Raw genomic sequence first — 57,671 nt, forward strand, 5'->3', positions numbered from 1 at the left:
GAACGTACTGATTCAATATAAAGAAGAAGCACAGTTTGATGGTATTACAATTGTAAATTATTACTCAGGGTATTCCACTAACGGGAAACGTTAGTGGAATGACGTTGGGATTTCACATAAATTAGGGTGGTAACTGAAATGGGGTAGGGTAACCAAATGCAAAGTAAATCTTTTGAGTGGGCAGATTTTATGACTAAAGTGCTTCAAACTGCGGGAAACGAAATAATCAAATTGCGTAATGTTTTCGCACATTGCAAAATGACGCGCTCATTCTGCGTTTTCTTGGTGGACGCTGTCCGCATCAAACATTGCTCTATAAGGAGTTGGAGCGACTGAGCAAGTCCAGACCTACCCTGACTCTCGACCTGAAGAAGCTCAACATGGAAGTGATCGCCCCGTGTCTGCCTGCGGAACTGATTGCAGATTTGGACTCTACGGTCGAAACCGTCTACGGCAACCAAGAAGGAGCAGCCATTAATTGACGAAATCGATGAGATACACGGCGGAAAAACATGGCCCTACAGCAAAGTGATCGAAGATGGCTATTATGGCTATTCTTGCTTAACCGTCTTGAAGAATGGCGAAATCGGCTTCCTTTACGAGCGTGTATATGACTATTCGGATTGGAACAAACCTTTACGCTGGACTGGTTGAAATCATAGACATTTACTGCAAAACTGCAGCTTTTCCCCATGGGGAAAGACTGCAGTTTTTTTATTTTCTCCATTCCAGAACCCGATTCGCCAAATGAAAACTAGGCGAGGGGATGTGTTCATGCTACGATTTCGCTGAAGTCGGCAATACAGTTCATGCCGAAAGAGGACGGTGGCATCCGCGCGTCGTATACCATAAACAGCAACCGGCGAACGGAGGTCAAACCATGGGCAGATGGCTGTCACAAAACCACATACGGCTTTACGTATGGGTGGGCATCATTTTTACGATTATTATCATTCCGTATTCCTTGTTCTTGTCCAATCAGTTTTCGAAGTTTGCTTATTCTCAAATGGATTTGTTCCATCGGGACAAAATCATCCATACGGCGAGCCAGACCGAGTTGATTTTGAATAAGCTGAAGACTTACGGACTCAACATGTATGAGGATCCCAACATTCAAGGCTGGCTTCAAATGGACCGGACAGATCCGCTCGCAGATATGGAAGCGCTTAACACGCTGACCAGCTTTATGTCAACGGAATCGTTCATCGAGCGGGCGTATCTTATCAATCTGCAAACGCGGCAAGTGTTCGACTCGCAGAAGGGTATCGCGGCATTCGATACGTTCGAAGATCAAGCCATGCTGAAGCGGGTACAGGAGCAGCAGTCGTTGTTTCTGCAGTTTTTTCCCCATGAGGTGCAAGGTGTTGCTCATTTGTCGCTCGTTGTTCCGTCAACGCCCGCAAAGATATATACGCACGGCTACTTGGTTCTCTTGTTGAACAATCAGGAGCTGCAGGGCCATCTGCTGGCCAATAACAAGGAACTGGGCACGGATATCATGGTCCTTGACGAGAACGGGCGCAACGTGCTGACCGGCCTGGAGAGTGAAGTTGATGCTGCTTCCGGGCTGTTCATTCATTCGGCGTCTCTATCGTCTCAGAAATGGAAGGTGTACTCGCTAAGCGAATTGAAGAGCTTTAAGAACCAGGCGGAAGCGTTCCAGCGGCGCATGGTGATGTACTCGATCCTGCTTCTCATTCTGCTGCTGGCCGCAGCGCTGTGGAATTCACGCCGGACGATTATGCCGTTTCGCAGTCTTGCCGAGCAGCTTCAGCGGAAGTTCAACGGGGCAGGCGAGAATGCCAAGGCGCCGATCCGCGATGAATACAGCATTTTAAAATACGGCATTGAGAAGCTTTCCAGCCAGGTCGACGAAATGAACATTTCCCTGCGGGATCATCATCATCTGATCAAAACAGAGTACATGCGTCAATGGGTTCTGCAGGGAAGAATGAACCGGACGATACGGGATGAGATTTCTGATATGACCAGCCTCATCCATAGAGAGCGGCTTCGCCTTGTCGTTATGAAGATCGAGTCGTATCACCATTTTGTCGAGCGTTATGATATTGATTCCCGCCGTCTCCTTAAATACGCTTTGTGCAACATTGCGGAAGAAGTCATCCGACTTGAAGGCGGGGCTGTGGAAGCGATCGATTTGGCTAGTGACAATATCGTGCTATTGATCGGTCTCGACCGTACCGAAGACGAAATGAAGACACTGCTTGAAGCGATAAAGCTGCATATCCGTCAATATATCCGATTGAACGTTTCAATCGCCATGAGCGAACCGAAGCACACGGACGACGACCTGCGATCGGTATACGACTATGTTAACGATCTCACGCTGTTAAAGTTCGTCAGCGGCAGCGACCGGATCTATACCGAGAACGATTACGAACGGTATGTCCAGATGATACAGCCGGCTGCTGAGCTGAAGAGCATCGACAAGCTGCTGGCGTTGGTCAAGGCCGGCAACAGTGAGCAAGTCGTTCAACGCTTGGAGGAGTTGTTCTCGCAGCTGGCCGCCATGAAATTTTCAGAATGCAAAGTGCAGCTTACGGTACTCTTGTTCGCCGTCGTGAAGGAGTTCGATAAATTATCGGCGCTGCAAGGGCTAGACGGCATCGACAAGCTGCTCGCGGGGTTTCCGACGCTTCAGGATTTGCGCAGGTGGCTGGAGCGTGAGCTGCTCGATATTATCAACCAGCTGAACAACCGGCAGGGATTGGACCGGAAAGAAAAGCTGGCCGAAGAGATGGTCGCTTATATCGATTACCATATCCATGACCCGATGCTGTCGGCGGAGGACGTAGCGAAGCACGTATCGCTGTCTGCCAAGTATGTAAGACAAATATTTATGGAAATGAAAAGCCAGCCGCTCTCGGCTTATATTCTGGAGCTGCGGATCAATAAGGTGAAGGAGCTGCTCGTCACATCGACGATGTCTGTAACGGATATCGGGGAACGGTCTGGGTTTTTGACAAAAAGCTATTTCTTTACAGCTTTTAAGAAAGCGACCGGCCTTACACCTAATCAGTATCGGCAGCAGCATTTATGAGAGGGGGACCCAAGGAGTGAAGCATACAGTTCTTAGACGCATACGAATTCTCACAATTCTTCTTTCTGTTCTGCTGCTCGCCGGCTGCTTGCCAATTTCGGGTCGACAGGATGGATCAAGCCGGACCGAGCCGCCCCCTCCCGTCACGTTAAAAATAATGGTGCCAGGCGAGCGCTCCTCTGACTTTGATCTCGTTATCAGGGAGGCGGAGCGCAGACTGGCAGATTCGGGGATAAGCATCAAGCTTCAAATGGAATTTGTACCCTGGAACGACTTTGGCACTCGCTCTCAGGTTGCGCTTTCATCGGGCGAAGAAATTGATCTCATCTTTGACGCTCCGTGGCTGCACTTAAATGAAATGATTGCGAGCGGATACTACGAGCCGTTAGATGTTCTACTGAAGCAATACGGTCCAACGATTATAGCCAAGCGTCCGCATCAAATGTGGGACGCGAACCGGTTCAGGGGCCATGTGATGGCGATCCCGCTTGGCGTCAGCCATGTGATGAGTCATTCGTATTTTGTCCGTAAAGATATCCGCGAGAAGCATGGCGTACCGCCAATTAAAAATTACGAGGAAATGATCCGTTTCGCCTACATCGTGAAGGAGAAGGAGCCTGACCTTGTTCCTCTCATCGCGGGAGGAACGAGAAGCCAACAGTTATATAGTCAGGCGGCGTTCCGGCACTATCACGATTCGGCCAGCTATCTGCAGCCGACGCAGGCGCTGGACAGCAGTCTTATGCTTTATTACCAGCACAACAACGGTAAAGTGCACAATGTGTTCAAGGAGCTGGACTCGCCAGTCCGCAAGTGGGTGGAGGAAGCCCGTATTTTATATACCGATGGCATCATACACAAGGATGTGCTGGGCATTAAGGATTTTCAAGAACCGGGAATGGCCGGCCAGGTTGCCATATTTCCTACCGGCTCCTTCTACGTCGGTGAACTGGCGCAAGAAACGTTGAAGGAACATGCTCCGGAGGGCGAATGGGAGATTGTGACCTTCTTCGACGATGTGCCGGGGGCGAATATTTCAGACTTCTCGCAATGGAATTTTATCGCTGTTCCGGTTGCAAGCAAGCATAAGGAAGAGGCGATCCGGTTTCTGAATTGGGCGAACGAGAAGCCGAACTATGATTTACTCGCTTATGGCATCCAAGGCACGCACTGGGAACCTGTCGGAGACGACAAATTCAAGCAGCGCAATACTCGATATAATCAATCGGCTTTCGTTTGGATCTGGAACCCGGAGGACGAACGTATTTTGGAAAGCGACGCCCGGACGGAAAGGCTGTGGCGATTTATAAGGGATGCGGATAATTTCGTCCCTGATATTCTCACGGGATTCGAATTTGACAGTACGCCGGTTCAGGCTGAGCTTGACCGCTTTAACCGGATCGAGGCGAAGTATTATACGCCCCTGTTCAACGGAGTTCTTGATCCCGACTACGCCTGGTCGCAATTCGAAGCGGAAGCGGGGCAAGCTCTTGAAGCGATCGAGGAGGAGCTGCAAAGGCAGGTCGACGCATTTTTGTCCAGATAGATTGCCGTCGGCTGAGGGGCCGTGTTGGATGAGTTGGAAACCTGCCGTTAAGGAGGTTTTCCATTAGCTAATTCATACAGTTTTTCAAACAACGCCCTGGCGAAATTTTGGTTTCGTAGGATGAGGGTGAGGGAAACGCACGGCTTAATAATGGATTAATTATACATAAAATGTAAAAAATTTAATTTATGTTGAAAGGGGTGATGCTGAGCTTTGATCCATTGCACGAAGTGCAACAGCGTTAACATTCTCAATTAACAGAGCCAATAAGAAAGGAGCAGCCATCTTTTATGAAAATAAACGCAAAACGCTCGATCTGTCTTATTCTTGCAAGCGTGATGACCGCCTTCTTGGCGATCCCTGCCGCATCTGCAGCTTATTTGCCGAAGAACGATCCGAGGTCGAACTACTTATCGAACATTGCACTGATCTATACGGGCTACTACAACCCGGCCAACTATGACGGAGAAAACATTGGGGATTATGACAAAGACAAATTTTTGCCTTATGTCGGGTACTTGGACGAACAAGGCAGAGCGCAAGATGACTTCTTTGATACGTTCTTAATGTTATCCTTGCAATCCCCGCACGGAGGCAGCTTGCACCGCTGGTACGATTGGGTGCCAAACTCGGTTCCGGGCAGGCTTGTGGATTGGCAGTATGCGATGGAGCGCCCGTTCGTCAAGAACCTTCAATTGGATGCACTGGACCAAGCGGTCAAGCAAGTCGGGAGCGATCTGGAAAATCGCGATAAGCAGGTCAATGTGTACTTGACGATACCGTTTCCCGATCCGCAGAGCCGGGATTTCGGCGACTTTAACGGAGACGGAGTTTCCGACGACTTGATCAGCCTCGAAGCGCGCAACGAGCTTGTTCAATGGTATATCGACACGATGGTCGAGCGATTCAAATCGAAGGGTTACAAGCATTTGAAATTGGCAGGCTTCTACTGGCTGCAGGAGGATCTGGACACAACCGTTCAAGGAGAAGCGGAAAATGTGAAAGCGACGTCAGACTATCTGAATTCAAAGGGGATGCGTCTAGGCTGGATTCCATGGTCGGGGGCAGGAGAGAAGGGCAACGGCAATAAGCACGGGTACGATTTCACGCTTGTGCAGCCCAACCACTATTTCCAAGCGGAAACCACGATAAAACGGATAGAGGAAACAGCGGCGCTTTCAAGAAACAACGGTCAAGGCGTTGAAATTGAATTCGACCAGCGAGCAATCGAAAACCCTTACTACAGACAAGTCTTTTACAACTATTTAATCGGCGGGGTGAAATACGGGTATATGGCGGATTCCCTTCTTGCTTACTACCAAGACGTCTATGCGATCTATGATTTCTATCATCACCGGAGCCCGATCGGACGCCAGCTATATGATGACATCTATCGCTTCGCGAAAGGCACATTCGTTCCTCCGATCGGAGACATTGAAGCGCGAGTGATTGATAGGGATGGAAACCCGATTCCGGACGCTCAAGTAACGAACGGAGACGGCTTCTCTGCATGGACCGATTCGAATGGCCGGTTTGCGACGAACGACCAGTTTGCGATTCAATATACGTTCACCGTAGCGAAAGAGGGCTACCAAAGCCGGACGGTTCGATTCGATGCGGTCCAAAGTGCGACGATCCGCAAAGATATCGTGCTCGCGCCGAGCGGAGGGCCTATCGCGGAGCAGCAAGTGATTGCCGATTTTGAAGGCGAATTCAACGTAGGAGGCAATAGCGTTGTCAACCGGTCGTTCAACACCGAAGCGGAATTTGTCCGTTCAGGCGAACAATCGTTAAAGGCTGTATTCCCAAACGGCTGGGGGCCTGTCCGGGCTTTCATCGATTCCGGCTCGGAAGCATTGGCCGGTTCGGACCGTCAATTCATCAATTACACAAACACCGATTGGAGCGCCTACGACTCGATTGGAATGGACGTGTACAACGCGACGAACACCGAGCAGCTGCTCGAGCTCGAATTTATGTACGACCAATACAGCTGGGCGTCCTCAAGGGTGAAGAAGGCGAAGCTGGCGCCGGGTCAGTGGAACCGTGTGGAGATACCGTTCGCGGAGCTGCGCGACGCGGGCGTCAATCTGCAGAATATCATTCGTCTCTCTCTGAAGATGAACGAGTTTCCGACTGAAGGAGCAACGTTATTCTTCGACAACATCAACCTGCTGAAGTACGAGAGCTTGGATAAGCCAACGGATACTTATATCGCGCTGCCTTCATCTGTGCCAACGATGGACATTGGAGCCAGATGGACGCCATCCGTAATGGATCGCGCGTCATTAGATGAGCAAGGTAAGCATACAGTCGTTGCCGATGCTTCGTTCGAATCCTCCAACCCGGCTGTACTGGAGGTAACGCCGGACGGGGTTTTGAAAGCGCTCGCTCCGGGAAAGGCGACGCTTCGAGCCTTCGCGAACGGCATCGAAGCGGAATCGAAGGTGATCGAGGTATCGGGTCAAACGTTCCATGAGCTGAAGGGTGGCCGTTCGAAGCTTGCGCCGGGAGAATCGGCAACGATATCGCTGCGCAGCTTCTTCGACAACGGCTATCTGATTCCACGGGAAAATGCTTCCTACAGCTGGTCCGTGAAGGGCGATGCGGTCCTATTGAACGATAAGCTTCAACAAGACGGAACCGCAGTCGAAAATGAAAAGCTGCTTGTGGGCGTAAAAAATGGAAGCGCCAGGATATCGGTCACAGTTACGTACAACGGCAAGTCGGAGACGATCGAGCGACTCGTCATCGTAAGACCGAAGGGCTTAGTAGCTCCACAAAACTAGAAAAAGGGGTGAATTCCAATGCAACAATCAAATATAAAAAAACGCTTTAAACTGGGTCGCGCTTTACTACTGCTGCTGCTTGTCTCAGCAATAGGAATCAGCGCATGCTCGGGCGACAAGCAAGAGGGTCAAACGATAGAAATTCAATTATGGAATCCGTTTACCGGCGACGGCGCTGCCGTTGTAGACGGCATTATTGAGAAGTTCAACGCGAGCCAGTCGGAAATTACGGTCAAATCACTGAGCAATCAAGATCCGCAGAAGCAGTTGACCGCTATATCCGGCGGCAACGCTCCCGACCTTGTCATCACGTATTGGAACAATATCGGTCCTTGGTCTGAAGCGGGCGCGGTCCTGAACTTGGAGGACTTCGTCAAATCATCGGGCTTCGACACTGCTCAAATCATTCCGGCCGCTCTTGACAGGATGAAGGTTGACGGCTCAATCCACGGCTTCCCGATCTCGATGAGCATGGCTAACAAGCTGTTTTACAACAAAAAAGCGTTCGCCGATGCAGGCATTGCGGCTCCCCCGGAAACGCTGGAGCAAATGTTCGAATATGCCAAGCAGTTAACCAAAAAGGACGCTGACGGAAATATTACCCAAATTGGCTTCATACCTGACTATCCATGGATCGATAACGTCTTCTGGCCGATCATCTTCGGCGGCTCGTGGGATGACGGCAACGGCAAGCTGACGGCAAACCAGAAGGCAAATGTGGATGCGATCGCGTATCAGGCGGCCTATTACAAGGAATTCGGCAACAATGGCATCAGTAAATTCAAATCGGGGATGGGACAAATGAACACGCCGCAGGATCCGATCATTACCGGCGATCTGGCCATGATCATCGGCTGGGAGAACTGGTACAACGACAAACGTGGCGAAGACGGCGAGATCGGTGTCGCTCCGTTCCCGTATCCGCAGGACCGTCCGGAATTAATAAACTCCGGCATGGTCAGCCCTGTAGCGATGTTCATCCCCGCAAAGGCGGAGCATCAGGAGGAGGCTTGGAAAGTAATGCAATATTTGCTTTCTGAAGAGGTTCAAATCGAGTATGCAATCCAAAACAAGACCATACCAGTGCGGCTAAGCGCACTTGACAATCCGAAGCTGAAGGAGAATGAAGCGACGATACCGCTGAGAGAATTTTTCGAAAGCGCAAAGAGCCCGAACTTGAACGGCTTCCCGAACAGCATTTACATCAATGAGTATTTGCAGGTATTGAACGAAGAGACAGAAAAGGCGCTTAAAGGACAAATATCCGCTCAGGAAGCGATGGACACCGTCGTTGAAAAGATGCAGCCGAAAGCGGACGAAGCGAAGAAGTAATAGGAACAACCAGAAACGCCTGGGTCAAATCCTACCGTTTCTGGCTTAATTGCATCGATTGGAGGTTACCTGAATGTCTGCAAGCAATTCAATCGGCATCAAGAAGCGTGAGCGCAAGCGGCTGCTCATCGGTTTATGCTTTATTAGTCCATGGCTGATCGGACTTTTGCTTTTTCAATTGTTTCCGATCTTAACCTCTTTCTACTACAGCTTGACGGATTATAATTTGTTTTCTTCACCGGAATGGGTCGGCTTAAGTAATTATGCAGAAATGTTCAGGGATGAGAAGGTATGGCTCTCCTTGTACAATACGCTGTTTATGGCTGTATTCGGCTTGTTTCCTCATCTCGCATTCGCCTTGGCGATCGCGCTCCTCCTGAACCGAAATGTGAAAGGCCAGTCCATCTACCGGACGATCTATTTTCTGCCAACACTGGTGCCTGTCGTGGCGGCGACGTTGTTGTGGATGTGGCTGTTAAACGCGCAGTACGGTTTGATTAACGAGCTGCTGGGCCGAATTGGACTGCCGCAGCCGGTATGGCTGCTCGACCCGCTTTGGACGAAGCCGGCTCTGATCATGATGGGATTCTGGGGAACAGGGACGACAACGATTATGTATTTGGCTGCCTTGCAGGAGGTTCCGAAGCTATATTACGAAGCAGCGGATATCGACGGGGCTAACGCTTGGCATAAATTCCGTCATATTACGCTTCCGGCTATTTCCCCGATGACGCTGTTCCATGTCATTATGGGGCTGATTGGCGCGCTTCAATTGTTTACGCAAGGCTATGTGTTTACTGAGGGGAACAAGCAATCAATGGGAGGGCCTGAAAATTCGCTTCTGTTCTACGCGATCTACTTGTACCAGACGGCTTTCTCGTTCTTAAAAATGGGGTATGCGTCGGCGATGGCTTGGCTCTTATTCCTCATTGTGTTCCTGTTGACGATTATTGTGTTCAAAACGTCGGCAAAATGGGTGTACTACGGAGGTGAGCGTTAATGAATGGGAACATGAACACTCAGCCTGCCCATAGGCAGTCGAAGCTTGTTGCTCATATTTTCCTCATCCTCGTTGGCATCCTGTTTCTTATGCCTTTCGTGTGGCTTGTTATCACTTCGCTGAAGACAGACGCTGAAATATTCATCGTTCCTGTCAGGTGGTGGCCGAATGAGCTGCAATGGAATAACTATATTGAAGCGGTTCAGGCGATTCCGTTCTTCCAATACACGTTCAACACAGTATGGATCGCAGCCTTGTGCGTGGCAGGCGTCGTCCTGTTCGCTCCTCTCGTCGCCTATGGCTTTGCGCGAATCGATTTCAAAGGCAGGAACGTTCTGTTTCTTATTATGATGAGCACATTAATGCTTCCCTTCCAAGTAACGATGATTCCGATCTATGTCATGTTCAACAAAATCGATCTTGTTGATTCGTACTGGCCGATCGTGCTTTCTTCGTGGTTTGGTACAGGGATGGCGTATTATATTTTTCTTATGAGGCAATTTTTTATGGGAATTCCGCACGAGCTGACCGAATCTGCCAAAATAGACGGCGCTTCGGAATTTCGGATTTATGCGGCGATTATGCTGCCATTGTCGAAGCCGGCTGTATTGACCGTTGGCCTGTTCACGTTTCTTGGCGCATGGGGAGACTTTCAAGGGCCTTTAATTTACTTGAACGATCCTGATCATTGGACGCTCTCTATCGGTCTAAAGCAATACATTCGCGAAAACTCTGTCGCTTGGGGCCAATTGATGGCAGCTTCTACTTTATTTACGCTGCCGATCGTCATCTTGTACTTCTTCGTACAGAAGAAATTTATTGAAGGGATAACTATTACAGGCATGAAATAATGAATCGTATAGGAAGTCCCGCAGAAGGAGTCGAGCTATGCCTAACAAAAAAATAGCGGTCGTCGCCGCGGAGAACAGCGATTTATCGGAGCTGATGCTGGCTTGCTGCCCAGCGGCTGTATGGCTGAAACCTGCTGAGATGGTTGACGCAAATCTGGATCATTTTGAGGCGATTGCCCTTCTCGGAGGCGCCTCGGAGAAGCCGCTCATGCTGTCTCCGGAGGAGAGGCTGATCGTCGAGAAGGAAATTCAGAGAGGCAAGCAGGTGTTTGCGGAATATGTCGCAAGCATCGGCGACGTATACGCTTCGCCGCCGGAGAGCACAAGATATGAGAGATTGGTGTTCTGTTCGAATGAAATTAAGATTGATGGATTGATGCTTGGAGACGTCTTAGACGATCAGTGCGGGATGAGGATCAAGCCGCATGATATCACTTGCTCGCATCGGCGGCCGATTCTCACGTTCGCTTCCGTCCATACGCATGCTTCCGTCGAGGTTTCCGATGAAATGATGAGCCGGATTTCCGACCGGGCGCTCTGGTTTGAAGACCCGGATAACCTGCTGGTCTGCTCGTTCCGGCTAAGCCCGTTCATCAGAGCCCGGTTTGCGCCGAAACGGAAAATTTTGAATACGGTCGCCTATATATTGGGTTGGCTGTTTCAAGAGAAGGTTGATCTTGAGGATGTGAAATTCAGTTACAATTTCATTGAGGCGGGGAGCGGTCTCGAGCCTCTAGAACAACGGATCACTCATAGTGCAGACCGGGCTTTGGCATGGTTTGAGAGATCAGGTGTTCTGCAGAGCGAAGGAAGAAGCGGCGTATGGGAAGGAATGGGCACAGAAATTATGCCGAATGGGACTCAGCGAATAAGTGCCATTCGCCGCGCCGATTGCATCGGAGAAGTTGCCCTGCCGTATTTTCTCAACTATTTGCGCACCTCGGATGAACGTGATTTGCTCATTTCCGAGCGATTGCACGACTACGTTTTCGATTATTTTCTGAATAAGGAGCCTGGCGATTGCTACGGCATGCTGCGCTGGACGGAAGAAGCCTGGGGCGTGTGCTATCAGGACGATGTCGCGCGCGCGCTCATTCCGCACATGCTGAAATGTCTGTATACGGGCTCGCAGTACCGATTGGACGAAACGGCAGCTGCCTTAAGGTTTCTTTTGAAAACCACAGGCACTGACGGTACAAGAGTATTCCGCACCGACAACAAAACGCTGAACAAGGAGCGGATTCGAGCGCTGCAGAACGAACCGGGTGGACTGCCTTCTGCGCATTACAACGGCTATTATTGGGCGGCTCTATTTCTGGCGTACAAGCTGACCGGGGAACGCTCTTTCCTTGAAACAGGTATCCGGGGGATGGAGACGATCATGAGCGTATACCCGGATACGGTGCGGGAGCAAAGCCAGACGCAAGAATACTGCCGGCTGATTTTGCCGCTCGCCTGGATGTATTGGGTTACAGGGGATTCGAAGCATCAGCGGTGGCTTTACCAGGTTGCAAACGATTTGCAATCCTTCAAGCACAGCTCGGGCGCTTATCTCGAGTGGGACGCAGGATATAAAGCAGCGATGCGCAGCGGAATGGGGCAGGGCGAAAGCACACTGCTTGCCCGAAACGGCGATCCGGTGGCGGATCTGCTTTACTCGAACAATTGGCTGCCGATCGGCTTTATGCAGGCGTATTTCGTAACGAAGGACGACCGGTTTTTGAAATGGTGGGAGGAGCACGCCGCTTTTCTCGCTTCCGCCCAGCTCGCAAGCGACAACCCATCGATTGACGGAGCATGGGCACGAGCGTTCGATGTGAATCTGCACGAAGTTTTCGGTTCTCCGGCGGATGCCGGCTGGGGTCCTTGGGCCATTGAATCGGGCTGGACCGTGGCGGAGATTACATCCGGATTGTTAATGGGGCTGTTGAAGGAGCGGTTGCGGCAGGCCTACGAGTGATGACTTTCCTGTAAGAAATATGGGACTATTGGTAGGGATTGGACAAATAGAATAGGGTTAATGTGTGAGACCATAGTGACTACACGCTTAGATAGCGGGTTCATTACGGTCTCTTTTTGTCAATTTTGGGGTAGTGCCAACATTTTGACGGATTTATACGCTTAGCATTAGCGGACATACATCAGCACAATAAAGATGTCGGGGGACAAGATTATGTCCCAAAGAAAGTCGCTAATTTAGCAGCTTTTTTGTTTTATCGGTACAAGTTCTTGTCCCGAGTCGAGGACAAGAACTTGTACCGATTGCCGAAAAGGACAAGAACATGAGCCGATTAACGATTAGATAAGTATCTAACTATATTTCCCTGCAGTTTCCATTAAGCTAACGGGCAGTATAGCGCGGTAGCAGTTTAAGTAGCTGATGGATGTATTTGTTAATATAACGGACAAAGGTTCATGAAGGTTTTACCACCAATCCAATGAATACTTATATAAAAATGAAATTGGAGGGGATTGAATGCTAAGTCCTTTAAATGGTACTTTTCCTACTGATAAAAAATTGCAGGTGTACACAGCATACCAATAACCGAAGATGGTTCAATTATTATGGTTTGGGATAAGAATGAGAAGGCGCTCACAACAGTCGGTGGGAGGATCGAAGTTAATGAGGATATTGATACTGCTTTAAACCGTGAGACAATTAAAGAAGCAGGTCTTATTTTAGAGTCTAAAAGAGTACCGATTGCTGCTTGGTATTGGGAGAGTACGGATACATACACCGTTTTTGTTATGGCAAGTGTAAAGGATTATGGAATCATGCCCGAAGGGTTTGAAACAACTGGAAGAGTGACCATGAATTTTGAAACAGCGCGCCAAATCATATCGAAAATAGAAGGTGAGGGGTTACGTCTTGAAATATTAGAGATTGCTGAATCGGTGTTTGAACAACAATTCAAAAGTTAATTCGCTACGCTAACGGGAAAAGTTAGTTGAATAAAGACGAGAAGGCAGCCTTACAGGAATTAAGCATGAGAATTGGGTAGATAAAACTGTACCCGAAGCTCATGTCATTGTTAATAAACTAACTGAGGCAGGTATCCCTTTACATGTAATAATGTATGAAGATCGCTCAAGGAACACGTTAGAGAATGTGTTATTCGCTAAAGAAGTATTTGATTTCAATGGTATAGATTCTCTTTTATTTGTTTGCAAATCTCGTGGCGCAGGCAGGCAATATCGTACATTGGCGAAGTATTTGCCTCAAAAAATTAATTGTTTTTCATATGGCTTTGATTCCAATTATAATGGTCAAACGATAAACAGAGAAAACTGGATGCAAAGTTCAATAGGTCGTTGGAGAGTATTGGGAGAGTATTTGAGAATCTGTTTTTACGGAGATCGTGGAGACTTACTTCGCTAAGATAAGAAAGTGGAGGGACTTTCGTATCCCATGGAGACTTAACCTCGGGAACGCTAATATAAATGACCAACCGCCTTGTCTTTGGCAGCCGATTCAACTAACGGAAATGTTAGCTTAAAAAAGACAAGGAGGCAGCCGGCTAGATCGACTGCTTTTCTGTTCATCTAACGGGCAGGATAGTGAAAGTCGAATTCTATGCGGCTTTTTCGTGGGGAAAATCTTAATTGCGAATGACGTAAGCATCACTTTCGGCAGAACAACCGCGGCAGGCAAAGTCGAAGCTCGTTCGATGATCGATTTCCTCCAAAAATGGAATAATACGAATAAATACACCCTTTCGCTTGCCGGTATACCGGCAAGCGAAAGGGTGTATTTTCTTTATCGCTGCAATGTCATCCCTTCTCCGAACCGAGCATGACGCCTTTGGCGAAATACTTCTGGGCGAACGGATAGATCAGCAGCACGGGAATCATGGAGATGAAGATGGTGGCGTTCTTTATCGCGTCCGGCGTCAACGCCTTTGTTCCTTCGACTTGCGATTCCTCCGCGTATTGCAGGATCAGCATATCCCTAAGTACGACTTGCAAAGGATATTTGTCTACATCGTTGAGATAGATCATAGGGAGGAAATAGCTGTTCCAGTGTCCCATGAAATAGAACAGTCCGATCGACGCAAGCGCGGGCTTCGAAAGCGGGATGATGATGCTCCATAGGATGCGGAACTCCGACGCTCCGTCCAATATAGCCGATTCCCGCAGCGATTCGGACATATTTTCGTAAAAGCTCTTCAGAATAAGCAGCTCCATCGTCCAGATGGCGTTTGGAAGGACGATGGCCCAGATGCTGTCCAGAAGCCCCAGCTTATCGACGACGAGATAGGTCGGGATCATGCCGCCGTTCAGGAACATCGTCAGGACGATGCCGATGACAAAGAACTTGCGCCAAAACAAACCGGGGCGGGACAGCGGGTATGCCGCAACGGCGGTCATTACGAGATTAATGAGCGTGCCGAGCGCCGTGTACATGATCGTGTTCAAATAGGCCGAAGGAATGCGATCCTCCGAGAAGATGTAGCGATATGAATCGAAATTAAAGCCTACCGGCCAAAGAAACACTTTGCCTTGCGCGATAGCCGAAGATTCGCTGAACGAGATGGCGATGATATAAATGACCGGGTACAGCGTGGCGGCCGCTACGGCGGTTAAGACGAGCGTGTTGAAGATCGTGAACAGACTCCATCTTTTTTCTCCTACCATAGGCTTTTACCTCCCATTCTTCTGCTAATCAGATTTGCAGCCGCGAGCATGATCAAAGCGATTAAGGCTTCAAATATGCCCACGGCGGCTGCGTAGCTGTAGTCGCGCTCAATCAGACCTTTTCGATAGACATACGTCGAGAATACGTCCGCAACCTCGTACGTCATCGGATTATACAGAAGCAGCACTTTTTCGTAGCCGATTCGGAACATGGCGCCCGCCTTCAATATAAATAGGACGAGAATCGTCGGCATGATCGACGGAAACGTAATGTAACGCATCAGATGCCAGCGTTTCGCGCCGTCCACCTTGGCGGCTTCGTATAGTGAAGGGTTAATGCCGGCGATCGCGGCCAGATAAATGATCGCTTCATACCCCATCGAAGCCCAAATATCCGAAGCGACGTAGATGGTCCGGAACCATTCGGGCGCGATCATGAAGTAAATTTTTTCGAACCCGATCCATTGCAGGAACTGATTCAGCAGACCGCGTCCTGGTGACAGGAAGTCAATCACCATGCTGCAGACGATGACAACGGACAGGAACGCGGGCAAATAGCTGAACGTTTGCACCGACTTTTTGAAACGCTTACTGCGCACCTCGTTCAATAAGATGGCGAACAGGATCGGGAACGGAAATCCCCACAATAAGCTGTACAGCCCGAGGAGCAGGGTATTTTTGAACAAGAGCCAGAAATCGTTGCTGCTGAAAAAGGTGCGGAAATGCTCAAAGCCTACCCATTCGCTGCCCAGAATGCCTTCAAAAACGCTATAGTCTTTGAACGCGATAATGAGTCCGTAGATGGGACCGTAACGGAACAAAATGAAAAACACGATACAAGGGAGCAGCATAAGCAAAAACTGCCGATCTCTCTTCATGTTCTGAAGCTGGGAGAGGAACCAGGACGGTTTAGCTCTGGACGGCTGGGTTTCGCTTGCGCTCATCTTCGGATTCATCGACATACCTCCTTGAACAAATATGACTGTACACCCGAATAAGGGAGGGGGTACGGTCATCTTCGCAGTGTCTAGCTCTCCTTACTCGGCGTCATAACGCGCTTGCGCCGCATTGTGGGCACCGACAAAATCGTCCTCGCCGAGTTTCTTTGCTTGCTGAAGCCACGCATCCCATTCCGCCTGACCGTGAGAAGCGGTTAAGACGTATTTCGCGCTGAATTCCTCGCCCGCCTTTTGCAGCGTTTGCGTGAGCTCTGCGATTGTGGAGGTTTCTTCATCGGTAAATTTCAAGACCGGATCAAGCGGAAGCTTCTTGTCCTTCATCATATCCTGCGCTTCCTGTTCTTTCTCGGTGAAGTTGTAGTAGACGCTGCGGGTGTCGGTGCGGACATAGAAGCCTTGCGTCCATAAGCCGTATTTATCCTCCAGTGCTTTGATATCGACCAGCTCGACATCCTTCAGCTCCGGATAAACAGGTCTGCCGTTCTCGTCAAACTCGTAGTTGACATCTTCCTGGCCCACCGTCATCAGCTCCGCGCCGGACGGGCTTGTCAAGTAATCCAACAGTTTCATGGAGACTTCCGTGTTTTTGTTTTTTGTCACTGCATGGCCGTACGTCGTAATTGTCGGCAGGCTGAGCGTTTTGCCGGATGGGCCAATCGGGTTGCCGTACCGGAGATTATAGTCCGGAATGGCGTCCTTCGCTTGTGTCGCGAACATATCGAGACGGCCGATCCAGTCGTAGGTGACAAATGAATTGTTGCTGGTCATCTTGGCTGTCCAGTTGGCGGACGTATCGGTCATGAACTCCGGATCAAGCAGTCCTTCATTGTAAAGCTTCTTCATGAAATCAAGCATTTCCTTAAATTCAGGCTGAGTGAATGAGAACTCCCATTGTTTCGTTTCCTCGTCGTAATTATTCGGGTAACCGCTGAGCCCCCAACTGTAACCCCAATCCCGGAAGATGGTCGCCAGAGTCTTGGAAGAGTACGGGACGGAGCCCGGATACAATTCCTTAAGCTTCTTCAGCGCCTGATAAAATTCGTCCTGATTGGTCCAGAGCGGAATATTATGTTTGTCGAAAATGTCTTTGCGATACAGGAAGCCGTGGTTCACTTCGCGGTTAATGCCGTAAGTCGGCCATGTGTAAAGATTTCCTTTTTCGTCGGAGTAAGATTTCATCACCCAATTGTTGTCCGGGTTGTCTACGTAAAGTGCTTTGAAGTTGGGCAGCTGGTCGATGTAATCGTTGATTGCGGCGAAGGCGCCTTTGCCGCCGAGGTCGTTGAGCTCCGCGAGCGTAGGCCCGTGAATAATATCCGGTAAATCGCCGGAAGCCAGAATGAAGTTCAGCTTTTCTTTGAACGTGGCGGTGGAGTAAAACTCGAGGTTGACCTTAACACCGGTTCTCCTTTCCAGCTCTTGGACGGCCCACTTCTCGTTCAGCTTGGTAGAATCGCTGACGACAAGCATCTTAATCGTGGCCGGTTTATCGACGAGCGGGAGGACAAGACCTCCAGTATCGCCGTAATCGGCGACAGTCGCTTGCCCGCCGCCGGAATCGGTCGGCGCAGTCGGCCCGTCAGGGCTAGCGGAAGGCGGGTTATTCCCGTTGCCGTTCCCGCTGCATGCTGCAAGAAGCGAGATTAGAAGCGTCAAAACCAGTACTGCAGAAAACATCTTTTTTGACATAAGTGCTCCTCCTTTTTTAATCTGGCGGTCTTCATTGAAGCCAATTGCATGAGAGACGTCTTGCTTATATATGTTGTAATGCACTCTCAACAAGAAAGGATGAAAACTAAATGTGAATTAGATATAATGCAGTAGGTAGATAATTTTAGTGTTGACAGCGTTTTCAATTGTTTATTAGAATGTATTTGTCAATTAGATAATATGCATATCGTAATGGTCTGTCAAGAACTAAATGGAGGTGGATTATGAAGCGCGTGATTGCATTTATGCTCATGGTGGCGATGGTGTTCGTGCTGGTGAAGCCCGCAGCTGCTGACTCGGGGGCGGGCGAGGACGAGTTCGACCGGTTAAGGGCGAAGTGGCGCAATTATCTTACCGGCGGGGATATGTATGGTCTTCCCGTTCAAGATCCTGCTTTGCAGGCTCGTATCGACTCGATCTCGGCAGGCGGGCAATCCGCTTGGGACAGCATGAACAAGCAGCAAGGCAGAACGTACTTATGGGAAGATGCAGTAGAAGCCAAATTCCCCAGCTCGTCTTATATTTACGAGAATTATAAGCGGCTGTACCGCATGGCGCTGGCCTACAGCACGAAAGGTTCGACATTGCACGGAGATGCTGCATTGCTCAGCGATCTGATTCAAGGCTTGGACTGGGTATCCGAGAATCAGTATAACGAGCAATTGGATTGGAAGGTCAACTACCATCATTGGGAAATTAACATACCGACCGTCCTGAGCAATATTACGACGCTGCTGTACGAGCAGCTGGGATCGGAAAGGGTGGACCATTATATGGATGCCGTCCATCGGTTCGCGAATGACCCGACGACGTACGCGCTGTCTGTCGTTCCTTCATATGGAGCGAATCGGCTGTCGGAATCGCTGCCGATCGCGCTGCGCGGCATACTGGTGAAGGACGGCAGCAGGCTGGCGCTTGTCCGGGACCGGCTGAGCGATTATGAAGCGCTAATCTACCCCTATGTTCAGGAAGGGAACGGCTGGTACAGGGACGGCTCCTTCATTTCCCATGACAGGCACGCGTATAACGGGACGTACGGACTGGAGCAGTACAGTATTTTAATTACATTAATGTATTTATTGGACGGCTCGTCCTGGGAGCTGACCGACCCGCGCGTGGAGAATGTATACCAATGGACGGATGACGGCTATCTTCCTCTTGTCTACAACGGGCGGTTGATGGATATGGTTAACGGGAGATCAACAGCGAGGCAAGGGGCGAGCGATCATGTACAAGGCAACAAGCTGATCGATTCCTTGCTGATCCTGAGCGAGTTCGCAGAACCCGAACGGGCTTCCGTGTACAAACAGGCGATCAAAGCGTGGATGCTGGGCAAGGAGGTGCCCGATTATCGCGATAACGCCTCGATCCCGATGCTGCTTCGCGTGAACGAGATTGTACAGGACGCGTCCATTCCGGCGGCGGTCCGGCCGGTCTACATGCAGTATGCCGGCATGGACCGGGCTGTTCAGCAGCGCCCGGGCTACGCATTCGGCCTAAGCATGTTCTCGAACCGGATTTACGATTTTGAAACGGTGAACGGAGAGAACAAGAAGGGCTGGTATACGTCGTCGGGGATGACCTACCTCTACGACGATGACGATCTGCAATTTAACAACAATTATTGGGCGACGGTGAATATGAAGCGGCTTCCGGGGATTACCGTAGACGCCGAATATGATCGTCCGGAGATGGACAGCAACAAGCTCAGCTCGAAAAGCTGGGTCGGCGGCGTGGAAATAGCGGGCGAATACGGCGCTTCGGGCATGGAGCTGGAAGGATACCGGACGACGCTGAGCGCCAAAAAGTCATGGTTTGCCTTCGATAACGAGATTGTGGCGCTCGGGTCGGATATTGACAGCGCAGATGATCGGACGATCGAGACCGTTATCGAGAATCGGAAACTGAAGGGGAGTGGTGGAGAGGCGCTGACAGTCAACGGACAACTTCAGCCATCGACGCTAGGCTGGAGCGCGGCGTTGGACGATGTCCGGCATATTCATCTTGAAGGTCCGGCGGGAGGCTCGGGCACCGGGTACGTATTCCCGAACGAAGGAACGAAGGTTCACGCGCTACGGGAGGAGAGGAGCGGTACTTGGGGAGATGTGTCCAACCAGGCGACGGACCGGGCCGTCTATAAGAACCGATTTTTGAATCTATGGTTCGATCACGGCAAAAATCCGACTGGCGGCTCTTACGCTTATACGCTGCTTCCGAACCGCACGGCCGGCGAAGTGGCGGATTATTCGACACAGCCGGATGTGACGATTCTGGAGCAGAACGATTACGTCCATGCGGTGAAGGAGAATCGATTGCAGCTGACGTCGGCATTGTTCTGGGAAGACGTGAAGCGCACGGTCGATCAGTTGATTACCGTTGATAAGAAGTCGGCGGTAGCCGTGCGGGAAACGGGGGACGAATTGGAGGTAGCCGTATCCGACCCAACGCAGGAGAACAGGGGCGTCATCGAGGTGGAAATTCATCGCTCCGCTGCCGATGTAGTGGCTTCCGACCCTTCCATTAAAGTGCTGAGCCTGTCGCCGACGATCAAGCTGGCCGTTCAGACGGGTGGCAGCTTGGGACGGACACAATCGATAACGTTCTCGAAGACAGGCGTAGAAACGCCGCCTAGGCTTGCGTTATCACCGGTTGCGGACGCATCCGTCCATAATGGGGACGATGCGGCGGAGCCGTTCGGATCGGCCTCAACTATGTCGGCCAAGGACGACGGTAACGAAAGGAAAAATCGGAAAGCGTACATGAAGTTCGACCTGGCTTCGGTGGAGACGGTGAACAGGGCCGTGTTACGCGCAAAGACCTATAACCCAGAAGGCACGTCCGCGGTGCTGAACGTGCTTGGCGCAGGAGATGGCTGGAATGAACAGGATATGACATGGCTGAACGCGCCCGCTGAAGAGACCGGACCGCTGGATTCGGTGATGGTGAACGGCATGGAGCGGTATTACGAATGGGATGTGACGGATTACGTGCGCAGCCAATTGGCGGGCGACCGAACGGCGACCCTTGTCGTAACGGGCGCGGATTATGAGGGGGTAAATTTGGCGCTTCACAGTAAGGAGCATTCCTATGGCGCTCCACAGCTTGTCATTGAGGGAGGCTTTGCGTCCGGAGGGCCCGTTCCGCCCGAGGAGCCAGGTTACGGCGAAGCGATGACGGCGGTGCTTGACCAGCCGTTCGACCTGGCGGCCCCCGGGGAGCAGCCTCCGGGGTGGACGTTCGAGCCGACGAGCGGCTCGGCAATCGTCCTGGAGCAGCCGGGTGCGATGAACGATCGGGAGCTTCGGCTGTCCGGAGGCTCAGCCGGATTAACGGCCAGCATTCCGTTTGAAGCGCAGGACGGCTTGCTTTATGCGCAGTTCCGGATTCGATCGGAAGAAGCATCTGTGCCGATGCATATCGACTTGCTGCCTGCTGCCGGGGATTCGCAGGCGATACGCATATCGATGAACGGCAAGGGACGGATGACGGCCAGCGACGGTTCCTCCTTCGCCAATCTGCAGTCTTACGCTGCGAATACCTGGTATAAGGTGAAGCTGGTCATCGATACGCAAGCCGGCAGCTACGACGTGTACATTGACGAGGCGAGGAAAGCCGCAAGACTGGAAATGCCGAAGCAGGCAGCGGTTCACGCGATCCGGTTTGAAGCCGGGGCGGGAGGGCAATTTGTCATCGATGAGGTAGCAGCGGGACTTGCGAATCGGATGGAGCCGGCTCCGTCGCCGCAGGACAAACAAAACAGTGATGTTTCGGACACAGTGCTGCCGCCTTACACGGTGAGTGATCATTTTAACGTCCCGAATGCGGAATCGCTGGTTGGCTGGTCGCTTAGCGAGGCCGGCGGTACAATTGAGCTGTCCGATATGCCGAGCGAGGCCAATAGAAGCTTGACCATTCGCAATACGGGTGCCGGCTCGACTTCGGCCACCAGGCTGTTCGATGCTCCTGACGGCTACACGGCCGTCGAGTTCTGGCTGAAGCCCGAGCAGAGCAATCAGACGTTTGGCGCACCGTATATCCGCGATGCGGGCAATCGGGATATCGCGATTATTCTGTTCAATAACAGCGGCAATATTACGGCGTTTAACGGAGCGACATCGACGGTGGTAACCCCCTATCAGGCAGGAAAATGGTACCATATGCGGGTTGAGCTTGACCCCAATGCCAAAACCTACGATTTATACATTAACGGCCACTTGGCCGCAGACAACTTCGGATACCGCAATACGAGCAGCGGCCGCGTCAGCCGGCTTCTCTTCTTCAGCAACGCTTTGGCTGGAGCCATGCATATTGATAATGTTCGCGTCATCTCGGAGGACGACGAGTTTGAAGCTCCGCCGCCGGGATCAAGCCCTTCCATCGCGCTCGATGCGCCCGAAGAAGCGGGACCGGGCGAGGCCGTGCAGGTGAAGCTCGATCTCCTCACAATGGGATACCAGATCCAGCCGGAACGGTTGGTGCTGGGTTATGACGAGAATGCATTGGACTTCGAAGGGCTGGCGGCAGGCGATCCGGCCGTGGCCTACGATGTGTTCAACAGTGGAACGGGCGAGCTTGTCATCACCTGGACGAATGGAGCGCATGCAGAGGCCAGCGAGAGTCTCCCGGCATTGAACCTCCGGGTAAAGGAAGCACCCGGCTCTACGGAAACGACGATCCGGCTGTTCTCTTCCGAGCTGTATCTGCTGCCGGACGGCGTATCGGTCCGGACGCAGCCAGATGAAGCAAAGCTGACCCTTGCAGCGGAAACGGCGTTCGATTATACGGTGAACGACAGCTTCAACATCGACGGCAGCGAAGTGCCTTCCGGCTGGCAGCTGAATGAGACCGGAGGGGAGATTACGCTGGCGGATATTCCGGACGAAGACAACCGCAGCTTGAGCATTCGTAATACAAAGGAAGGCCAGACGGCGGCGATCCGGGTGTTCGATCCATTGGAGGGCGAGGTTACGGTGGAGTATTGGGTAAGGCCAGAGCAGCGCATTCAGACATTCGGTGCGCCGTATATCAAGGATGCTGCGGGTCGCGACACGGCCGTCATCCTGTTCGTCAATAACGGCACGATTCAGGCCTATAACGGCGCCTCGGCTCAGACGCTGATGCCATATGAAGCGGGACAGTGGTACCATATGAGAATGGTGGCGGATACGGAGTCGAAAACCTACGATTTATATATAAACGGTACGCTCGCGGCAGACGGATTCGCCTTCCGCAATCAAGGCAGCGCGGGCATCGACAAGCTGCAATTTTTCAGCAACGCCTTAATGGGAACGCTGCTTCTCGATAATGTAAGGGTCATTACGGAGGAGGACCGCGCTTCAGAGCCGGGACCCGAGGAAATGCCCGGCTTAACGCTTGGCGCTCCGGAAGAAGTTAGGAGCGGTGAGCTGTTCCAAGCGACGCTTGGACTAAAAGCCGGCAGCTCCGGCTCCGTCGTGCGACCGGAACGGGCTGTTCTTGTTTACGACGAAACGCTGTTTCAGTATGAAGGCTCAGCGGAGGATGTGTCGGGACAGATTTATACCGTACAAGAAGGCTTACCTGGCCGGCTAATCCTCACATGGAACAGCAGCGGCGCCGCAGGCGGGAACTCGCGGGCGGCTGTCTTGAATTTTCGCGTGAAGGAAGATGCGGAAGCCGTGACGGGTTCGCTGCGCGTGTATACAGCTGAGCTATTTTTACAGCCGGGCGGGATATCTGTTCGCGCGCCTGAGGTTGAAGTTGTTGTGCGGACAGTTGCCGACTTGAAGGCTCCGGTTACCGTGATGACCATGCTGCCTGAAACCCCTGACGGTGCGAACGGCTGGTATGCGTCGTCTGTACGCATCGAGTTTAGCGCGACCGACGACCTGTCAGGCGTGAGCCGGATCGAATACAGCCTGAACGGTGGCGCAGAATGGTTGACCGCGGGGACGGACAGCGCCGAATTGGCATTCGAATCTGACGGGGAGTACCGTCTGATCTATCGCGCGGTGGACCTGGCCGGACATATGGAAGCGGAACGCGAGGCAGCATTCCGGATTGATCGAACCCCGCCGACCGCTCAGGTTAATGTTGTGACCGGAGCGGTTTACTCGAACGATGAAGTGCTCGATCTGCAGGTGGTAACGCATGATGAAGGATCGGGACCGGACAGCTCGCGCACCGCCCTGCTGCTTGACGGCCAGCCAATTGCTCCGGATGAGAACGTTCTGTTGTATCTGCTCGAGCCCGGTCCTCATACGCTCTCGGTCAGCTCAAGCGACATGGCGGGTAATTCTCATCAAGTCGAAGTGGTCTTCCATACGGAGACGAGCGCCGAGGCGCTCAGCCGCTTGGTCGACTTGTTTGAAGAATCGGGCGCGATTGATAACAGCGGGATTGCGAACAGCCTTCGCTTGAAGTTAAGCAGCGGGGAGCTGCAAGCATTCCTGCATCATGTTGAGGCGCAAAGAGGGAAGCATATTGCGGCCCAGGAAGCGGATATTTTAATCCGGGACGCCTTGGCGTTGCTGAACTCCTGAGTTTTTTAAGAACGCTAGCTTATAAACGATAAAAAATGGAGGAAACCAGACTGATGATGATGAAAAGCGTCGTAACCTATGAACAACAGGTGAAAATTATCGAGATTGATAAGCCGCTCATTAAGCCGAATCACGTTCTTATGAAAACCGGTTATTCCATGGTGAGCCCCGGAACGGAATTATCGATCATTAATCGAAGCGGAGGGACGCAAAGCAAGCTTGGATACAGCGCAGCCGGTATTGCGGTGGAGGTCGCAGGCGAGGTGACGGATATTCGCGTCGGCCAGCAGGTGGCTTGCTACGGCGCGCCGTACGTGAACCATTCGGAATATTTGCTGGTGCCCAAGCATTTGATCGCCCCCGTTCCCGACCATGTCAGCCTGAAGGAAGCTTCGGCCGCCGGTCTTGGCGCCATTGCCATACACGGTTTGCGTCAGTCGGGTCTCGTATTTGGCGAATGCGCGGTTGTCATCGGACTTGGCGTCATCGGCCAACTGATCGCCCGAATCGCTCATGCCGCCGCCATAAAAGTCATTGCCGTCGATTTATACGAGGAGCGGCGAAAGACCCTTCAGGAGGTCGCAGGCATTACGGTATGCGCAAGCTTCCAGGAGGTAGAGGAGGCCATTGGCAGTGTGACGGGCAATATCGGCGCGGACGCCGTCCTTCATTGTGCCTCCGGCTCTCAGAAAGAGCTGCTGGATCGCAGCTTCGATTGGATTCGCGATCGCGGGAAAATCGTCATCGTCGGGGATATGGTGATGGAATTCAGCCGCGGTCAAATGTTCAAGAAGGAAGCGGAGGTCGTGATTTCCCGGGCCGGCGGGCCGGGGCGGTACGACGCGGAATACGAAAGGGAGGGACGCGATTATCCGATCGGATTCGTCAGATGGACTGAAGGCCGCAATATGAAGGAATACATCCGCCTCTTGTCGGAAGGACGAATATCGGTGGGATCGCTAATTACGACACAAGTGTCTTTGCCTCATGCGGCGGATATCTATCAGGATTATACATCCAGACCGGACCGGATCCTTGGAGCGGTTATCTCGTACTGAGCTATCATGCAGCGTAAAGCGAAGGCGCCCGTTTGCGGGCGCCTTTTGCGATTTGCGCTCCACATCGTGCAGGGCCGTTTGGGCTTTGCAATCGGCGCGCTTGCAAGCGGGCCTCAGTTTGTGTATGATGCTGATGAAAATAGGGATCGGAGGTCGGGCGGATGTCTGACAAGCAGAGCAGAAAAACGTTCAGGAAGCGGTTGGAAGAGATGATAGGGATGCTGAGGGAACAGATAATGGCCGGCCATTACGCGGTGGGAGATTATCTTCCTTCGGAACTGGATTTAAGCCTGAAGTTCCAGCTCAGTAACAATTCCGTTCGCAAAGGCTTGAACATATTGGTAGAAGAGGGATTGGTAGAGAAGATTCCGAGAGTCGGCAACCGGATCAAGGCGCCTTCCAGTGAAGACCAAATCGTCATACGACTGGGCTATTATCCAATTATTGATTCTCAAGGGGAGCTTCCTTATTTATTGAATGAATTTCAGAAGCGGCATCCGCATATTCGGGTGGAGCCGATTCAAATCAGCGATGCCCGGGGGTATGTGCGGGATTTGCTGGCCCATGACATGCTCGACATGATTATGATGAACACGTATTTGTATCAGGACCTTATAGAGGAACAGGCGGTAGAGTTGCTGGAGCCGCAAGAACCGTTTGAAGAGATGTACCCTTTTCTGAGAAAAGCTTTTCAATATAAAGACGGGCTTTATGCTCAGCCGTTCATCTTTTCTCCGGTTATTCTTTGTTATAACCGGGAGCACTTTGCCGAGCTTCAGCTTCCGGAGCCGGACAGCAGCTGGACATGGGATGACCTGATCGCGACCGCTTCCAAGCTAACGATTCAAAACGAGCGGTTCGGCTTTTATTATCATCTGCTCAGTCCGAATCGGTGGATCTTGTTTCTGCTTCAGAGCGGAGAAGTGTTCCGGAGAGACGAAGACGGGCGATACCGCGTTCATGAAACTAGGCTGCTGGACGGCATTGAGAAGGTGCGGGACATTGTGTATCAGCCCGGCGTATATCCGCTCCTTCTGTCCGCAAGCAACAATGAGGCGGAACGGCTGTTTAAGGAGCAGCAGGTATCCATTATCATTACGACGTACTTTTCCATTAACAGTTTGAAGGAAGCGGATTTCGAATTCGACGTGGCTCCGCTTCCTCATTTGAACAGCTTTAATACGTTAAATCTTACGATCGGTCTTGCGATTCACAAACGGTCAAAAGTGAAGGCCGCGGCCAAACAGCTGGTCGATTTCCTCGTATCGGACGAAGCCCAGCGCATTGTCCGGAAGGAAACGTTCAGCATCCCTGCCCATAAGCAAGCTGCGCAATGGACCGGGGTGCCGGTATATCCGAGCCGCTATCAGATGTATAAGGAGATTATTCCAAGCTTCAGCACGTTTACCGACACGGGACTTACGCTGAAGCAGTTGGAGGACATGCTGTCGGAATGCAAGCTCTATTGGTCGGGTCTTCGGAGCAAAGAGAAGCTTGTCGCCAGTATCGAAGCGTTATTGAATCAGGATCGGGCCGGGCGAAATTCATAAAGCCCGGTTCCTTTCACGGTATAGATCGTGCCTTCATTCCCCGAATCTCGCGCAAACAGCGTCCCGCCTTCCGCCAGCACCTGAAGTTCCCCGGTGCGAACATCGAATTGAAACAGCTTTTCCAGACAGTTGCCGTAGAGCATGTTGGTTTTCTCTTCATATTGAAGATAGACGCCTCTCCAGAACAAATCGAGGCCGTCCCAGTTCAGAGGCGGGAACAGATCGATGACACGCTCGATTCTGCGCTCGCCCAGGTTAAAGGCAAACAAGCTGCCCGTGGTCATTCCCCATATGATTCCGTTCTCACCGGCGACAAGAGCGGAAACCGCCTTTTCCCCCGGGACCGGCACGCCTACCCATACCGTTTCTTTGGCGGATATATCCCAAACGAACAACATTCCGTCCGTTCCGCTGGGCGGGCATCCCAAGCCGCCGAAAGCGGAGGAGCCGCCGATGACCAAGCCGTCCGCATAGCAGAGCGCGATTATGCTATGCTCCGGCACCGGTTCGGCAAAGCATTCATATCGGTCCGAGTCAGGATCGTAGAATGCGATGGCGCCGCCCAATTTACCGTAAACGGGTATCGTTCCGACGACTAGCCGGTCGCCGGCAGCGGCGAATGCAAACGGCCGGTCTTGGCCGTGCCGCTTGAGGGAAAAGAGCAGCCGCGGATTGACGCCATGCTCCCATGGCTGGTTGGGATCGTATTGATAAATCCTGGCCCCTGGATACACGCCAAGATAAAGCTTGTCCCTGAACCAGAACAGGTTTTCGGATTGGCCGAATCGCTCGCAAGGGCCGAACGCACCGGTTACCGGATCGTACGAAGTGAATCCGCCCGCGAAATAACCGCCGATATACAGCTTCCCGTCGCCGCCTAGTGCGATGGACTGGATGCCGACCGGGGAGCCGGCGAGCTCGACTTCGCAATGTTTGGTGCTGTGCGTGACCGGATTATAGACGAAATACCCTCCGGAATACATGCTGATCAAGCTTTGTCCGGGGAAGCCGGGTTCCGACCACGCGATCCATCCGAGATCGCAAGCGCCCTCGTCATGCTCAAGAGGGCATGGGGTAAGCTCAAACGTATCCAGATGCAGGGAGTGCAGCTTCTGGTTGCGGAACAAATAGACGCGCCGGTCTTCGCCAGGCGGTGAAACGTCAAGCCCCATCGCCTGATCGATGCGATATACCCATCGCCGCTGCGTCAGATCGTACACGAGCAGATCCGCCGATTCCGTATACCGCGCAAACAGTTTATCTTCATGCACATCGAGGTCGTACACGAACGTGCTTGCTTCCATTCCTTCCGGCATCGGCAGCGTGCTTGTCTCTCCGGTTGCCGTGTCGAGCTCTATAATCGCGGCTTCCATGGCACCGGTCCCAATATATAATTTTCCGTTCGGACCGATATCCATGCTTCGGGCGTATTGATTGCCCGGTACCAAGGAGCCGTAATCGCGAAACGCGTGGTCGGCCGGACGGTATTGGAACACTTTTCCGCCGGGGTAGGTGCCGCCATATACATTTCCTTCCTCGTCGGCCGCCATCCTCCAAAAATAGATTTCTCCATCGATCGCTTGCCCCAAATGTTCAAGGGTATTATGCCGAGGATCGTATCGGTACAGAAAACCGTCGCCGCCGACATATATCGACCCATCACTCGTCACGCATATGCCCCAGGAGTGATTGGAGCCCGTAAGCGGCAAGCTGGTCAGACATTGTCCGGTCCGCGCGTCGATCGCAACGAATTTGCACGGCTTGCCTTGCGCCACTGTATAGATGAGATACCCGCCGTCCTCCATCGGCCGGTAAGCCGCGCTGCATATTTTGAACGCCGACAAGGGCTCTCCCAGTTTCAACAATCCCATATTTGTCACTCTCCCCGGTTCTTTATACCGTTTAGTTTAGGGGAGGAAGCGGTGAATGTAAACCCTTTCAGGGAAGCGTAAACCAGATTCTAACCATCCTAATTGATATCGATAACCATACATAATGTAGGAGGAGAGAAACACAATGAAACATGCTTTAGATGTCCTAGTCATTGGTGGCGGGCAATCGGGCTTAGCATTCAGGCTACCACCTGAAACAAAGAGGTTTATCTTAATTATTGGAAGCGAGTGGGGAAGCTGCAGGGTCGTGGGCGGATTACTACGATAGTTTAAAGCTGTTTTCGCCAGCTAAATATTCATCCCTACCAGGACTATCCATACCGTCTCCAGGTGATCGATACCCCAATCGAGATGAGGTTGTTCAGTACCTAAAAAACTACGCGTCTCACTTTTAATTACCAATTGCTTTTCATCAACGTGTTGAGCAAGTTTCTAAAGAATCATGTGTTTTTCAAGTTCGTACGACTACGGGAGAAACATATACTGCACGCAAAGTGATCTGAGCTACAAGTTCTTTTAACATTTATCCCTTCGTGGATGGAGTTACACTCGATACTTTTTCCCCGAAGGATTTAATAAGGGCTACCGACTTGAGAATGATGCAGGTACAATGCATATGTGCTATGGAAACATACGTTACTTCAAACACCTTAGTTTTATAGCAATTCTAAGCATGGTGACCTTAACGGATATGATGGAAAATCATATGTCAAAAAGTTATTCGAAAAGAAGATTGATTCATAAAAAAATACTGAGTTCTCAAATGAATCTTTGTGATGTTGATAGTAGGCCAGTATTTCATCAAATTCTGAATCGTTACACGACAGAATTAATTTTGAATTATTTCCACCAATGGCTAGCCATTGCTGAAAAAGGGGCATGACTTGCTGTTGCACCAAAATGGAAACATGTCGGAGGACAAGAACATAGTCCGATTACCGATTAGATAAATATATAACTATTTTTCACTGCTCTAATTCGTTAAGCTAACGGGCAGGATTGTTGAAGAGGAGTATTGAAATTATTTATATTATTTATCTATCAAGTAATAGAAGGGAAATTAAAAAATGATTAATCAAATTAATAAGTCAATTTATATCATTTCAGGACCGTGTGGGGTTGGTAAATCTACTATTACAAAGGGACTGGCAGATGAGATTGAACAGGTCGTTCGAATAGAAGGTGATTTAATTCATTCAATGTTTATTGGTAAAGAGCAACCATCGTGGGAAGATCAGTTATCCTTAATATGGGAAAATATTCTTTCGCTAACCAAGAATTTTATTAGAAATAATCTTAATATTATTATCGATTATGTTGTTGAAAATGAGTTAGAGTGGTTTTGTGAACAACTTTCTGAATTTGATTTACATATTCATTATGTTGTGTTGCGAGCAGATGAAGAAATGCTTGTTAAGCGATTAGTTAAAAGAGGAGATGAAAATTTAATAAAACGTTCTTTATTTTTATTGGACGAACTTGAGAATAAAGTATCGAATAAAAAATACCTATATAACACAACGAATAAACAACCAATAGAGATTATAAATGATTTGAGGAACCGTTTTGAACAATTCAGACTTTGACTTCTACAAGTAACGGATGCTTTAGTGGAATAAAACATTATTACTAATTAGAAATTGTACTGTCGGAGGACAAGAACATAATCCCATTGAAAGTCGCTATTTTAGCGACTTTTGTATTTTATCGGCACAAGGTCGTGTCCCGAGCCAAGGACAAGAAATTGTACCGATTACCGATTAGGTATATAACTAATCGGTTGTCACCCACTAATTCATTAAGCTAACGGGCAGGATAGTTGAAGATCAATCACGCTGAATCGTACCCTAAATAAGGGGGCTTCCCCAAGCCGGGAAAGAAAAGTGTCAGAAGTTTCGATGTTGGCAGCTCATTCTCTTCTGACAGTACCTTCGCTTGGGAGTATGCACCCAAGTAATGATTCACTAATGCACCTAATTTTGGTTCAAGGGACAGAAGAGTAAAGAAACCTAAGACACATAAACGGGCAGTGTAGTGCAGTTCAACGTACGGAACATGAAAACCGCATCGCTGCCTTATTTTTTTCTTGAATGATCGTTAAAAAACGAGTAAAATAATTGGTGCAAGGAGGTGCCAGATGAAGAATATTGTGATTTCTGGTGGAACCGACGGGATAGGCAAGGCGCTCGCTCTTCACGATCTAAACCGAGGAGATAACGTCATCGTCATTGGCCGAAACACGAAAAAGGGGACGGTGTTTCTCGACGCTGCAATCGAAATCGATGCCAACACACGAACTTCTTTCATCCCGGCAGACCTGAGTTTGATTAATGAGAACAAGAAGGTTATCGAGGAGATCAAGACCAAGTTCTCCAAAGTAGACGTGATCGTACTATGCGCGCGTCACTATCGTACGATTCGGTTCGAAACAGCGGAAGGGTTTGAGGAGAATTTTGCTCTGTTTTACCTGAGTCGGTTTCTGCTTAGTCATGGTATGGTCGAGTCTTTGGAGAAAGCCGATAACCCGGTTATCATGAATGTGGCTGGTCCCGGTGCCGATATGTCCGTAATGCATTGGGATGATCTTGAACTTAAACAGGGCTACAACGGAGGCATAGCGTTGGCTCAAGGCGGGAAGTTGAACGATTTGCTCGGTGTAGACTTCGCTTACAGGCACAATGCGGGCAGAACTAGATACGTACTGTTCAAGCCGGGCATGACATCAACCGGCTTCTCGGGTGAGTACGACGCGCAGACCGCCACTCACATCACTGCGATGAAGAAATTCGGGAAGCCTGTGGAGAAGAGCATCGCTCCAATTATCGACCTTATGGACTCTCCGCCCGCGGAACCGCTAAGCGCTTTCGTGGAAGGCAAGCGGATCAGCGTTGAGCACAAATACTTCGACAAAGACAGCGCGACGCGGCTCTATGAAATCACCCAGGAACTGCTTTCTCATTGAAGGGAAAATGCTTGATAAAGGAGTGAGTACGGGTGGCCAGGCCTAAAGAATTCGATACGACAGAAGTCCTTTCCAAAGCTATGGATGTTTTCTGGCAGCACGGTTATGAAGGCACCTCTATTCAAGATTTGGTTGACTACGTCGGAATCAAGGCGCAAAGTCTTTATAACACTTATGGCGGTAAACGTGAATTGTTCTTTGCAGCTCTCAAACACTACGCCAATCAAAAAACAATAATTAATATTCTAGAAAAGGCGCCCTCGGGGAAAGAAGCTATTATTAAAGTTTTCCGGGATATGATCACAACGTCTACAGATACGGATCGAAAAAAGGGATGTTTCATGATTAATACTTGTGTTGAACTGGCACCGCATGATCCCGAAATTGCGAAATTCATTGATCAGGAATCAATACGCATTGAACGTGCTTATTACCACGCTTTAACACGGGCAATGGAACAGGGAGAGATCAATAAGAGCCAGCAAGATCTCATCGCACTTGCTCGATTTCTGAACAATGCGCATGGGGGATTGGTTATTACAGCCAAAACAGTTTCTGATATGACTGTGCTGGAGGACATCGTTCGGGTGACCCTTTCGATTCTCGATTGAAAGACTATACCCGGTTTTTTTTTTACATATATTTTAGTGATCATTAAAAAATGACCGAAAGAGAGGTTGGGGAAAACATGAGTCGATTCGGAATATACCTTTTGACGATTGGAGCATTTTTGGCCGTTACCGCTGAACTAATGCTAATCGGAGTGACCGATTTAGTGTCCCGTGACCTTGAAATTCCCATATCTTTCACAGGGTACCTAGTAACTGCTTACGAGCTTGTTCCTGCGGAACAAGCATACCTAGCTGCCGCTTCTCCATAATAAGCTGGGAGGAACGATATCTTTACCGGCGGAGTCCCCGTGGATTTCCCGATACTGCTTCGGAGTAAGATTCGTGAACTTCTTGAATGCGGAGAAAAAATGCCCTTTGGATATGAAGCCGCATTGATCTGCGATCTCCAGCACCGAGAGCTGGCTGGAGATCAGTTTCTCCTTCACTCTCTCGATTCGTTCCTGAAGGATGTACTCGGACAATGACACGTTCATGATCTCTTTAAAAAGCTGCCGGATATAGCTCACGGAGAATGAAAAATTGTCGGCTACCTGCTCGATCGACAATTGCGCATCCTGCAAGTGGTTGTCCACGTACTCTTTGATCTCCAGGACAATTTCTTCCTTGCGGCTTGAAGATTTCGGAACTTCGGTCTCGGACGCAAGCATTGTGACGATGCTCTCCAGCCATGCTTGAAACTCGGACAGCGTGCTGTACCGCTCGAGTAATTGATGGATGCTGCTGATCTCGTGCAGGACGCTGGACTTGTTGAAGTTTTTGAGCAAATCGTAGGTAAAGTAGGTCAGGTTAAGCTTGCAGTCGCGATAAGGAAGCTCATGGACGTGCTTCATCTGCTGACGCAGCATAACGAGCGCGGTCTCCGGACGGCCGCGGCGGATCGACTTGATGATCTCGGCTGTCTCAAGTGCCTCAGACGCAGAAGGATACCCTGCCATAAATTCTTCATAATCGCTCTCCAGAAAAATTTGCTTCTCTCCGTTAAGAAATCGCAGCTTCGTCAATTCGTAGATATGATCATAAATGTTTCGGATATTGGCGCTGAAATCATAGGCATTGCTGACTGCGGCGGTTGTATCCACGTTCAGGATACGTGCCACCTGATTCTGAGTCTCCTCCAGAAGACGTTGTAGTTGAAGCCCGCCGGATGCATGGCCCCCAACAACCAGAATGATATGGTCTCCGCCCATATCCAAGCCTTCGGCCGCATAAGAACCTGCGCCAATCACTTCTTCGCTAATATTGCGTATGGCGTACTTGATCAATTTCCGGGAAGGGAGGTCGTAACGCTCGCAAAAGACCGTATACGCTTCGATCCGAAGGACGGCCAAAAACAGAACTTCGCAGGAGGCCAGTTTGGTCCGGGTCTGAATATATTCGTAGCTCTTGGTACCCGGCGTCCCGTGCAGCATCCACTGGGCGAGAAACTCCGTTCGAACGAGCTCGGATTGGTTTCTCATGGATGCATGAAGCTGTTCCACATTGTTCAGCAGCATATCGATGCCGTCGTTGATCCATTGAATATCCGGCTTGGCATCAGAGGTGGTGTTTGCGAATGCAACCTTTCCCTTCAGCTTTTCCGACAGGAAGGTGATGGAACGCAAGGAACGGCGAGAACTCCAGAAGAACAACGCGGAGAGGATTGCCAATAACAGCAATGTATACGTTATCAATTTTTTCTGGAATAAGGATATATGGCGTGTCAAAATATGATACTCGGTCGAATAGTATACCGACCAATTTTCAGTAGTCAGCTTGGCTGTATTGACGAACCATCTCTGATGGGGGAGTCGAACTTGAAAATCGCTGTCCTGCTGCTCCCGGCTCGCTTGATAAAGCTGTCCGCTCAGCGCGGGATTAGGCACGCCCAAAAGAAGTTGCCCATGGTCATCGAGAATCCGAATGTCTTGCTCCGAGGAGATCGTTTGGCCGAAAAGAAGCTTCGACATCAGCGGTTTATCGATCAGGAGTACGAGATAGAAGTCGGACGGCTTCTCGGGGGTTGCAGGCAAAATAAGGGCCAGGGAGTCCGAGCCATCCAGCGAATGATTAAAGAAGCGCAAATATTGGCGGTGGAATGATTCCACACGCTCCAGCATGCTCTGGTCGGCAAAGGATTCTGTCCGAACGATTCCGGATTTGGAATCGACGACAAGACTGTATTTCAAATTAATCAGATAGGATCGCTGGATGAGCGGTTCGGTGGACATGAAGTTGGATTGGGCGACGAGCGCAGCATGGTCGATGAGTGGATCTTTGCTTGTATTGAAGAACCAGTTCTGTATATTCTGATCGGCGTACATGCTGAGACCGTAAGCTTTCAAATGGCCGAGAATCATTTCGGCCTTCGAAGCCAGGTTATTGACTTCGTTCTGCGAATTGCTGCGTACCTCCAGCATGGTGTATTTTGCGAATTCCGCAGACAGTAAATAGACGAAAGGAATTATGGAACAGATCAGAACGGTGGTTAGTAATAGAAAGGTTCGAAAATATGTCTTCTGTAAAATAGGTTTGATCTTCATATAATGCCAGCACCCCTTGCTGATGGATTGACGGTTTAAGGGTATAACGTAACGGTTCGATATAAGAAACGAACCGGGACCTCCTTACTCAATCATATCCTGACCCTTGTGTGAAGTCCTCATTTTGACAAAGTAGAAATTAAGATGATACCGAAAGCCCGATTACCGCACAATCCTTAAGTTGAGTACCCTTTGTGACACAATGAGGACTATTCCGAATTTCTCCTTCCGTACATAATAAACACTGTCAGGATATGGCCACATCGGACAGACCAGATCGAATGGAGGGATACTATAAATTGAGAATGTTTAGGGATCTTGCACAGAACCGGGGCTTGTATTCGATGGCGATACCGGGAGTCGTCTTTCTCGTTGTCTTCTCCTATATTCCTCTGTCCGGACATCTGCTAGCGTTCAAGGACTTTCAGATCAGCAAAGGCATATGGGGCAGTGATTGGGTGGGGCTGGATAACTTTCGCTTCTTTTTCTCCAATCGGGATTGGATTCAAGTGACGGTCAATACGGTTTATTTAAATGCGCTGTTCATTATTTTCGAGATGGTCTTTGCGCTTCTCATTGCTCTCTTCCTGAATGAGATTCGCTTGAAATGGTTTAAACGTACGATCCAATCCGTCGTCTTCCTTCCTTATTTCATTTCCTGGGTCGTCGTAGGATATATGACATTCATTCTATTCAACAACACGGACGGTATGATTAACCGTGTGCTGAGCATGAGCGGACTTCAAGCTGTCGATTGGTACCAGACCCCGTGGGTATGGCCGATTATTCTAACCTTAACGCGAATCTGGAAGAGCGCCGGTTACTACTCTATCATTCTGCTTGCTGCCATTACCGGTTTCTCCACCGATTATTATGAGAGCGCACGCCTGGACGGAGCCACGAGGTTGCAGCAGATGAGGTTCATTACGCTCCCATTGCTGAAGCCGCAAATCATCATTCTCGTCCTCTTGGGAGTCGGAAGGATCTTCTACGGGGATTTCGGCATGATCTACGGAATTATCGGGGACAACGGGATTCTATTCCCGACGACCGATGTCATCGATACATACTCCTATCGGGCGTTAAGACAGCTTGGTAATTTTAGCATGTCATCGGCTATCGTGTTCTATCAGTCTATTATGGGGCTTATCGCCGTCGTTTCGTTTAATGCGCTGGTTCGCAAAATCGATAAAGACTCCAGACTATTTTAAGAAGTTGTTCAAAGTGTCATCCTTCCATGAACTGACTTTTTGAACACGCACTTTAATTTTGCGACATCCAAAGGGAGGTGAATTCCATATGAATCGTCCGGTTGCTCTGATCTCGCCCACACGAGTCCGACGGACAAACGGATTCTCCGATAAAATGGCGGTGTTCTTGTTTGGACTGTTTTTGATTCTATTTGCGCTGGTTTGTTTGTTTCCCTTTTGGCTGATGGTCATCAATTCGTTCGCCAGCACCCGAAGCTTGGCGCTGAATGGATACTCCGTATGGCCAGATGAGTTCACGTTGGAGTCGTATCGCTTCCTCCTTCAAGGCAAGCAAATGTTCACCAGCTATGGGGTCACCATTGCAGTAACAGCCATCGGAACCGTCATCGGCCTCGTCGTTACTGCGTTGTTTGCTTACGTGCTGGCCCATCCGAAGAACCGATACGGCGGCTTCCTCTCGTTCATGACCTATGTGCCGATGGTCTTCGGCTCGGGGCTCGTCGGCTTCTATCTTCTCGTCGTTCAGTGGCTGCATCTGAAGGATACGCTATGGGCGCTTGTGCTCCCCTATGTCATGAATCCATTCTTTGCGTTTATCCTGGTCTCGTTCTATCGCTCGTTGCCTTATGATCTAAACGAATCGGCGAACATGGACGGCGCTGGGGAGTGGACGATCTTCTTCAAAATTATCCGGCCGATCTCCACGCCGGTTATTGCGACGATCAGCTTGTTCTATGCGCTGCAATATTGGAACGATTGGTGGCTGTCGCTTCTGTTTATCGATAACAGCGATATGTACCCGCTCCAGCTGCTTCTTCGACAGCTCATGTCGCAGATGCAGCTCACGTCGCTCAATCACGGCAATGTGCTGACGCTGCCGCCGGCGGAAGGGGTCAAGTTGGCAACTGTATGCCTGACGATCGGCCCGATCATACTCGTCTATCCGATGGTTCAGAAGTATTTCGTCAAAGGTCTTACCCTCGGCTCGGTGAAAGGTTAAGTGTAAGAGGTTGTTCAAAAAGTCATCTTTCCATAACGAAGATTTGAAGGGAGTCATTTACATGGCCAAATCAAAACGCAAATTCTTGGTGACGGCGCTGCTCGGACTAGCCATCGCTTTGTCCGGGTGCTCCGGATCCGGTGGGGGCGCCTCCGCGCCGGGCGATTCCGGGGGAACCGGCGATCCGTCCCTTGAACCGGTAACTTTGGAGGTTGTCATTCCGGGGGCCAAGGGGGCTAACTATGACGAGGTGCTGGCTGAAGTCAATAAACGATTAAAAGCCGAAATCAATACACAGGTTAAATTTACCTTTGTCGACTTTGCCGATCTAAATCAGAAGACCAATGTCATGCTGGCTTCGGGAGAGAGCGTGGATTTGATTTTCGATGCTCCGTGGCTGCATCTGGACACGATGGCTTCCCAGGGTTATTACGAGGAATTAAGCGAACTGCTGGACCAATACGGCCCCAATGTGCTAAAGACGAGACCGCAGCAAATGTGGGACGCGAACAAAATCAACGGCAGCATCTATGGCGTTCCCTTGGGAAGCGCTTATACCCAGGAAAGGTCGGTTTTCATCCGGAAGGACTTGAGGGAGCAACTGAACCTGCCGCCCGTAAAAACGTATGAGGATCTAAAAGCTTATCTCTACGCCGTTCGTGACAATGAGCTCGGTATCACGCCGCTCCTTGCAGGCGCAGACGACGTCACTTACAGCTGGGTCAACTGGCTGATCCGGGATGATACCAGCATCAACATTCGCCCAACCAATTTTGCGGGAGCCAGCTTGATGCTGTATTACAAGGGTAACGACGGGAAGGTCTACAATTTCTTTGAAACCAAGGAACCTAAGATCTGGTCCAATATCGAGGATGTTCGCAAGCTGTTCGTTGACAAAGTCATGTCATTGGACGTCTTGACGAATAAAACTGGTCCGGGAGAAATGCAGCTCCTAAACAAAGTAGCGGCCACGCCCCAAATGGCCTTTGGCATTCCTAAAGCGTACAACGACCAGTTAAAGCAGGTCGTGCCCGAAGGAGAACTGGAAGCGGTTCGTCTGTTTGATCTAACCCCCGGTAAAAACTTTTCCAATTTCAAGATGGACAATTTCATCTGCATTGTAAAGACGAGCAAGCATAAAGACCGTGCGATGATGTTTCTCGATTGGGCGAACCGGCAGGAGAATTACGATCTGCTGGAGCATGGTATTGAAGGCGTGAACTGGAAAGCAGTCGGCGAGCATCAATATGACACGTTGAACAACGATGGCGGCATTGTCTCGTTCCAGCTCATGCTGAATCCCACGTTAGAGCGGGAATGGGTCGGTACTGACGAAGAGACTCAAGAGTATAAACAATTCATTACGCAAGCCGACAACTTCACAAAGGACATCATGACCGGCTTCACCTTCGATCCGACGCCGGTGAAGAACGAAGTGGCCCAATTCGCGACCATTCAGGCCAAATATTATAGCGGATTATTTAACGGCGCGCTTGACCCGGACGAATACTTCGCCAGGTTCCAAACGGAAGGGGAAGGGGTGCTCAAGAAAATCCAGAATGAGCTGCAGCATCAGGTCGACGCCTTCTTGGCAAAATAGAACCTACCGTTCCGCAAAAAAATGATCGCTTCTGGTAGGAAGCGGTCAGCCTGTTGAAAAACTTCAACAGGCTTTTTTTAGATTATAAAATATATAAATTTCAGCGAAGCTGAACCATTCTGTAATCGCAAGAAAAACGACATTCAAAAGCGGTCTGTCTTCTGTGAAAGTACGTCGATCGACGTTTTTCTTATTATTTTGGGATCGATGCGAATTGATTTCCTGCGGATATTGGGGTTTAATCCGGCGGCTCCCCCCAAAGTAATCGGAACCAGCATCGAAGCATGACTTCAATTTCCTTTATTAGAATCGTTGGGCGACTTCCTTAGCACGTGCGATTGCTTTTTCTTTAATAGCAGGAGCTTGCTCTGATGATGCCGTTCCTTCAACCAAAATCGCCTCAGTCGATATCCCATAGAACTGTAAAACCTTATTCAAATAGCTGTATCCCATTTCAAAATGCCGATGCCATAAATTTGAAATTTGGTTATTGACTAATCAATTACAACTTGCTATAGTGTGATCATAAGTTAGTGATTGATCAATCACTAATAAAAGGAGTGTTGATGAATATGAAAAAAGCAATTGTAGTGGGTGCAACGGGTGGTACTGGTGCTGTTATTACGGCAGAGTTGGTAAAAAAGGGGTTGCCTGTGATTGCATTTGGACGGTCGCGGCAAAAGCTGGAGGAGCTTGCAAGAGAACTCGGCAATCCTTCACATCTTACGTTAGCAATCGGGGATGCATACCGGCCGGATGACATTGTAACTGCGGCAATAGAAGCGGAGGTATTGTTCCATTGTGCCAACGTTCCATACCACGAAATGGAGAGTAAATTGATTCCGCTCGGCGAAGCCATCATGGAGGCAGCCAATCGATTAAGCTTGAAGGTTGTCGCAATAGACGGAATTTACCCTTACGGAAGAAGACAGATGGATCGGGTAACCGAGGAGCATCCAAAAAAACCTCATACCAAAAAGGGTAAAGTTCGCCTTGCTTTTGAGCAGATGATCTTTAGCAGCAGATGGAAGAATGTGTCTGCCATGATTGTTCGTTTGCCGGACTATTACGGACCGACTGCAAATCAAGCATCCTATCTGGGAGGGACACTCGAAGCGATCGCGGCAGGCAAAATGGCATTTTTCATCGGAAACATGAAGGTTCCTCGCGAATATGTGTACTTGCCTGATGCGGCAGTTATGATTGTAGAGCTTGCGAGACAGGATCAAGCATATGGTCAAAATTGGAACATCCCCGGGGCGGATATTATTTCCGGTCATGAGATTGTCCGTATCGCCCAGCAAGCCTCCGGTATGAAGAAGCCTGTTATTGCTCTTGGCAAGGCTGGATTGTCGCTGCTCGGTCTATTCGTCCCCGTCATGAAGGAGATTGTTGAAATGCTTTACTTAACGGAAGAACCGCTGCGCCTAAGCGGGGATAAATATAAGCGTTTTATCGGCCCAATTCCGGCTACGAAGCCGGCGGATGGAATTGCAGCAACGATTCGCGAACTGCAGAAAAAACGGTGAACATTTTTATAAATTAGTAATTGATTGATCAATCAAAAAAAAGGGGTGAAAGTTTATGCGGAGGTTAACTTGGAAAGGGAAGGTCGGTATAGCGGGGTTGGGAGCGGCGATCCTGCTTGGTGCGTTGGTTGGCACGTACTTTTGGCAAATTCGCATGCAAAAACCATATGAAGTAAATATGGGCGAAATGCATCACATGGAAGGGATGGCGGGCCATCAGCATGGAACCGCCTCTGCGGCAACCCACCAGGCTTCACTGGCGACACGGTCATGCGAAGCTATAACAGAGGGGGAGAACGACGCGCCCATACGCGAGTTTCGGCTCACGGCCTCACAGAGCGAGAAAAAATTAGATAATGGAGATACCGAGAAGGTTTGGACATTCAACGGCCTCACGCCAGGACCAGAAATTCGAGTTGCCGAAGGCGAAAGAGTCCGTGTCGTGCTGGACAACAAGGACATTCAAGAAGGGGTTACCATCCATTGGCACGGGATTGTCCTTCCTTGTTCGCAGGATGGAGTAGCCGGTGTGACGCAGGATGCCGTAAAGCCCGGAGAGCAGTATACGTACGAATTTATTGCAGACTCTCCCGGAACGTATTGGTATCACTCTCATCAGGCTAGCTCCATCCAGGTTGAAAAAGGCCTGCTGGGGAAATTCATTGTCGACCCTCAGCAGGATCGGTTCGATTACGATCAGGAGGAAACCATCCTTATCCAACAGTTAAATGGAACTTATCTCATGAACGGTTCAACAAAGGGAAAGAATATCGAGGCGGCTCCCGGAAAGAGAGTCAGACTGAGGATGATCAATGCTGCGAACGAAACGGAAACGATTCGCGTCGACGGGGCCTCTTACCGAATAATTGCGATGGATGGCCATGACCTCCACGAACCGGAGATGCTGGATCATTATAAATTTCTGATGGGAGCGGGCCAGCGTTATGATCTTCTCCTTGAGCTGCCGCAGCAAGGTAAAGTCATCGTCACGAGTGAATCAGGCTTGAAGGTAACATTGGGAACCGGTAGCGAACCGGAGATCCGTTCGGATTACAGCTTATTCAGATGGACCGACTATGGAGAACCAGATCCGAATGCTCCTGTAGACCAATTAACCTACGATCAGTCCTATACCTTAAAGCTCGATCAGAATTTGTTCATCAACTCCATTAACGGAAAAAGTTTTCATGAAGTACCACCACTGGTGGTCAAGGAAGGCCAGCGTGTGAAAATGACGATTACGAATGCTGGCGGAGGCGACCACCCTTTTCATTTGCATGGACACATTTTTCAGGTGCTAAGCCATAACGGTCAGCCTTTGAGCGGAAGTCCCGTTTATCTTGATACACTATTAACACAAGAAGGTGATACTTTCGAGGTGTACGTTAAAGCGGATAACCCGGGTCTATGGATGATGCATTGCCACAATCTGATGCACGCATCCATGGGGATGAGCATGATGTTCAATTATGAAGGCATTTCGACACCTTTTCGGGTCGGGACAAAATCGGGAAATTTACCGGACTTATGAGCGGTATGTAAAGCATGGAGGTGGCTCCATGGGACTCTTTAAATGCGAATGGAGTGATTGAGAATGCAGTAGATCTATTCCCGAATATCGTGCTTACTCTTCCTGAAGTTGCACACAAGATTGCGCAATTTTTAGAACAAGCCAATAGTAATGGAGGCAATGTCTTTATAGTTTACTATTAATAAAGTCATGGCTGCCGGAATCCGGCAGCCATTTAAAAGTGACAGCGCTTTTGGGAGGCAGGCTGTAGGAGAAAGATCTCCCGTTCCATTCCGCGCTAAAGGTCAGCTCTGCGGTTCCCGGATTGGCGGCGATCAGAACGAGAGAGCCGTCGGGATTTTCATATGCCACGGTTTCCAGTTTCCCCTCGTAACGGGTGGATGCGATCCGAACAGCTCCGGGATCCACAAATTTGCTGGCATGTCCGAGAGCATAATACTCCACGTTTTTCTCCACGTCTCCCGTTGCCGGATTCACCGTAACCACACCGCGGCAGTCCTCGCAGCCCCCGTTGGTCGGGCCCCCATCCGGGTCAAGGGCCAGGTTCCAGAACAGAACGGTTTTGGCAGCGTTGCGCGGCGCACCAATGATAAGATTGCTCATTTGCCAGCTCAAGTTATCGCCAAAGTCCGGGCTCCATTGCCCGCCGCTGCATTCCGTGAAATAGATGTTTTTGTCCGGAAAATCACTTTGAACGGCCGACATGGCCTCCGGTGAACCTTCATAACAATGGTACGCAGTCCCGTCGATGTAAGAAGCAGCCCCGCTGTCTCCAAGCACTTTCCCGGCGTACGCTTCGCCAAGCTTCCAATTGTGGTCGAAAGCGATAATTTTAGTCCCGATCCCTTGCCGGATAAAGGCGGGGCCGAGATAATCCCGGATGAACCTGGCCTGCTCCTCGGCTCCCATGCTCATACTTGGGTAGTCCGGGGACGTGAACGCCGGCTCGTTTTGAATCGTCAGGCCATAAATCGGAATTCCTTTTGCCTCATACGCTTGAATATATTTCACGAAATAATCCGCATAGGCGGCATAAACCTTGGGATTGGTGTAATCCAGATACCAGCCGTTGTAGGTGTTCTCCCCATATTTCATCCACGGCGGGGCGGTCCAGGGGGTGCCCAGTATTTTGACCGCATGATTGTTCTTCAGCATGCTTTGCAGCAGGGAGACCACATCCGCATCCTTGTCTATGGAGAAATGCTCCAGACCGTAATCCGTTCCCGATTCGATATCGTCATACGTATAGCTGCTCGGTTGGCCGTTTTCGTCCACGGAAAAATCGGAAGCGCCGATCGTATGTCTGACAAAGCTGAGGCGGATGCCGTCTTCCATAAACAAGTCGCCAAGAAGGGAGCTCCGCTGAGCTTCGGTCATTTTATGGTTGATCAGATAAGCCGAAGAGCCGGTAATCGCTGCGCCAAACCCGTCCATGGTTTGATATCGGACCTCCGGACTCACCTTGACGGTGAGCTTTTCCTCGCTTGAATCTTGGTCCGTGAATACGACCGGCGCCTTTTTGGTTAAAAGGTTGGTCCGGTCCCCCGTTGTTAGCCATACCTCGGCAGAAGTTTCGCTTCCCGTCCCGGACGGGACGGCCAAGGAGCAGAACAGCAAGGTGAGAACCAGCAGTGCGCTTAGCAGGATCCATTTGCGCCGCTGTGCGTTTTCCGGTTTCATCGCTCTGTCCGAATGGAGCTTGGTGCCGGCTTCGTTCTTGTCTTCCATTTTCCGTTCCTCCTTTCTCCTAAACAAAAAGTCCCGGGGCGAACAACGCCCCAGGCTGAAATATAGAATGAGTCGTATGCTTTACTTGCCGGAGCCTTTAACGGTGACGCTGCCTGTAAGACGAATGTCGTCGGAGGCACTGCCCACATAAATCGGCACTTTTCCGGAAGGCATAACCCAGGCCTTTTTATTTTCATCCCAATAAGAGAAGGCCTTAGGATCGAGTTCAACCGTTACGCGCTGCTGTTTGCCTGGTTTAAGCTCGATTTTGGCAAAGCCGGCCAGCTGTTTGGACGGTGTATCTACGCTAGTTGGGAGTTTCCCGGTATAGACCTGTACAACCTCGGCGCCGGTTACAGCTCCGGTATTCCGGAGGTTAAGCGAGACTTCAATCGTGGAGTCCTGCCCGGTGCCTTTAGCTTTCGTCTTCAGGTTTTTATAGTCAAAGTTCGTGTAAGAAAGACCGTGCCCAAACGCAAATGCCGGTTTGATGCCTTCTTTCTCATGACCCTTATATCCTACGTAAATGTCTTCGGAGTAATTCGCGTCTCCGTTTACCCCAGGGAACTGCTTTTCATCCGATACTGGAGTGGAACGCTCGTCGACAGGGAAAGTTACCGGCAGTTTACCGGATGGATTCACGTCGCCGAATAGCACGCTGGCGATGGCGTCGCCCTGTTCCTGCCCGGCATACCAGGCTTGCACAATGGATTTAACGTTATCTTTCCAGCCGTCCATCTGCACGGCTCTGCCGCTCATTTGAACCACAATCGTATTCGGGTTGGCCGCAGCCACCTTCTTGATCAATTGTTCCTGGTTATTCGGAAGATCCAGGTCGGAACGGTCAATGTAGCCTTCGCTTTCATAGGTGCGCGTCACCACGACGGCAACGTCGGATTTGTCCGCAAGATCAACCGCCTTCTGCATCTTCGAATCGGTCACCTCTTCCGGCGCTTCCCAGCCGAAGCGGACCAGTCCGCCAAAATCGCTGTCGCCATCTGTCCAATCCGTGCGGTATTCAATGCGCACGTTGTGGCTTTCGCCGGCTTTCAGCTGCACCGCCACTTTCTCGGTAGCCACTTTCTCCCCTTTATTGTCGATCAGAAGCTTGCCGTCGAAATACAGCTTGCTGGAGCCGAAGCTCGAGAGCGAAAGGGTGTATTCGCCGTCCTGCGGAGCCGCAATCGCGCCAGTCCAGCGTGCCGACATTCTGCCGTTCAAATCGCCAGGGACGGGAGTCAGTTTGGAGGACTGTCCGTTTAATCCGTCATAGTTATAAAAACCAAGGTTCATATTCACTTGACCATCCGTGCGTACCACGGAAGGTTGGCCCTCAAGATTCGTATTATTGAAATATTCCGCCCGAAGTCCATGCTCGCCTTTAATTAGATTGCCGTTCTCATCAACGGGGCTCAGCAGCGAAGATGGAATGGCCGATGGCCCATTCATAATATCCGCTGTGGAAATCGGATCGGTACCGGCTGCGTAATTTACTTCAACGCCCTTTCCGGCACGTTTGCGGATGGCCTCCAGCGGGCTTACCGTATAAGTCGGCTTCACAAGCGAGCTGCCGCCAACCGTTGCGTAGTTGTCCGCATCCGGACCGATAACAGCAATGGATTTCAGACTGCCTGCTTTCAGCGGCAGAGCCTTGTCCTTGTTTTGCAGAAGCACCATGCTTTCTTCTGCAATTTGTTGCGCTTTCGCGCCGTGCTCAGCTGCAGGAATCTGCTTATTTACCGCAGGGTGATCAAAAAGCCCTTTGTCAAACATCTGGAACAGAATGTTACTTACCTTCTCGTCAATGACGTCTTCACTAACTTCGCCCTTTTGAACGGCGTTCATGAGCTTAGAACCCCAAAATCCGTAAGGGTCTCCGGGTGTTTCCAAGTCGAGGCCCGCGTTGGCGGAAGGAGCCGTGCTCAAGTTGGCACCGTAGTCACTCATGACGAAACCATTAAAGTTCAGCTGGTCTCTGAGCATCGTGGTCAAAGCGTCTTTATTTTCACAGGCCGGCGTGCCGTTGATCTCGTTAAAGGAGCACATGGCCGAACCCAGGCTGGCTTTCTCGATGGCTGCGGCGAATGGACGCAGGTATACTTCCTGCATCGCGCGCTCACTTGCGATCGAGTTCACCGTGAAACGCTCGGTCTCCTGGTTGTTCAATAGATAATGCTTGGCTGTCGCGATAACCGGGTATTTTTGAACCGCATTGACATAAGCAACGCCCATCTTCGACTGAAGCAAAGGATCTTCGCCCATGGATTCAAAATTCCGGGAACCCCAAGGCAGACGGGCAATATCGAATCCCGGCCCGAGCAGGACGTTATGGGTGGTATTGAAGGATTCATTGCCCACCAGGTCCCCGTACTCCGCAGCGGTTTTCGTGTTCCAGGTTGCGGCCAGCGCAATCGGAGTAGGGAGAGCCGTCGATTTTTTATCCTGAATATCCGGATTGGCGACCCGCACGCCGGTTGGCCCGTCGGCCATGGTCAGCGCGGGAATGCCAAGCCGTTCAATAGGGGCGTTATAAAACCCGTAATTGTTATTGACGTTGCCTGTAACAAAATCAATTTTCTCGGAAAGCGTCATGGCGTCAAGCAAAAGCTCTGTGCGTTTCTCAGCGGATTGAGAGGTATCCATCCATGGACGCGATCCGCCGTCATTCGATTCGGCGCTTACAATCTGCAGCGGAGCGGCAGCGATGGCACCAATAACGGTAAGTGCAACTAGTTTAGAGAATAATCGAGATTTTAGCTTCAATGGTATAAACTCCTCCTTAATTTAGCGTTTGCCCCTGCATACGCCGTGCTATGTACTCAGATACATTCCTGGTCGCTTGATATCAAGTGATCAGAGGGGCGTAAAAATTGAGATCCCTTACCCGGCTTTGTCATCCTAAATTAAATGTTATCCGATGGGATAAGTTGGATAATGGGGGGTTGCTGGATATAAGGATAAGCAAGACCGGGTGTCCATCCGATTGATCCGCGGCATCCCTCTTGGGTGAACTGGTTAGCATCTCGGCAATTAGACTATCGTACTTTTTGAAAATGTGCACCGACCATTTCTTGGATATCAATCCTTCATAAATGACAGCAGTGTCATAAATTTGGGTCTAAAGATTACAAAAACGTTAATAATTAGGCCCCATTCCTCTTGAATTTGCCTCGTTCGCTTTAGTCTGGCAAAGTGGATGTCGGTCTCTTGTCTTAGAAAAATAGGTCTGATTTATTTCAGAAAATTGTATATATATTTCAGAAAATGGAATGAAAAGGATGGAGAAAATGCATTCAGCATTTTCGACGGAACCTGAATCCTATTATATTTAGAAGAATGAAAACTAAAATGAATATGGATGAAGGGCGTCACGATTATATTCATTTGAGAGAACCGACATGAAAAGGCTCATTCTAACTTGAACATGAGTTAGGAATGAGCTTTTTTTATACGTTTGTGCGATGAGTACACGGTCGTCCTGGCTGTCCGGGCCGAATGGGTTATGCGTTATAACCGATTCTGTTCGCGGTATTTGGACGGACTCACGCCCATGTTCTTGGAGAAGACCCGGCTGAGATACAAGCCGTTCTCATATCCGCAGCAGGTGGCGATTTGATCCAGTGTCATCTCGGTGTCCAGCAACAGCTCGGCCACCTTGCCGATGCGCAAGGAACGGACGAAATCCGAAGTGGCGATGCGGTACGATTTCCGGAGCCGGCGCGTAAACTGGACGGGGTGAGGCTCAGCGAATCCGACAGCGCCCTCATGGCTGAAGGGGGGATACGAGTTCTGGTAGATCCATTCCGCTGCTCGGACCATCAGTGCATCTTCCGCATTGGCCAGAAGTAGCAACTCTTCATGGAGTGGACTATCCTTTATTCAGCAGCCGATAGAGATTGAGAGCCAATTGAATCTGAAATAACTCGTCAGCGTTTTTTAAGTTGGAATTCAGCAGCTCCTTGATTTTGTCGATGCGATAGATGAAGGTGTTGCGGTGGATAAACATCGCTTTGGCGGCCTCCGTTACATTCTGATTATGCATGAAATAGTATTCCAGCGTAGAGATAAAGCTGGTGTTGAACGTTTGATCATGGTGATGGATGACGCCAAGTGTGTTGTGGAAGAACTCTTCCATCTCGGCAGGCTTGATATTGGAGTCGAGAAAATGATAGACGGCATAATCTTCAAAATGGGAGATGATCCGATTGTCTTTGAATCGCTGCATCAATCGCATGGCTTCCTGGGCTTCGAAGAAGCTTCGATGAAGTGAAGAGAACGTCTTATACTGACTGCCAATTCCGATAAGAAACTGCGTTTTCTTCATCTCTCGGGTCAACAGCTCGACCAGCTCATGGGCGAAAGCCTTCGTTTCGTTGACGGTAACCGGCGGTTTATTCTCATTCTTCCCAACCAATATGATGATCTGCTGGCTTCGGTAGTAACATGTGAGCTCCCCGTTGGCTTTACTGGACAGGCCGTGGATCAGGTTAACACACTTTTTCACCATATGCTCCAGCTCGTATTTGCGGTATACGATATCCTTGTAGCTTTCCAGAAGGGTCGGTTCAATATGAACGACCATGCAGTAGTAGGTATAGTTGATATTGAGCCCATGCAGATCGGACTGCGAGTGCAGCGTCTCGATCGAGGTGATGTTGCCGGACAGTAAGTCGTCAAAGAAGTCGTGCCGGATTTTGAGCTTCACTTCCTCCAGCTCTTTCGCCTTCATGCGATCCAGGGCAAGGATGGTTGATCCGTGCTCTAACGCCAAATTATCCAATTCCGTCAGCTTGCGAACGGTTTGGAAGACGACGATGTATCCGTACACATGGCTGGACACCGAGATCGGCATGATGCGGCATTTGAACGATTGCCCCTTATGATCGTAGTCGCGCTGGATCGATTTCTTGATTTCGCTTACATATTGCGGGATGGCTTCAGTAAATTCGGAAGGGAAGATGGGTCTGTTCTTCTGGAGCGACAAGAACTCCTCCAGCGGTGTCTTATTATCCGGATGGTCCGTATAACAGAGCAGATTCCAGTCCCTGTCGAGAATCAGGAGCGGATTATGGATGATGTCAGCCAATTCGGCCGAAATTTGTTCGATACCGCCTCCTTCCAGAGGGATTTTGAACAGCGCGTTATGCAGGTCGAGTGATCTGCGATTTAGCGCGTCATAGTCGGCATTGGTCTTCTCATTAATGATCGCGATCACCCTGGACAAGGTGTATTCAAAAGGGAGCTCCAGCAGTGGAAGTCCATACTTGTTCGCCAGATCGATCATGTTTTGCGGAATCCGGTCAAAATAACGTTTCATTTTGATGCACAGGCCCGCGCAGTTGTTCTCGGCCAATTCATGAATGACCCGATTCTGCAGCTCTTCGCTATCTTTAAAAATATATCCGGTGGACAGGAGCAGCTCATTCGATGCCAGCCAATCGAATACATCCGGATTTTCAATAATATTCACAATGGATATCTGGTGATCGATTCCTGCCGCCCCTGCAACGAGCTTAATGCCTTCGATCGCTTTGATCTGAAGGATGTCCCTGATGGTTAGCATTCTTAACACACACCTTTGTTATTGTTCTTCATTGTGCAATGTGCACAGCGAATACGCTTTGTTTTTAGTATCGCTGTACAATGACCGCAGCTTAACCCTGGATTACAATAAGGGTGTCAGGAGTGCTTCGAAATTTTAAGTGTGATATAATTCACAAAATATCCTTTTAGCTATGGAAGGTCATTCATCTGTATATGTTCGACGTTTATATGCTGGCTAATTTTGAATTCAGTATAGCATCTAAGGTCATTTATCCACAACTAAGGTAGGGCCGATCCAAGGTGAATGACGCGTTCAAAAGGATAACCTGACAAAAGACAGCATTTGTCCATCTGTAAGTTAAGGAGGCGATATAACGGGAAGCTGCGGGAAGACAACAAGTACACAAGCCGTTTTTGTTGTAAGCGCCACCATCTCTTGCGACGCGGGATTCCTTCAACAAATAAGGAGCTTGAAATTTAATGGGACGGTACACAGCATCTTTGATCGAACGGTGAACCTGAAGTGCCGGACGAACGGTGAATTATATACGATTGCCAATGACAGCGTGGACAATGCGCCCAATACGCTGATCGACAGCTTTTCCAAACGGGGGCTGGTGATTGGAGATCAGGTCTATGCGGAGGGAGATCGGTTATACGTAGGGAAGAATGCAGCCGTTATGCTTCAGCAAGTCCATGTATGGCGGAGCAAGCTCCCATCCTATCCCGAAGACGAAGACATCTTAAGAAACCATGTAGCTGAAGCGCAGTTATGGATTGAAGCTCACGGCAAGGCCGGTGGGATGAAGCCATCTGCAGAGACCGGAACTTCCTTCGATCAGGAAATGGATAGATTGCTGAGAGAGCGCTCTGCGGGGCTTCTTGAAGCGTTATCCAAAGGCGAAGTCAGTCTTGCATCTCATTATGCAATTCAACTAATAGGCTTGGGCCCTGGTCTGACTCCGTCGGGCGACGACTTCTTGGTCGGATTGTTTGCCGTTATGAATCTAACGAATGGTCCGTTGTTCAAGATCCGCCATATGTGCGAGCAGGTTGTGGCAGCATCGGCTGATAGGAGCAATCCGATTAGCTATATGGCTTTAAAGAAAGCGGTAAGCGGCCAGGTAAGGGAATCCATAGGAGAGTTCATGCATCATATGATCCATGGCAGTAAGACTGAGGTTATTTCGAGCTTATCCAGGGTACTCGGTATCGGTTCTACATCAGGAACGGATATCGCGCTTGGGCTGGTGAATGGTTTGAAGCTTAGCATAGAAAGAAATGGGAGGTAAAGCATGTCGACTAAAGTTGTGATTAAAAAGAATACGTACTTTGATTCCGTCTCACTGATGTCACTGTCAACCAAAGCGAATCAATTAGATGGCGTCGATCAGGCCTTTATCGCAATGGGGACGCAGATGAACAAGGAAGTGCTGGCTAATGTCGGTCTCATGACCCCGGAGCTGGAGGAAGCCAAGGGAAGTGATCTGATGATCGTCATTAAAGCGGTCTCTGAAGAGTTCGTAGAAAGCGCTTACGAAGGTGTGGAGGCCCTATTTAACAGCAAGGGTAGCGAGGCAGGAAACAGTGAGCTCACGTTCCCGACGATCGACTCAGCCGCAAGAAATCTTCCTTCGGCCAAGCTGGCCGTCATTTCTGTAAACGGACTGTTCGCAGCCAGAGAAGCCAGAAAGGCGCTGGAGAATGATCTCCACGTCATGCTGTTCAGCGATAACGTCAGCGTGGAAGAGGAGATCGAGCTCAAGAACATGGCGCATGAGCGCGGTTTGCTCATGATGGGACCGGACTGCGGGACGGCCATCATTGGAGGTGTGGGACTCTGCTTTGCCAATAAAGTGCGCCCGGGAAGCATCGGCATCGTAGGCGCATCCGGAACGGGAAGCCAGGAGGTCAGCGTTCGGGTTCATGACTTTGGCGGCGGGATCTCCCAGCTGATCGGCACGGGGGGACGAGATTTAAGCGAACGCGTTGGCGGCATTATGATGCTGGACGGCATGAGAGCGCTTAATGCAGACGAAGCGACCAAGGTTATTGTCCTGGTCTCGAAGCCGCCGGCCAAGAGCGTGGAGGAGAAGGTGCTCGCCGAGATCAAGAACATGAGCAAGCCAGTTGTGGTGTGTTTTATCGGCGGAACGGAAGAAGCCGTGGTAAATGCTGGCGGACATTTCGCCAAAACGACGAAAGAAGCGGCGTTGAAAGCCGTTATCCTGTCGGGCGTCGACGAGAGCACCATCGATAAACATCCGCTGAATCTGCCTCTCATCGAGGAGATCAAGGCCAAGCTGACGCCGGAGCAAAAATACATCCGTGGATTGTTCTGCGGCGGAACGCTGTGCGACGAAGCCATGTACCTGGCGATGGAGCAATACGAGGATGTATACAGCAATATTCCGAAGGATCCGAAGTACCGGCTGCAGGATATTCACGTCAGTCAGGGCCACACATTTATCGATTTTGGGGACGACGAGTTCACCGACGGCAAGCCTCATCCGATGATCGATCCTTCTTCCCGGATTTCCAGATTCAAGCAGGAAGCTAAAGATCCAGCGGTTGGCGTTATCGTGATGGACTTCGTTCTTGGATACGGAGCTCACGAGGATCCGGTCGGGGTCATGCTTCCGGCGATTGTGGAAGCCAAGCAGGCCGCTGAACAAGAAGGAAGGCATTTGGAGATTATCGGCTATGTGCTGGGCACGGATCTCGATACACCGTCTGTGGAAGAGCAGTTAAATAAACTGGTATCTGCGGGAGTTACGTATGCCAGCAGCAGTACGAATACAGGGCTTCTTGCCAGAGGCTTCGTCGAGAAAGGAGTATGACATGAGTAGAATCAATGAGCTATTTAACAGCGAGCTTCATGTAATCAATGTGGGTCTGGAAATGTTTAAAGATGATATTTTGAAGCAAAAAGGGAAGGTTTCCCACCTGGAGTGGAAACCGCCGGGCGGCGGTAAGCCTGAGGTGATCGCACTGCTTGACAAGCTGGATCAGCCGGACATTCAGGAGAAAATCGAAGCGGCGAATAAGCTGGCCGTGGAGCGGATCATCAACTCCCAGCCGGTATTGATCGGATTCGATCAGGCGATTCATGTTGTGCCGGGCATGACCAAAAAGACGATCCTGCACGCAGGTCCGCCAATAACATGGGAGCGAATGAGCGGTCCGATGAAGGGGGCGGTTACGGGCGCACTGGTCTTCGAAGGCTTGGCCAGCAATCTGGATGAAGCAGCGGAACTTGCGGCATCGGGTGAAATCACCTTCTCCCCATGCCATGAGCATAACTGCGTAGGCTCGATGGCGGGGGTAACCTCAGCCTCCATGTTCATGCACATCGTGGAGAACCGGACGTACGGCAACATCGCGTACACAAACCTGAGCGAGCAGCTGTCCAAAATACTGCGGATGGGCGCCAATGACGAAACGGTCATCGCCCGCCTCAATTGGATGAGAGACGTGCTGGGCCCGATGCTCCGGGATGCGATGAAGTTCTCTGAGAATGGTATTGACCTCCGATTGATGCTGTCGCAGGCGCTTCATATGGGGGATGAATGCCATAACCGCAACAATGCCGGTACAACGCTGTTAATCCAAGCATTAACGCCGCTGATTTTGCGGACGGACTTCCCTACCGAGCAGCAAATCGAGGTGTTTGATTTTGTGGCAAGCAGCGATTACTTCTCCGGCCCGACCTGGATGGCGCTCTGTAAATGTGCGTTGGATGCGGCGCATGGGATTGAATACAGCACCATCGTGACCACCATGGCCCGCAATGGGGTTGAATTCGGCATTCGCGTCAGCGGCATGCCAGGCAACACCTGGTTCACCGGACCGGCACAAAAGGTGGTTGGCCCCATGTTCGCAGGTTATAAGCCGGAGGATGCAGGCCTAGATATCGGCGATAGCGCAATCACGGAAACCTACGGAATCGGCGGATTCGCGATGGCAACCGCTCCGGCGATTGTGGCGCTTGTCGGCGGCACCGTGGATGAAGCCATGAATTATTCAGTCAAGATGAAGGAGATTACGACCACGGAAAATCCGAACGTCACGATTCCTTTGCTGAACTTCAGCGGCATTCCAACGGGCATTGATATTCGCAAAGTGGCCCAAACCGGCATCATGCCCGTGATCAACACGGCCATCGCGCATAAAGACCCGGGAATCGGAATGATTGGAGCGGGCATCACGCATCCTCCGGTGGACTGCTTTGAACAGGCGCTGCAGGCTTTAAGCCAGCGCATTCAGTCCTAGATTGGCAGCCCCTCAGGCATGCGCTCAAGTCGGAGGGGCACCTGAAATGCTAGATCTATAAGCGTATTGATCTAAGGAGGCTTTTATATGGATCAGGTACTCATGAAAATGTTATGGAAAAAAGGAGATTGGGCTGCGTTTTTCGGCTTGCTTGCCAATAATCTAACCAATCTGCTGACCATGATTTCACTTTTGATATTCGTTGTAGGTTTTCCGGAAGATATGGTCTACGGAAGAGTAGTCCCTGCCTTCGGATTCGCTATCTTTATCGCAAGCATGGCTTACGGTTGGTTTGGATACAAGCTGGCAAAGAAGACGGGCCGAAGTGACATTACCGCGTTGCCTTCGGGTCCGAGCGCCCCATCAATATTTACCGTTACTTTTCTGGTGCTGATTCCGGTATTCAGACAGACCAATGATGCAACGTTTGCGCTCCAGATCGGTCTGGTATGGTGCTTCTTCGAAGCCTTGATCCTCGTTGTGGGTTCCTTCTTGGGGGATTTGCTCAGAAAGGTCATTCCAAGAACCGTTCTCTTATCCTGTTTGTCCGGGCTTGGATTGCTGCTGCTTGCCATGAACCCGATGCTGCAATCATTCGAAACACCGATCGTCGCTTTTATCGTACTGGTCATCATCTTTATCAACTGGTTCGGTAAATCCCCGATATTCAAAAAAATCCCGACCGGCTTTCTGCTGCTCATTGCCGGCACCGTCCTGGCCTGGGTATTCGGATTGCAGAATCCGGAGGCGATTACGGCTGCGCTGTCCACGCTCGGCTTTAATCCGCCTGAAGTGCACATTACAAGCCTGTTCCAAGGAATTCCTCATGCGCTGCCGTACTTGGCATCGGCTATACCTTTGGGGCTCGCCAATTATATTTTCGACCTGGAGAACATCGAAAGCGCGCATGCGGCGGGTGATCATTACAACACCCGGAACGTCATGCTGACAAACGGCGTGGCTTCCAGCATCGGCGCATTCACGGGCAACCCGTTCCCGGTTACCGTGTACATTGGGCATGCTGGCTGGAAATCCATCGGTGCTGGTCTTGGGTATACGATTGCATCCGGCTTTGCCATGCTAATCATTTCGCTCTTTGGAATAGGAGCGCTGCTCCTGTCCATCATTCCGGTTGTCGCGATTGTACCGATCCTGGTCTATGTCGGCGTGGTCACGGCCAATCAGGTCGTCCGGGAGACGCCGAAGATTGAAGTGCCCGTCATCTTCATCACCTTATTCCCTTGGATCGCCAACTGGGCCTTAACCTTGGCCAATAACATCTTTAGTGCTGCTGAAACGACGGCTTCCAAGGTGGGCATCGATTTATTGTTAAGCAAAGGCGTGTATTATAACGGTCTGAACCATCTGGGGAACGGTGCGCCGCTCAGCAGCTTGATCTGGGGATCGATCGCCATTTTTGCCATACTGAATAAGCCGCTGCGGGCTGCCGTGTTCGCGGCCATCGCTGCCGTCCTGTCCTTATTCGGCATCATCCATGCGCCGACGGTCGGATTTGCCCAGGATGCACTGATGCCGTTCGTATATGCTTACCTGATGGTTGCGGCGTTGTTTGTGTATAAGCACTTTACCGATCTTCGCGATCCGGCAAACCAATTGCAGTCAGAGTAATGCCGGCACGCGCTGGTCTGAATATGCAGATCTGAATGACAAGGATTGAAAACATCAAATGAGGAGGTTACTCCATGAATGCTGAAGCGATGAATGACGAACTCATTCTGGCATGCGATCGCGGAGACTTGGCTGCGGTAGAGCAGTTATTGAAGCGTGGTGCCGATGTTCATCACAAGGACAGTCAGGGCCGGACGGCACTAATGGCTGCAACTCAGAAAAATCAGGTCTCCCTTGCCAAAAAGTTAATTGAAGCCGGCAGCGACGTGAATGCAAGAGACATCACCATGTTAACCCCATACCTATGTGCAGGAGCTAACGGCTTTCATGAAATCCTGCGCCTGACTATTCAAGCAGGAGCGGATATCACGAGCGTGAACCGGTTTGGTGGTACAACGCTGCTGCCGTCAAGCGAAAAGGGATATTTAAGAACCGTTCAGATTTGCCTGGAAGCAGGCGTTGCCGTTAATCATGTGAATAATCTGGGTTGGTCCGCCCTGCTGGAGGCTGTCATTCTTGGAAACGGGGGCCGGCTGTACTCCGATCTCATTCAGCTTCTGGTTGAAGCAGGGGCCGACGTGCACCTGAAGGATCGGGACGGAAAGTCATCTCTCCAGCATGCCGCAGAGATGAAGCAACATAAGGTAATAAAGATTCTGAACAAACAAAGCGTAATCATCCCGGACAGCATCCAACGAGCGAAAGAGCTGGCGAAGGCGGAGAAGTACGAGGAAGCCATCACGATCATAGATAATGCGCTGGGGCAAGAGGGGAATCCTAATGACCTCTACTACTACAAAGGTTACTGTTCCGGAGAATTAGGACGTTATGATGAGGCTCTGGCTGCTTACAATCAAGCCCTGTCGCTTGATCCCGGCGATCTCGACTTCTATTTCTATACCGCCAATGCTTATCGGATGATGAAACGTCCGGAAGAAGCCATTGCCGAATATGATAAAGCGATTGAGCGGAAGCCGGAGGAGACGTTCTACCGCTATCATAAATCCAATTATTTAAGAGAACTGGGCAGGCACGAGGAAGCCGTCATCGTGATGGATCAGCTGTTAGCCCAGCAGCCTTGGCGTTATGATTTTTCCTTCCACAAGGCGAACAGCTTGAGATCGCTGGGTAAGCACCAAGAGGCTGCGGATACGATAGACAATGCAATCACGAATGACCGCACCAATGCGCTATATCATTACCATAAAGGGCAATCCCTGAATTTGCTTGGTAACTATGCGGCAGCGATCGAAGCGATGGATCAAGCTATCCAATGCGGTCCAGCTCATGCGGATTATTACTGCGAGAAAGCCAGCAGCCTGTTAGCGCTTAATCAGCCGGATCAGGCCATGAGGTTGATTGAACAAGCACAGGCTATTCATCCGGATCATGGTAGAGCCAAGAGCTTGAAAGAGACCATAATTGCTGCAAAGCCATAATTCCATTCAAATGTTAACACGTCTTTACGAAACATCTACGGTCTCTTGCGTGCCGGGAAAGATGGGGTTCTTCATGCATGCGGGACTCGTTATTTCCAGCGCCTCAGAGCTCGTTTATAGAGGATCACTCAGCTAGAGTCATTAGCTGATCGACCAGGAGGTTAGTCATGGATAAATTTGTAGTTGTAGCCATTGGTGGTAATTCGTTAGTCAAGGATAATGGCCGCGAGTCGATTAAGGATCAGTATGAGGCGGTATGTGAAATTGCAGCCAACATTGCAGACATGGTGCAAGCAGGCGTCAACGTGGTCGTTACCCACGGAAACGGGCCGCAGGTTGGATTCGAGATGCGAAGGAGTGAGGTTGCTTCCGAGGTCATCGGCATGAATGCCGTTCCGCTAGTGAACTGCGTGGCGGACACACAAGGAGGGATCGGCTACCAAATTCAACAGGCGTTAACGAATGAGTTTATCCACCGTAACATCACGAAAAAAGTAGCGACCATCATTACACAGGTTGAGGTCAGCGAAGCCGACCGTAATTTCCGGGATCCTTCCAAACCGGTGGGCTCTTTCTTCTCCCTGGAGCAAGCCGAGGAATTGAAGCGCGAGCATCCCGAGTGGGTGATGATTGAGGATTCGGGCCGCGGATATCGAAGGGTTGTTCCTTCACCTGCTCCCATTGATATTGTCGAGAAGGATGCCATCCGTTCGCTGATCGAGTCCGGCTGTATCGTGATTGCCGTCGGCGGAGGAGGTATTCCTGTCATCAAGACGAAGGACCATACCTATGAAGGCATCGATGCGGTGATTGATAAGGACTTCGCCACAAGCTTATTGGCAGAGCAGGTAGATGCCGAAACGCTGATCATTACAACGGGCGTGCCCCAAGTATTCGTGAATTTCGGTACGCCGGATCAGAAGGCACTGGAGGAGGTCACCGTTGAAGAGATTAAACAGTATGTGAAAGAGGGGCATTTCCCGAAAGGCAGCATGCTCCCCAAAATTGAGGCGAGTCTTAATTTTCTAAAGAAACCCGGACGCCGAGTCATCATTACGAACCCGGAAAGCTTAAGCGATGCCATCAGGAAACAGGCGGGCACTCATATTGTGAGTTAATGGCGCAAGCTGGTGGCCAATGAACCGCTATATCTACTTGGTTGAACATGGCC

Annotated in this window: 36 protein-coding genes and 1 pseudogene; 27 read left to right on the forward strand and 10 right to left on the reverse strand. The window is 50.3% G+C overall.

Annotated features, from left to right (window positions below):
• Positions 1-242 precede the first annotated feature (242 nt).
• From ACQKPA_RS15880 to ACQKPA_RS15925, 10 genes and pseudogenes are all read left to right on the forward strand, one after another.
• Positions 243-473 (forward strand): annotated as a pseudogene (locus tag ACQKPA_RS15880) (IS1380 family transposase); the annotation flags it as partial.
• A gap of 407 nt (positions 474-880) precedes the next feature.
• Positions 881-3,061: an AraC family transcriptional regulator gene (locus ACQKPA_RS15885; protein WP_427493580.1), complete on the forward strand. Its 2,181-nt coding sequence runs from the start codon at positions 881-883 to the stop codon at positions 3,059-3,061.
• A gap of 16 nt (positions 3,062-3,077) precedes the next feature.
• Positions 3,078-4,607, forward strand: a complete 1,530-nt coding sequence (locus ACQKPA_RS15890; RefSeq protein ID WP_427493581.1) for an ABC transporter substrate-binding protein — start codon at positions 3,078-3,080, stop codon at positions 4,605-4,607.
• A 290-nt stretch (positions 4,608-4,897) separates the two neighbouring features.
• A complete protein-coding gene (locus tag ACQKPA_RS15895) occupies positions 4,898-7,396 on the forward strand; it encodes a DUF4855 domain-containing protein (protein WP_427493582.1) in 2,499 nt (832 codons plus the stop codon).
• A gap of 18 nt (positions 7,397-7,414) precedes the next feature.
• Positions 7,415-8,728: an ABC transporter substrate-binding protein gene (locus tag ACQKPA_RS15900; RefSeq protein ID WP_427493583.1), complete on the forward strand. Its 1,314-nt coding sequence runs from the start codon at positions 7,415-7,417 to the stop codon at positions 8,726-8,728.
• A 73-nt stretch (positions 8,729-8,801) separates the two neighbouring features.
• Complete coding sequence (locus tag ACQKPA_RS15905; RefSeq protein ID WP_127595513.1) at positions 8,802-9,728, forward strand: carbohydrate ABC transporter permease; 927 nt, start codon at positions 8,802-8,804, stop codon at positions 9,726-9,728.
• The gene (locus tag ACQKPA_RS15910; protein ID WP_246059915.1) at positions 9,728-10,579 is read left to right on the forward strand and encodes a carbohydrate ABC transporter permease; all 852 of its coding nucleotides are present in this window, start codon (positions 9,728-9,730) and stop codon (positions 10,577-10,579) included. Before ACQKPA_RS15905 ends, ACQKPA_RS15910 begins: the two co-directional genes overlap by 1 nt.
• 37 nt (positions 10,580-10,616) lie before the next feature.
• Entirely contained in the window at positions 10,617-12,539 is a 1,923-nt protein-coding gene (locus ACQKPA_RS15915; protein ID WP_427493584.1) for a hypothetical protein, read from the forward strand.
• 605 nt (positions 12,540-13,144) lie between these two features.
• On the forward strand, positions 13,145-13,501 hold the full coding sequence (locus ACQKPA_RS15920; protein ID WP_427493585.1) for an NUDIX domain-containing protein: 357 nt from the start codon (positions 13,145-13,147) through the stop codon (positions 13,499-13,501).
• A gap of 58 nt (positions 13,502-13,559) precedes the next feature.
• Positions 13,560-13,958, forward strand: a complete 399-nt coding sequence (locus tag ACQKPA_RS15925; protein ID WP_427493978.1) for a YdcF family protein — start codon at positions 13,560-13,562, stop codon at positions 13,956-13,958.
• A gap of 392 nt (positions 13,959-14,350) precedes the next feature.
• Here ACQKPA_RS15925 and ACQKPA_RS15930 read toward each other — a convergent pair whose 3' ends face one another.
• The 3 genes from ACQKPA_RS15930 to ACQKPA_RS15940 all read right to left on the reverse strand — a co-directional run bounded on the left by ACQKPA_RS15930 (position 14,351) and on the right by ACQKPA_RS15940 (position 17,862).
• Positions 14,351-15,214 carry a carbohydrate ABC transporter permease gene (locus tag ACQKPA_RS15930; RefSeq protein ID WP_427493586.1) on the reverse strand — a complete coding sequence of 288 codons (864 nt, stop codon included), beginning with the start codon at positions 15,212-15,214 and terminating at the stop codon, positions 14,351-14,353.
• Complete coding sequence (locus tag ACQKPA_RS15935) at positions 15,208-16,170, reverse strand: ABC transporter permease (RefSeq protein ID WP_427493587.1); 963 nt, start codon at positions 16,168-16,170, stop codon at positions 15,208-15,210. Before ACQKPA_RS15935 ends, ACQKPA_RS15930 begins: the two co-directional genes overlap by 7 nt.
• 81 nt (positions 16,171-16,251) lie before the next feature.
• On the reverse strand, positions 16,252-17,862 hold the full coding sequence (locus tag ACQKPA_RS15940; RefSeq protein WP_427493588.1) for an extracellular solute-binding protein: 1,611 nt from the start codon (positions 17,860-17,862) through the stop codon (positions 16,252-16,254).
• A gap of 245 nt (positions 17,863-18,107) precedes the next feature.
• Between ACQKPA_RS15940 and ACQKPA_RS15945 the strand changes: the two genes are divergently transcribed.
• The 3 genes from ACQKPA_RS15945 (at position 18,108) to ACQKPA_RS15955 (ending at position 27,012) form a co-directional block, all read left to right on the forward strand.
• Positions 18,108-24,404 carry a polysaccharide lyase family 8 super-sandwich domain-containing protein gene (locus ACQKPA_RS15945; RefSeq protein ID WP_427493589.1) on the forward strand — a complete coding sequence of 2,099 codons (6,297 nt, stop codon included), beginning with the start codon at positions 18,108-18,110 and terminating at the stop codon, positions 24,402-24,404.
• Between the two features lie 53 nt (positions 24,405-24,457).
• Positions 24,458-25,462, forward strand: coding sequence for a zinc-dependent alcohol dehydrogenase (locus ACQKPA_RS15950; RefSeq protein WP_427493590.1), 1,005 nt, complete (start codon positions 24,458-24,460; stop codon positions 25,460-25,462).
• A 161-nt stretch (positions 25,463-25,623) separates the two neighbouring features.
• On the forward strand, positions 25,624-27,012 hold the full coding sequence (locus tag ACQKPA_RS15955) for an extracellular solute-binding protein (RefSeq protein WP_427493591.1): 1,389 nt from the start codon (positions 25,624-25,626) through the stop codon (positions 27,010-27,012).
• On the opposite strand, the gene ACQKPA_RS15960 is transcribed toward ACQKPA_RS15955, so the two are convergent.
• Complete coding sequence (locus tag ACQKPA_RS15960) at positions 26,985-28,883, reverse strand: WD40 repeat domain-containing protein (protein WP_427493592.1); 1,899 nt, start codon at positions 28,881-28,883, stop codon at positions 26,985-26,987. The two genes, ACQKPA_RS15955 and ACQKPA_RS15960, sit on opposite strands and share 28 nt — an antisense overlap.
• 1,088 nt (positions 28,884-29,971) lie before the next feature.
• Here ACQKPA_RS15960 and ACQKPA_RS15965 point away from each other — a divergent pair.
• From ACQKPA_RS15965 to ACQKPA_RS15975, 3 genes are all read left to right on the forward strand, one after another.
• Positions 29,972-30,490 carry an AAA family ATPase gene (locus ACQKPA_RS15965; protein ID WP_427493593.1) on the forward strand — a complete coding sequence of 173 codons (519 nt, stop codon included), beginning with the start codon at positions 29,972-29,974 and terminating at the stop codon, positions 30,488-30,490.
• A 551-nt stretch (positions 30,491-31,041) separates the two neighbouring features.
• Positions 31,042-31,866, forward strand: coding sequence for an SDR family NAD(P)-dependent oxidoreductase (locus ACQKPA_RS15970; RefSeq protein WP_427493594.1), 825 nt, complete (start codon positions 31,042-31,044; stop codon positions 31,864-31,866).
• Positions 31,867-31,898: 32 nt separating this feature from the next.
• Positions 31,899-32,477 carry a TetR/AcrR family transcriptional regulator gene (locus tag ACQKPA_RS15975; protein WP_427493595.1) on the forward strand — a complete coding sequence of 193 codons (579 nt, stop codon included), beginning with the start codon at positions 31,899-31,901 and terminating at the stop codon, positions 32,475-32,477.
• A gap of 248 nt (positions 32,478-32,725) precedes the next feature.
• Here ACQKPA_RS15975 and ACQKPA_RS15980 read toward each other — a convergent pair whose 3' ends face one another.
• The gene (locus tag ACQKPA_RS15980) at positions 32,726-35,017 is read right to left on the reverse strand and encodes an AraC family transcriptional regulator (RefSeq protein WP_427493596.1); all 2,292 of its coding nucleotides are present in this window, start codon (positions 35,015-35,017) and stop codon (positions 32,726-32,728) included.
• Between the two features lie 299 nt (positions 35,018-35,316).
• Between ACQKPA_RS15980 and ACQKPA_RS15985 the strand changes: the two genes are divergently transcribed.
• From ACQKPA_RS15985 to ACQKPA_RS15995, 3 genes are all read left to right on the forward strand, one after another.
• The gene (locus ACQKPA_RS15985; RefSeq protein WP_427493597.1) at positions 35,317-36,228 is read left to right on the forward strand and encodes an ABC transporter permease; all 912 of its coding nucleotides are present in this window, start codon (positions 35,317-35,319) and stop codon (positions 36,226-36,228) included.
• Positions 36,229-36,316: 88 nt separating this feature from the next.
• Positions 36,317-37,228, forward strand: coding sequence for a carbohydrate ABC transporter permease (locus ACQKPA_RS15990; RefSeq protein WP_427493598.1), 912 nt, complete (start codon positions 36,317-36,319; stop codon positions 37,226-37,228).
• A gap of 61 nt (positions 37,229-37,289) precedes the next feature.
• Positions 37,290-38,828 (forward strand): extracellular solute-binding protein, encoded by a 1,539-nt coding sequence (locus ACQKPA_RS15995; RefSeq protein ID WP_427493599.1) that lies wholly within the window; start codon positions 37,290-37,292, stop codon positions 38,826-38,828.
• A 303-nt stretch (positions 38,829-39,131) separates the two neighbouring features.
• On the opposite strand, the gene ACQKPA_RS16000 is transcribed toward ACQKPA_RS15995, so the two are convergent.
• Positions 39,132-39,266, reverse strand: coding sequence for a hypothetical protein (locus ACQKPA_RS16000; protein WP_427493600.1), 135 nt, complete (start codon positions 39,264-39,266; stop codon positions 39,132-39,134).
• 134 nt (positions 39,267-39,400) lie between these two features.
• Between ACQKPA_RS16000 and ACQKPA_RS16005 the strand changes: the two genes are divergently transcribed.
• Entirely contained in the window at positions 39,401-40,357 is a 957-nt protein-coding gene (locus tag ACQKPA_RS16005) for an SDR family NAD(P)-dependent oxidoreductase (protein WP_427493601.1), read from the forward strand.
• Between the two features lie 55 nt (positions 40,358-40,412).
• Positions 40,413-41,888 (forward strand): multicopper oxidase family protein, encoded by a 1,476-nt coding sequence (locus ACQKPA_RS16010; protein ID WP_427493602.1) that lies wholly within the window; start codon positions 40,413-40,415, stop codon positions 41,886-41,888.
• A 165-nt stretch (positions 41,889-42,053) separates the two neighbouring features.
• On the opposite strand, the gene ACQKPA_RS16015 is transcribed toward ACQKPA_RS16010, so the two are convergent.
• From ACQKPA_RS16015 to ACQKPA_RS16030, 4 genes are all read right to left on the reverse strand, one after another.
• Positions 42,054-43,568: a glycoside hydrolase family 30 protein gene (locus ACQKPA_RS16015; protein WP_427493979.1), complete on the reverse strand. Its 1,515-nt coding sequence runs from the start codon at positions 43,566-43,568 to the stop codon at positions 42,054-42,056.
• A gap of 129 nt (positions 43,569-43,697) precedes the next feature.
• Positions 43,698-46,379 carry a beta-glucosidase H gene (locus tag ACQKPA_RS16020; RefSeq protein ID WP_427493603.1) on the reverse strand — a complete coding sequence of 894 codons (2,682 nt, stop codon included), beginning with the start codon at positions 46,377-46,379 and terminating at the stop codon, positions 43,698-43,700.
• Between the two features lie 744 nt (positions 46,380-47,123).
• Positions 47,124-47,435, reverse strand: a complete 312-nt coding sequence (locus tag ACQKPA_RS16025; RefSeq protein ID WP_427493604.1) for a helix-turn-helix domain-containing protein — start codon at positions 47,433-47,435, stop codon at positions 47,124-47,126.
• 49 nt (positions 47,436-47,484) lie between these two features.
• Complete coding sequence (locus tag ACQKPA_RS16030) at positions 47,485-49,179, reverse strand: PucR family transcriptional regulator (protein WP_427493605.1); 1,695 nt, start codon at positions 49,177-49,179, stop codon at positions 47,485-47,487.
• Between the two features lie 451 nt (positions 49,180-49,630).
• On the opposite strand from ACQKPA_RS16030, the gene ACQKPA_RS16035 reads away from it, so the two are divergent.
• The 6 genes from ACQKPA_RS16035 to ACQKPA_RS16060 all read left to right on the forward strand — a co-directional run bounded on the left by ACQKPA_RS16035 (position 49,631) and on the right by ACQKPA_RS16060 (position 57,618).
• A complete protein-coding gene (locus ACQKPA_RS16035; RefSeq protein ID WP_427493606.1) occupies positions 49,631-50,452 on the forward strand; it encodes a DUF2877 domain-containing protein in 822 nt (273 codons plus the stop codon).
• A 3-nt stretch (positions 50,453-50,455) separates the two neighbouring features.
• The gene (gene fdrA / locus ACQKPA_RS16040) at positions 50,456-52,000 is read left to right on the forward strand and encodes an acyl-CoA synthetase FdrA (RefSeq protein WP_427493607.1); all 1,545 of its coding nucleotides are present in this window, start codon (positions 50,456-50,458) and stop codon (positions 51,998-52,000) included.
• Between the two features lies 1 nt (position 52,001).
• Positions 52,002-53,432, forward strand: coding sequence for a DUF1116 domain-containing protein (locus tag ACQKPA_RS16045; RefSeq protein ID WP_427493608.1), 1,431 nt, complete (start codon positions 52,002-52,004; stop codon positions 53,430-53,432).
• Between the two features lie 87 nt (positions 53,433-53,519).
• Positions 53,520-55,061, forward strand: coding sequence for a xanthine permease (locus tag ACQKPA_RS16050; RefSeq protein ID WP_427493609.1), 1,542 nt, complete (start codon positions 53,520-53,522; stop codon positions 55,059-55,061).
• A gap of 74 nt (positions 55,062-55,135) precedes the next feature.
• On the forward strand, positions 55,136-56,500 hold the full coding sequence (locus tag ACQKPA_RS16055) for a tetratricopeptide repeat protein (RefSeq protein WP_427493610.1): 1,365 nt from the start codon (positions 55,136-55,138) through the stop codon (positions 56,498-56,500).
• Between the two features lie 167 nt (positions 56,501-56,667).
• A complete protein-coding gene (locus ACQKPA_RS16060) occupies positions 56,668-57,618 on the forward strand; it encodes a carbamate kinase (protein WP_427493611.1) in 951 nt (316 codons plus the stop codon).
• The last annotated feature ends 53 nt before the right edge of the window (positions 57,619-57,671 follow it).

The organism is Paenibacillus sp. NPDC093718 (assembly GCF_050279985.1).
Lineage (GTDB): Bacteria > Bacillota > Bacilli > Paenibacillales > Paenibacillaceae > Paenibacillus_AQ.

Excerpts from the sequence above, each read along its gene's own strand:
- ACQKPA_RS15885 (WP_427493580.1), top strand. The coding sequence starts at position 881 with ATGGGCAGATGGCTGTCACAAAACCACATACGGCTTTACGTATGGGTG.
- ACQKPA_RS15895 (WP_427493582.1), top strand. The coding sequence starts at position 4,898 with ATGAAAATAAACGCAAAACGCTCGATCTGTCTTATTCTTGCAAGCGTG.
- ACQKPA_RS15900 (WP_427493583.1), top strand. The coding sequence starts at position 7,415 with ATGCAACAATCAAATATAAAAAAACGCTTTAAACTGGGTCGCGCTTTA.
- ACQKPA_RS15905 (WP_127595513.1), top strand. The coding sequence starts at position 8,802 with ATGTCTGCAAGCAATTCAATCGGCATCAAGAAGCGTGAGCGCAAGCGG.
- ACQKPA_RS15910 (WP_246059915.1), top strand. The coding sequence starts at position 9,728 with ATGAATGGGAACATGAACACTCAGCCTGCCCATAGGCAGTCGAAGCTT.
- ACQKPA_RS15915 (WP_427493584.1), top strand. The coding sequence starts at position 10,617 with ATGCCTAACAAAAAAATAGCGGTCGTCGCCGCGGAGAACAGCGATTTA.
- ACQKPA_RS15920 (WP_427493585.1), top strand. The coding sequence starts at position 13,145 with ATGGTTTGGGATAAGAATGAGAAGGCGCTCACAACAGTCGGTGGGAGG.
- ACQKPA_RS15930 (WP_427493586.1), bottom strand. The coding sequence starts at position 15,214 with ATGGTAGGAGAAAAAAGATGGAGTCTGTTCACGATCTTCAACACGCTC.
- ACQKPA_RS15935 (WP_427493587.1), bottom strand. The coding sequence starts at position 16,170 with ATGAATCCGAAGATGAGCGCAAGCGAAACCCAGCCGTCCAGAGCTAAA.
- ACQKPA_RS15940 (WP_427493588.1), bottom strand. The coding sequence starts at position 17,862 with ATGTCAAAAAAGATGTTTTCTGCAGTACTGGTTTTGACGCTTCTAATC.
- ACQKPA_RS15945 (WP_427493589.1), top strand. The coding sequence starts at position 18,108 with ATGAAGCGCGTGATTGCATTTATGCTCATGGTGGCGATGGTGTTCGTG.
- ACQKPA_RS15950 (WP_427493590.1), top strand. The coding sequence starts at position 24,458 with ATGATGATGAAAAGCGTCGTAACCTATGAACAACAGGTGAAAATTATC.
- ACQKPA_RS15955 (WP_427493591.1), top strand. The coding sequence starts at position 25,624 with ATGTCTGACAAGCAGAGCAGAAAAACGTTCAGGAAGCGGTTGGAAGAG.
- ACQKPA_RS15960 (WP_427493592.1), bottom strand. The coding sequence starts at position 28,883 with ATGGGATTGTTGAAACTGGGAGAGCCCTTGTCGGCGTTCAAAATATGC.
- ACQKPA_RS15965 (WP_427493593.1), top strand. The coding sequence starts at position 29,972 with ATGATTAATCAAATTAATAAGTCAATTTATATCATTTCAGGACCGTGT.
- ACQKPA_RS15970 (WP_427493594.1), top strand. The coding sequence starts at position 31,042 with ATGAAGAATATTGTGATTTCTGGTGGAACCGACGGGATAGGCAAGGCG.
- ACQKPA_RS15980 (WP_427493596.1), bottom strand. The coding sequence starts at position 35,017 with ATGAAGATCAAACCTATTTTACAGAAGACATATTTTCGAACCTTTCTA.
- ACQKPA_RS15990 (WP_427493598.1), top strand. The coding sequence starts at position 36,317 with ATGAATCGTCCGGTTGCTCTGATCTCGCCCACACGAGTCCGACGGACA.
- ACQKPA_RS15995 (WP_427493599.1), top strand. The coding sequence starts at position 37,290 with ATGGCCAAATCAAAACGCAAATTCTTGGTGACGGCGCTGCTCGGACTA.
- ACQKPA_RS16005 (WP_427493601.1), top strand. The coding sequence starts at position 39,401 with ATGAAAAAAGCAATTGTAGTGGGTGCAACGGGTGGTACTGGTGCTGTT.
- ACQKPA_RS16010 (WP_427493602.1), top strand. The coding sequence starts at position 40,413 with ATGCGGAGGTTAACTTGGAAAGGGAAGGTCGGTATAGCGGGGTTGGGA.
- ACQKPA_RS16015 (WP_427493979.1), bottom strand. The coding sequence starts at position 43,568 with ATGAAACCGGAAAACGCACAGCGGCGCAAATGGATCCTGCTAAGCGCA.
- ACQKPA_RS16025 (WP_427493604.1), bottom strand. The coding sequence starts at position 47,435 with ATGGTCCGAGCAGCGGAATGGATCTACCAGAACTCGTATCCCCCCTTC.
- ACQKPA_RS16030 (WP_427493605.1), bottom strand. The coding sequence starts at position 49,179 with ATGCTAACCATCAGGGACATCCTTCAGATCAAAGCGATCGAAGGCATT.
- fdrA (WP_427493607.1), top strand. The coding sequence starts at position 50,456 with ATGTCGACTAAAGTTGTGATTAAAAAGAATACGTACTTTGATTCCGTC.
- ACQKPA_RS16045 (WP_427493608.1), top strand. The coding sequence starts at position 52,002 with ATGAGTAGAATCAATGAGCTATTTAACAGCGAGCTTCATGTAATCAAT.
- ACQKPA_RS16050 (WP_427493609.1), top strand. The coding sequence starts at position 53,520 with ATGGATCAGGTACTCATGAAAATGTTATGGAAAAAAGGAGATTGGGCT.
- ACQKPA_RS16055 (WP_427493610.1), top strand. The coding sequence starts at position 55,136 with ATGAATGCTGAAGCGATGAATGACGAACTCATTCTGGCATGCGATCGC.
- ACQKPA_RS16060 (WP_427493611.1), top strand. The coding sequence starts at position 56,668 with ATGGATAAATTTGTAGTTGTAGCCATTGGTGGTAATTCGTTAGTCAAG.